Origin of the sequence: Alistipes sp. Marseille-P5061, from assembly GCF_900290115.1 — a bacterium.
Taxonomy (GTDB): domain Bacteria; phylum Bacteroidota; class Bacteroidia; order Bacteroidales; family Rikenellaceae; genus Alistipes; species Alistipes excrementigallinarum.
This window is the reverse complement of record NZ_LT985749.1, coordinates 424,970-479,729: the sequence shown is the minus strand read 5'-3', so window position 1 is coordinate 479,729 and position 54,760 is coordinate 424,970. Positions and strand designations below refer to the sequence as shown.

The 54,760-nt window shown below is 63.7% G+C and carries 46 protein-coding genes, 4 tRNA genes and 1 pseudogene (1 of these 51 only partly in view); 26 read left to right on the top strand and 25 right to left on the bottom strand.

The window, feature by feature from the left end:
• Positions 1-244 precede the first annotated feature (244 nt).
• A complete protein-coding gene (locus C8267_RS05875; RefSeq protein WP_158699728.1) occupies positions 245-2,107 on the top strand; it encodes a S41 family peptidase in 1,863 nt (620 codons plus the stop codon).
• A gap of 3 nt (positions 2,108-2,110) precedes the next feature.
• Here C8267_RS05875 and C8267_RS05870 read toward each other — a convergent pair whose 3' ends face one another.
• The 4 genes from C8267_RS05870 to C8267_RS05855 form a co-directional block, all read right to left on the bottom strand.
• Positions 2,111-2,656: a methylated-DNA--[protein]-cysteine S-methyltransferase gene (locus C8267_RS05870; protein WP_106634000.1), complete on the bottom strand. Its 546-nt coding sequence runs from the start codon at positions 2,654-2,656 to the stop codon at positions 2,111-2,113.
• A 2-nt stretch (positions 2,657-2,658) separates the two neighbouring features.
• Complete coding sequence (locus tag C8267_RS05865; RefSeq protein ID WP_234025721.1) at positions 2,659-4,695, bottom strand: S9 family peptidase; 2,037 nt, start codon at positions 4,693-4,695, stop codon at positions 2,659-2,661.
• A gap of 164 nt (positions 4,696-4,859) precedes the next feature.
• The gene (locus C8267_RS05860) at positions 4,860-5,546 is read right to left on the bottom strand and encodes a hypothetical protein (RefSeq protein WP_087361706.1); all 687 of its coding nucleotides are present in this window, start codon (positions 5,544-5,546) and stop codon (positions 4,860-4,862) included.
• Between the two features lie 18 nt (positions 5,547-5,564).
• Entirely contained in the window at positions 5,565-6,575 is a 1,011-nt protein-coding gene (locus C8267_RS05855) for a glucosaminidase domain-containing protein (protein ID WP_106633998.1), read from the bottom strand.
• Positions 6,576-6,658: 83 nt separating this feature from the next.
• On the opposite strand from C8267_RS05855, the gene C8267_RS05850 reads away from it, so the two are divergent.
• Positions 6,659-7,261 (top strand): DUF4254 domain-containing protein, encoded by a 603-nt coding sequence (locus C8267_RS05850; protein WP_106633997.1) that lies wholly within the window; start codon positions 6,659-6,661, stop codon positions 7,259-7,261.
• On the top strand, positions 7,248-8,279 hold the full coding sequence (locus C8267_RS05845) for a glycosyltransferase family 9 protein (protein WP_234025706.1): 1,032 nt from the start codon (positions 7,248-7,250) through the stop codon (positions 8,277-8,279). The genes C8267_RS05850 and C8267_RS05845 overlap by 14 nt, the downstream gene beginning before the upstream one ends.
• A 173-nt stretch (positions 8,280-8,452) precedes the next feature.
• On the opposite strand, the gene C8267_RS11030 is transcribed toward C8267_RS05845, so the two are convergent.
• The 4 genes and pseudogenes from C8267_RS11030 to C8267_RS05830 all read right to left on the bottom strand — a co-directional run bounded on the left by C8267_RS11030 (position 8,453) and on the right by C8267_RS05830 (position 12,473).
• A complete protein-coding gene (locus C8267_RS11030) occupies positions 8,453-8,740 on the bottom strand; it encodes a lipocalin family protein (RefSeq protein ID WP_262494567.1) in 288 nt (95 codons plus the stop codon).
• A 330-nt stretch (positions 8,741-9,070) separates the two neighbouring features.
• Positions 9,071-10,453: pseudogene (gene gltA, locus C8267_RS05840) on the bottom strand (NADPH-dependent glutamate synthase); the annotation flags it as partial.
• A gap of 29 nt (positions 10,454-10,482) precedes the next feature.
• Entirely contained in the window at positions 10,483-11,367 is an 885-nt protein-coding gene (locus C8267_RS05835; RefSeq protein WP_106633996.1) for a sulfide/dihydroorotate dehydrogenase-like FAD/NAD-binding protein, read from the bottom strand.
• Positions 11,368-11,390: 23 nt separating this feature from the next.
• Positions 11,391-12,473 carry a DUF1573 domain-containing protein gene (locus C8267_RS05830; protein WP_106633995.1) on the bottom strand — a complete coding sequence of 361 codons (1,083 nt, stop codon included), beginning with the start codon at positions 12,471-12,473 and terminating at the stop codon, positions 11,391-11,393.
• A gap of 123 nt (positions 12,474-12,596) precedes the next feature.
• Here C8267_RS05830 and C8267_RS05825 point away from each other — a divergent pair.
• From C8267_RS05825 to C8267_RS05815, 3 genes are all read left to right on the top strand, one after another.
• Positions 12,597-12,673: transfer RNA gene (locus tag C8267_RS05825), tRNA-Asn, on the top strand.
• 119 nt (positions 12,674-12,792) lie between these two features.
• Positions 12,793-12,867: transfer RNA gene (locus tag C8267_RS05820), tRNA-Val, on the top strand.
• Between the two features lie 98 nt (positions 12,868-12,965).
• A tRNA-Val gene (locus C8267_RS05815) sits at positions 12,966-13,043 on the top strand.
• A gap of 474 nt (positions 13,044-13,517) precedes the next feature.
• Here C8267_RS05815 and C8267_RS05810 read toward each other — a convergent pair.
• From C8267_RS05810 to purB, 3 genes are all read right to left on the bottom strand, one after another.
• Positions 13,518-14,195 carry a nitroreductase family protein gene (locus C8267_RS05810; RefSeq protein WP_087361698.1) on the bottom strand — a complete coding sequence of 226 codons (678 nt, stop codon included), beginning with the start codon at positions 14,193-14,195 and terminating at the stop codon, positions 13,518-13,520.
• A 276-nt stretch (positions 14,196-14,471) separates the two neighbouring features.
• Positions 14,472-16,091 (bottom strand): hypothetical protein, encoded by a 1,620-nt coding sequence (locus C8267_RS05805; protein WP_106633994.1) that lies wholly within the window; start codon positions 16,089-16,091, stop codon positions 14,472-14,474.
• 872 nt (positions 16,092-16,963) lie between these two features.
• On the bottom strand, positions 16,964-18,310 hold the full coding sequence (gene purB, locus C8267_RS05800; RefSeq protein ID WP_087361696.1) for an adenylosuccinate lyase: 1,347 nt from the start codon (positions 18,308-18,310) through the stop codon (positions 16,964-16,966).
• Between the two features lie 220 nt (positions 18,311-18,530).
• Here purB and C8267_RS05795 point away from each other — a divergent pair, with 220 nt between their 5' ends.
• From C8267_RS05795 to gap, 4 genes are all read left to right on the top strand, one after another.
• Positions 18,531-18,938, top strand: a complete 408-nt coding sequence (locus tag C8267_RS05795) for a DUF4834 family protein (RefSeq protein WP_087361724.1) — start codon at positions 18,531-18,533, stop codon at positions 18,936-18,938.
• A 225-nt stretch (positions 18,939-19,163) separates the two neighbouring features.
• The gene (locus tag C8267_RS05790; RefSeq protein WP_106633993.1) at positions 19,164-19,907 is read left to right on the top strand and encodes an MlaE family ABC transporter permease; all 744 of its coding nucleotides are present in this window, start codon (positions 19,164-19,166) and stop codon (positions 19,905-19,907) included.
• Positions 19,904-20,659, top strand: coding sequence for an ABC transporter ATP-binding protein (locus C8267_RS05785; protein ID WP_087361694.1), 756 nt, complete (start codon positions 19,904-19,906; stop codon positions 20,657-20,659). Before C8267_RS05790 ends, C8267_RS05785 begins: the two co-directional genes overlap by 4 nt.
• Positions 20,660-21,032: 373 nt before the next feature.
• Entirely contained in the window at positions 21,033-22,049 is a 1,017-nt protein-coding gene (gap, locus tag C8267_RS05780) for a type I glyceraldehyde-3-phosphate dehydrogenase (protein WP_087361693.1), read from the top strand.
• Positions 22,050-22,622: 573 nt separating this feature from the next.
• Here gap and C8267_RS05775 read toward each other — a convergent pair.
• On the bottom strand, positions 22,623-23,036 hold the full coding sequence (locus C8267_RS05775) for a hypothetical protein (RefSeq protein WP_087361692.1): 414 nt from the start codon (positions 23,034-23,036) through the stop codon (positions 22,623-22,625).
• A gap of 437 nt (positions 23,037-23,473) precedes the next feature.
• Between C8267_RS05775 and C8267_RS05770 the strand changes: the two genes are divergently transcribed.
• From C8267_RS05770 to C8267_RS05735, 8 genes are all read left to right on the top strand, one after another.
• Positions 23,474-24,136, top strand: coding sequence for a YceD family protein (locus C8267_RS05770; protein ID WP_317046025.1), 663 nt, complete (start codon positions 23,474-23,476; stop codon positions 24,134-24,136).
• A gap of 46 nt (positions 24,137-24,182) precedes the next feature.
• The gene (gene rpmF / locus C8267_RS05765) at positions 24,183-24,368 is read left to right on the top strand and encodes a 50S ribosomal protein L32 (RefSeq protein ID WP_019131261.1); all 186 of its coding nucleotides are present in this window, start codon (positions 24,183-24,185) and stop codon (positions 24,366-24,368) included.
• Positions 24,369-24,588: 220 nt separating this feature from the next.
• Positions 24,589-25,545, top strand: coding sequence for a phosphate acyltransferase (locus C8267_RS05760; protein ID WP_087361690.1), 957 nt, complete (start codon positions 24,589-24,591; stop codon positions 25,543-25,545).
• A gap of 19 nt (positions 25,546-25,564) precedes the next feature.
• Complete coding sequence (locus tag C8267_RS05755; protein WP_087361689.1) at positions 25,565-26,569, top strand: beta-ketoacyl-ACP synthase III; 1,005 nt, start codon at positions 25,565-25,567, stop codon at positions 26,567-26,569.
• 127 nt (positions 26,570-26,696) lie between these two features.
• Positions 26,697-27,374 carry a response regulator transcription factor gene (locus C8267_RS05750; protein WP_106633991.1) on the top strand — a complete coding sequence of 226 codons (678 nt, stop codon included), beginning with the start codon at positions 26,697-26,699 and terminating at the stop codon, positions 27,372-27,374.
• Complete coding sequence (locus C8267_RS05745; protein WP_106633990.1) at positions 27,371-28,648, top strand: sensor histidine kinase; 1,278 nt, start codon at positions 27,371-27,373, stop codon at positions 28,646-28,648. The genes C8267_RS05750 and C8267_RS05745 overlap by 4 nt, the downstream gene beginning before the upstream one ends.
• A 194-nt stretch (positions 28,649-28,842) precedes the next feature.
• Positions 28,843-29,286, top strand: coding sequence for a PepSY-like domain-containing protein (locus C8267_RS05740; protein WP_106633989.1), 444 nt, complete (start codon positions 28,843-28,845; stop codon positions 29,284-29,286).
• A 62-nt stretch (positions 29,287-29,348) separates the two neighbouring features.
• Positions 29,349-30,179, top strand: coding sequence for a PepSY-like domain-containing protein (locus C8267_RS05735; RefSeq protein ID WP_234025705.1), 831 nt, complete (start codon positions 29,349-29,351; stop codon positions 30,177-30,179).
• Positions 30,180-30,335: 156 nt separating this feature from the next.
• Here the strand turns inward: C8267_RS05735 and C8267_RS05730 are convergent, their stop codons facing one another.
• Positions 30,336-30,806 carry a YqaA family protein gene (locus C8267_RS05730; protein ID WP_199792082.1) on the bottom strand — a complete coding sequence of 157 codons (471 nt, stop codon included), beginning with the start codon at positions 30,804-30,806 and terminating at the stop codon, positions 30,336-30,338.
• A 267-nt stretch (positions 30,807-31,073) separates the two neighbouring features.
• Between C8267_RS05730 and trxA the strand changes: the two genes are divergently transcribed.
• Complete coding sequence (gene trxA / locus C8267_RS05725) at positions 31,074-31,538, top strand: thioredoxin (protein ID WP_106633987.1); 465 nt, start codon at positions 31,074-31,076, stop codon at positions 31,536-31,538.
• 109 nt (positions 31,539-31,647) lie between these two features.
• On the opposite strand, the gene C8267_RS05720 is transcribed toward trxA, so the two are convergent.
• On the bottom strand, positions 31,648-32,058 hold the full coding sequence (locus tag C8267_RS05720; protein ID WP_106633986.1) for a secondary thiamine-phosphate synthase enzyme YjbQ: 411 nt from the start codon (positions 32,056-32,058) through the stop codon (positions 31,648-31,650).
• Positions 32,059-32,090: 32 nt separating this feature from the next.
• Complete coding sequence (locus C8267_RS05715) at positions 32,091-33,494, bottom strand: hypothetical protein (RefSeq protein WP_106633985.1); 1,404 nt, start codon at positions 33,492-33,494, stop codon at positions 32,091-32,093.
• 190 nt (positions 33,495-33,684) lie between these two features.
• On the opposite strand from C8267_RS05715, the gene C8267_RS05710 reads away from it, so the two are divergent.
• Positions 33,685-33,772, top strand: a tRNA-Ser gene (locus C8267_RS05710).
• Between the two features lie 265 nt (positions 33,773-34,037).
• On the opposite strand, the gene C8267_RS05705 is transcribed toward C8267_RS05710, so the two are convergent.
• The 5 genes from C8267_RS05705 to C8267_RS05685 form a co-directional block, all read right to left on the bottom strand.
• Positions 34,038-34,616 carry a hypothetical protein gene (locus C8267_RS05705; RefSeq protein WP_106633984.1) on the bottom strand — a complete coding sequence of 193 codons (579 nt, stop codon included), beginning with the start codon at positions 34,614-34,616 and terminating at the stop codon, positions 34,038-34,040.
• A gap of 18 nt (positions 34,617-34,634) precedes the next feature.
• A complete protein-coding gene (locus tag C8267_RS05700) occupies positions 34,635-35,111 on the bottom strand; it encodes an RNA polymerase sigma factor (RefSeq protein WP_199792081.1) in 477 nt (158 codons plus the stop codon).
• Positions 35,112-35,496: 385 nt separating this feature from the next.
• Positions 35,497-36,789 (bottom strand): TolC family protein, encoded by a 1,293-nt coding sequence (locus C8267_RS05695; protein ID WP_106633982.1) that lies wholly within the window; start codon positions 36,787-36,789, stop codon positions 35,497-35,499.
• 2 nt (positions 36,790-36,791) lie between these two features.
• Positions 36,792-39,842, bottom strand: a complete 3,051-nt coding sequence (locus tag C8267_RS05690; RefSeq protein WP_106633981.1) for an efflux RND transporter permease subunit — start codon at positions 39,840-39,842, stop codon at positions 36,792-36,794.
• Positions 39,839-40,852 (bottom strand): efflux RND transporter periplasmic adaptor subunit, encoded by a 1,014-nt coding sequence (locus C8267_RS05685; protein ID WP_106633980.1) that lies wholly within the window; start codon positions 40,850-40,852, stop codon positions 39,839-39,841. Before C8267_RS05685 ends, C8267_RS05690 begins: the two co-directional genes overlap by 4 nt.
• A 164-nt stretch (positions 40,853-41,016) precedes the next feature.
• On the opposite strand from C8267_RS05685, the gene C8267_RS05680 reads away from it, so the two are divergent.
• Positions 41,017-42,000 carry a helix-turn-helix domain-containing protein gene (locus tag C8267_RS05680; protein WP_106633979.1) on the top strand — a complete coding sequence of 328 codons (984 nt, stop codon included), beginning with the start codon at positions 41,017-41,019 and terminating at the stop codon, positions 41,998-42,000.
• 84 nt (positions 42,001-42,084) lie between these two features.
• Here C8267_RS05680 and C8267_RS05675 read toward each other — a convergent pair whose 3' ends face one another.
• Positions 42,085-44,448 (bottom strand): GH92 family glycosyl hydrolase, encoded by a 2,364-nt coding sequence (locus C8267_RS05675; protein ID WP_106633978.1) that lies wholly within the window; start codon positions 44,446-44,448, stop codon positions 42,085-42,087.
• Positions 44,449-44,761: 313 nt separating this feature from the next.
• Here C8267_RS05675 and C8267_RS05670 point away from each other — a divergent pair, with 313 nt between their 5' ends.
• Entirely contained in the window at positions 44,762-45,631 is an 870-nt protein-coding gene (locus C8267_RS05670; RefSeq protein ID WP_087361675.1) for an enoyl-ACP reductase FabI, read from the top strand.
• A gap of 254 nt (positions 45,632-45,885) precedes the next feature.
• Here the strand turns inward: C8267_RS05670 and cydB are convergent, their stop codons facing one another.
• The 3 genes from cydB to C8267_RS05655 form a co-directional block, all read right to left on the bottom strand.
• Entirely contained in the window at positions 45,886-47,028 is a 1,143-nt protein-coding gene (cydB, locus tag C8267_RS05665) for a cytochrome d ubiquinol oxidase subunit II (RefSeq protein WP_087361674.1), read from the bottom strand.
• Positions 47,029-47,149: 121 nt separating this feature from the next.
• Entirely contained in the window at positions 47,150-48,712 is a 1,563-nt protein-coding gene (locus C8267_RS05660) for a cytochrome ubiquinol oxidase subunit I (RefSeq protein ID WP_106633977.1), read from the bottom strand.
• A 15-nt stretch (positions 48,713-48,727) separates the two neighbouring features.
• Entirely contained in the window at positions 48,728-48,937 is a 210-nt protein-coding gene (locus tag C8267_RS05655) for a DUF4492 domain-containing protein (RefSeq protein WP_087361721.1), read from the bottom strand.
• Between the two features lie 507 nt (positions 48,938-49,444).
• On the opposite strand from C8267_RS05655, the gene C8267_RS05650 reads away from it, so the two are divergent.
• Both C8267_RS05650 and C8267_RS05645 read left to right on the top strand, forming a co-directional pair.
• Positions 49,445-50,884, top strand: coding sequence for a Na+/H+ antiporter NhaC family protein (locus C8267_RS05650; protein WP_106633976.1), 1,440 nt, complete (start codon positions 49,445-49,447; stop codon positions 50,882-50,884).
• Positions 50,881-51,537 (top strand): HAD family hydrolase, encoded by a 657-nt coding sequence (locus C8267_RS05645; RefSeq protein WP_087361671.1) that lies wholly within the window; start codon positions 50,881-50,883, stop codon positions 51,535-51,537. The genes C8267_RS05650 and C8267_RS05645 overlap by 4 nt, the downstream gene beginning before the upstream one ends.
• Before the next feature lie 129 nt (positions 51,538-51,666).
• Here C8267_RS05645 and C8267_RS05640 read toward each other — a convergent pair whose 3' ends face one another.
• Positions 51,667-52,824 carry a sigma-54-dependent transcriptional regulator gene (locus C8267_RS05640; RefSeq protein WP_106633975.1) on the bottom strand — a complete coding sequence of 386 codons (1,158 nt, stop codon included), beginning with the start codon at positions 52,822-52,824 and terminating at the stop codon, positions 51,667-51,669.
• 191 nt (positions 52,825-53,015) lie between these two features.
• Here C8267_RS05640 and C8267_RS05635 point away from each other — a divergent pair, with 191 nt between their 5' ends.
• Together C8267_RS05635 and C8267_RS05630 are read left to right on the top strand one after the other, a co-directional pair.
• Complete coding sequence (locus C8267_RS05635) at positions 53,016-53,693, top strand: DUF4290 domain-containing protein (RefSeq protein WP_087361720.1); 678 nt, start codon at positions 53,016-53,018, stop codon at positions 53,691-53,693.
• A 125-nt stretch (positions 53,694-53,818) separates the two neighbouring features.
• A protein-coding gene (locus C8267_RS05630; protein WP_106633974.1) for a TlpA disulfide reductase family protein crosses the window boundary here: on the top strand, positions 53,819-54,760 show its 5' portion. It continues 198 nt past the right edge of the window; 942 of the gene's 1,140 nt are visible here — the first part of the coding sequence; the start codon lies at positions 53,819-53,821; the stop codon falls past the right edge of the window.

Here is a 54,760-nt window from a genome sequence, read left to right as displayed (position 1 = left end):
CTTATTTTGTCCCCGCCTGCGAACGGCCGAACTGCCTGATAGGCGGAGACGGAGTATGACCGGATATGGACGAACTTCCGGAGAAGATTCTGGACCTGAACGGGCCGTAGGAAGAGGCGTGGAGGTTCGGACACACTTGCTCTTTGGTTAAAAACATTATATTTGTATTTCGGATGGGGATGCGGACGGTCGGGCTTCTGTCGCAAGGCATCCGCTGCAGTCCCTTTTGACCAATCGGCTTATGATGAAAAAATTTCTTCTGCTGGCGTGCAGTCTGGTTGCCTGTGTCGGCGTCGTACGTGCCGGGGATGTCTCCCGGTATGCCGAGTTCGCCCGTGCGTACGGCATCGTCCGCTACTTCTCGCCCAATCCCTATACGCAGCGTTGGTCGGAGAGCGACTGGATGAAGGTCTGCGCACTGCTCGCCTCAAGGGCCGGGTCGCAGCCTTTGGAGCAGGTATTCCGACCGCTTGCCCCGACCCTCTTTTTCTCGGACGTCCCCGCCCCGGCGCCCGAGGATGCAGCCTCGGAGGCCGTATTGGCGGATACGTTGGCTTCGGACGCCGCATCGGCGGCGCACGCAGCGGATGCTCCCGCCTCCTATTATCTCTACAGCGGCTCCGGGGAGCTTCATATTCCCTTCATCGCGCGGCTCTTCATTCCGGGTCTTGCCGATTACATACCTTATTATAAAAGGCTCGTTCGCGTGGGCCGGGACTCTGTCGCGGCGCCCGTGGCCCGGCGCTACTACGCCTACCGGCTCTTCGGAGGGCGCGTCCTCCACATCCAGCATGCCCTGCCCCGCGAGGCTTTCGATGCGGCGGCGACGCGCCGTCTGCTCTCCGAGGCCAGGCGCAGCTGGGACAGCCACCGGAGTGCCGAGTCGGGCCTCTCCCGCCGGCGCAGCTTCGTCTTTGGGCTGCTCTCGGACCCGGCGGTGCGTGTGGCCGACGTGACGGTCCGCTGGAACATCATCCGCCACTTTTATCCCTACTACGAGGAGGATTCGCTCGACTGGGAGCGCCGTCTGGAGCCCTTCCTGCAGGAGGCGCTCTCGATGGAGCGCGTGGAGCGTTTCGAGACGATTCTCGAGTGGCGCGAGCTGCTGTGCCGCCTCTTCCATCCGGTGAAGGACGGCCACCTCTTCGTGCGGCGAGACATGGCGCTCTCCGACCTTCAGTCTACCTATCTGCCCGAATTCTATGCTGCGGCCGAGGCTCGGCTGGTGAACGATACGCTGCTTGTCCGTTTGGAAACCGACTCGGCGCAGCCCTGGCGCATGCTGCACACCATCGACGGCCGGCCCGCCATGGAGCGCATGGAGCGCTGCCGGGCGGTGACGTGCGCCGCGACGGCCGGGCACCGCGACCGGTTGGCGGAGCGCGAGCTCTTCGCCGCGCCTGTATACGGCACTCAGTTCCTTCTCGGCAGCAGTGACCCGGCCGGTGTGGTGCGTCTGGATACGCTTCCGGCGCAGCTTCAGGAGGCTCCGACGGGAGTGCACGGCCGAAAGCCGCTCGTACGCTGCGGGAATGGAATTCTCTACGTCGATGCCACTTCACCCGAGTTGGACGAGAAGCGCTTCCTCGAGGCGCTGACGCCCGACCTGCGCGGGCTCTGCTTCGACCTGCGCGGCCTTCCGTCGGTGCGCTTCGAGGCTGTTCTGGCCCATCTGATTGCCGTGGATGCGGCTGCTCCGGCGACGGAGGTGCCCGTCCATCGCTACCCCTTCCGGCAGGGCATCTCGTGGCGCATCGGCACGGAGCTGCTTCGGGCGCGGGCGCCGCATGTGGCGCTTCCCGCCCTCTTCCTCTGCGATGCCTCTACGGTCAGCTGGGGCGAGACCATCCTTCTGATGGTGCGCCATTACCGTCTGGGCGGGATTGTCGGTCAGACGACCGCCGGAACCACGGGCGACATGACGCAGTTCGCCCTCCCGCTCTTCCCCTTCTCGATGACCGGCATGCGCATGCGCGGCATGGAGGGCGAGCCGCACCATGCGCAGGGTGTCGTGCCCGACCGTATCGTTCCGCTCTATGCCTGTGACTGCATGGAGGGGTATGACCGTACGCTGCATACGGCCCTGAATCTGTTTGACGGGGAGTAAGTTTCAGAAAAGAGTCTCTTTCGACACATTCGACGAAGCCGCCTCCGGCTCCGTATCGCACTTGTAGTTCCGCTCCAGCTCCAGCAGGAGGCGTTTGGCCTCCACGCCGCCCGCATAGCCCGTCAGCGAACCGTCGCTGCCGACCACGCGGTGGCAGGGGATGAGGAGTACGGCCGGATTGCGGTGGTTGGCCATCCCGACTGCGCGGCAGGCTCCCGGCCGGCCGATTTCGGCGGCGATTCGGGCGTAGCTGCGTACCTCGCCGTAGGGAATCCGTCCGACGGCCTCCCAGACGGCGCGCTGAAAGGGGGTTCCTCGCAGTTCGAGCGGCAGGGTGAAGCGTCGCCTCAGCCCGGCGAAGTACTCCTCCAGCTGGTCGGCCGCCTCGCGCAGCAGCCTCTGCGCCTCGCCGCGCGTCACCTCACGTGCTCCGCTGGCGGCTGTCGGGGGCTGCGCCCGGAAGAAGACCGAGGTCACGGCCCGCGGCGTGGCCGTGATGCCGAGCTCCGCCACGAGCGTCGTCACGTAGAGCAGCTGCGCCTCCTCCATCGTCAAAGGTGCTTGAGCGTGTAGTCGACCATCTTCTGACGGACGTTGTGCGTATCGTCGGGCAGCATCGAGTGGTTCTGGTCGGGATAGACCATCATGTCGTAGCGCTTGCCGGCCCGGTTGAGCGCCCGCGCCATCTCCATCGAGTTCTGGAAGTGGACGTTGTCGTCGGCCGTGCCGTGGATGATGAGCAGCCGCGTCCGCTTGTCGTCGAGCATCCGTGCGAAGTTGAGCGGCGAGTTGTCGTCGTAGCCCCGGGCGTTGAACTGGGGCAGTCCGTTGTAGATTTCCGTATAGATGGTGTCGTAGTAGCGCCACGAGGTGACCGGAGCCACGGCAATGGCCATCCGGAAGAGCCCGTGGCCCTTCAGCGCGCAGCCCAGCGCCATGAATCCGCCGTAGGACCAGCCGTAGATGCCGATGCGTGCCGGGTCGATGTATGCAAGCCCTCCCAGATAGCGGGCGAACGAGAGCTGGTCCTCGACCTCGAGGGCGCCCAGCCGGCCGTAGGTACGCTTTCTGAAGGCCTCGCCGCGGCATCCCGTGCCGCGTCCGTCGGTGCAGGCGACGATGTAGCCGGCATCGACCAGCGCATCCTCCCAGTCGAGCGACCAGCGGTCGAGCACCTGCTGCGAGCCGGGGCCCGAGTACTGGGTCAGCAGCACGGGGTAGCGCTTCGCGGGGTCGAAGTCGCGCGGCTTGACCATGTAGGCGTTGAGCGTGTCGCCCCGCTCCGTAACGAAGGTGAAGAACTCCTTCGCGGGGCGCTGCGTCGCCTGCAGCTCGTGGGCGAGCTGCGCGCTTGTGGCAAGCGTGCGGACCGTCGTGCCGTCCGACGTGCAGACCTCGACGCGGTTGGGGGTCGTGGCGTTGGAGAAGGTGGCGATGTAGTACTTCATGCCGGCGCTGGGGTCAATCGTGTAGTATCCCTCGCCGTGGGTCAGACGCTCCTTGCGGCTGCCGTCGAGCGCCACGCGGTAGAGGTTGCGGCGCAGCGGCGACCCCTCGCTCGAGAGGTAGTAGACGCGGCCGTCGGCAACGCCCACCAGCTCGGTCACCTCCCACGCCCCCCGGGTCACCTGGGCGAGGGGACCCCGGCGGATGCTGTAGAGGTAGAGGTGCATGTAGCCCGTGTGGCTCTCCTGGCGCACCAGGAAGCGGTCCTTGTCGATGAAGGTCACCGTGCGGTCGTCGACGCGCTCGACATACTGCTCGGAACGCTCCTCGTAGATGGTGCGCTGTGCGCCGTTCTCCTCGCAGAGAATCACCTCGAAGGTGTTCTGCTGCCGGTTGAGCCGCATGAACCAGAGCTTGCCGCCCGGCGTCCAGCCGATGCGCGGGATGTACTGGTCGCGCTCGGCGCCCGTGTCGATGCGCCGCTTGGCCCCGGTTGTAAGGTCGCAGAGCCACAGCTCGACCTCGGAGTTGCGCTCGCCGGCCTTGGGATACTTGAAGGTGTAGGCCTCGTTGTAGAGCCGGCCGTCGTAGCGCATCATCTCCATGAGCGGCACGCGGCTCTCGTCGAAGCGCAGGTAGGCGATGCGGCGGCTGTCGGGCGAGAAGGCGTAGGCCTTCGTGAAGCCGAACTCCTCCTCGTAGACCCAGTCGGTCGTGCCGTTGATGACCTCGTTCCAGCGGCCGTCGTCGGTGATGCGGCGCGTGCGGCCGCTTGTGAGGTCGTGGACGTAGAGGTCGTTCTCGGACGAGTAGGCAATCGACTGCCCGTCGGGCGAGAAGGAGGCGTCGCGCGGCCGCGTGGCGTCGCTCAGCACGGGGCGGATGCATCCGTCGGCGGCGAGCAGGAAGCTCGACGTGTAGGAGTGGCGGTAGATGGGCGTCTGTCCCGAAGCGATGAGGATGCTGCGCTCGTCGGCCGAGAGTTCGTAGTCGGTGATGGTGAACCGCTCGGACGAGGCGGGGAGCAGCGCCTCTCCCGGCGTCGCCTCGGCATAGGCGTAGCGCATGATGTTGTCGCCCTCGATGACGGTGTAGTGCTCGCCGTCGGCCGTCGAGCGGAGGCCGTTCACCCGCTCGTTCATCGCCTTGAGCCGGGCGATGGCCTCGTAGTCTTGTGCCCGGGCGCCGGCCGCAAGCAGCAGCAGGGTGCCCAGCAGGAGGAGTTGTCTCTTCAAGATGGTTGTGGTGGTGTTCGTTCGATGTTTCTCGTGTCCGGGTCTGCGGAGGCCTCTCAGGCCCTCCGCCATCAGATGTCGTCGACGTTGAAGTCGTAGCCCAGGCGCTTGCCCGTCACGAACTTCGAGTTGTCGAGCTTGGTGTTGAACTGGTCGACGGTCACCCGTTTGTTGTCCTCGTAGGGAGGCAGCAGCAGGTCGAAGTTGAGCACATAGTAGATGGCCGCCTCGAGGATGTCCAGCAGCGCCTCGCGGCTGATTTCGCCCTTGCCGAAGTTCGTGGCGCGCAGCGACGACTGCTGCTTGCCCTCGACGAAGTAGCAGTTCTCGCGGTTGATGAAGATGCGCCCGATGAGGTAGCCTTCGTCGGCGTTGCGGTTGAACTTGAAGGAGTCCGACAGGAAGTTGTAAATGTTGATGACGCCGCAGTAGGCATTCTCGCGGTGCTCCTGCACGTAGGCGTTCTGCCAGATGAGGTGGTTGTCGTCGAAGGTGAAGACGTCGGAGTGCATCTGGAAAATCAGCAGGTCGCTGGCAATCTGCAGCTGCGCCTCGAACTTGCCGCGGTCGCGGTATTCGAGCCGCGTGCGGCGGTCCAGCTTGCCGTCCAGTTCGTCGTCCATCTCGGCCGCCAGCTCGAAGAGCGTGTCCTTGAGCAGGTTGAATGCCGCAAAGGTGTTGTCGAAGACCTTCTGTTTGAGATTCGATTTACCGACGACGGTTTCGAGTATCTTCGCACGGAGGGGTGTGGTTTCCATAGGTCGTATGTCGTTTTTTTAACGGATTCTGATTTGCTGTCCCTTTTCGAGGGGCGTGTCGGCCGAGATGCGGTTGAGCTTCTCGATGGAGCGCATCCGGATGGCGTAGGACTGGCTCACGGCGTAGACCGTCTCGCCTTCGCGGGCGATGTGCGTCTGGGCGTTGCCCTCCCAGCGCCGCTTCTTGCGGCCGATGTAGACCACCTCGCCCGTCATGGGCTGGTCGCCCCGCTTCACGTCGTTGAACTTGCGCAGATTGCGTGCCGAGAGCCGGAACTGTTTGCCGATATGCTCGTAGGTGTCGTTCTCCTTGGCCAGCACGTAGTGCACGCCGTTGTTGACGTAGACGTTGTAGCCGTTGTGGGCGTTGATGGTCACGCGGTAGTTGTCGGGGTCGATGCCGCCGGTGACCGCTTCGGCCACCTGCTCGACGCTGCTCTGCTCGGCGAACCAGGTCTCGGGGTCGCTCGCGCCGCCGTGGCGCGAGGCGTAGAGCCGCAGACCGTCGGTGCGGTCGAGCAGGTAGAGCTCGTTCTCCTCGATGATGCGGATGAGCCGCTGCGCATAGTCGGGCGCCGTGGCGTAGCCCGCGGCCTTGAGCCCCCGCGCCCAGCTGCGGTAGTCGTCGTGCGCATAGGCGAAGAGCGAGTCGTAGCGGGGCTGCGTGTCGAGGAATTCGGCGTGGTCGCGGTACGACGCCTCGACCGAGGGGTAGGCGCGGAAGCATTCGCCCTTGGCATCGTCGTCGTAGTAGACCTTTTCGCCCTTCCAGTCGCGCTTGCACTTGATGCCGAAGTGGTTGTTCGAGTGGAGCGAGAGCCAGCTGTTGCCCGAGTCGGATTCGAGGATGCCCTGCGCCATGGTGATGCTGGCGGGGATTCCGTAGCGCTCCATGTGTTCGACGGCGATGCTCTTGTAGCGGTCGACATACTCCTCGAGCGTCTGGCGTGTGGCGCGCTGCTGGGCCGCAAGGGGTGCAGCCGCAAGGAGGATGATGAGCGCAAGTATTGCTTTTCTGGAAATATTCATTATCTTTGTTAAACTTTGAAGACAAAGATAGGACTTTCCGCCGAAATTAACAATTCAAACCCAACAATACGCAACCAACCGTTATGTTTACCGAGAACGCCAACCGGATTTTCAACCGGGCCATTGCCGACTACCACCTCCACGACGATGTGGACCATCCGATTTCGAATCCCTACGAGCCTGCGACGCTCGACCATCTGCTCTACCACAAGAACTGGATTGACACGGTGCAGTGGCACCTCGAGGACATCATCCGCAACCCGGACATCGACCCGGTGGAGGCGCTGGCGCTCAAGCGCCGCATCGACCGCTCGAACCAGGAGCGCACCGACATGGTGGAGTACATCGACTCCTATTTCCTGGAGAAGTACCGCGACGTCAAGCCGCTGCCCGACGCACGGCTCAACACCGAGACGCCGGCGTGGGCCATCGACCGCCTCTCGATTCTGGCGCTGAAGATTTACCACATGGAGCGCGAGACCGAGCGCACGGATGTCGACGAGGCGCACCGCGAGGCGTGCCGCCGCAAGCTCGACGTGCTGCTCACGCAGCAGAAGGACCTCTCGAAGGCCATCGAGGAGCTGCTGGAGGATATCGAGGCGGGCCGCAAGTACATGAAGACCTACAAGCAGATGAAGATGTACAACGACCCGGCGCTCAACCCCGTGCTCTATGGCAAGAAGTAAGCGGCCGGGCCACCTGCTGGTGCTGCGCACCTCGGCCATGGGCGACGTGGCGATGCTGCCCCATGCGCTGCGGGCCTTCCAGTCGGCCTGTCCCGACGTGAAGGTGACCGTGGCGACGCGGCCCCTCTTCCGCCCCTTCTTCGAGGGGCTCGACGTCGACTTCCTGGATGTCGACACCAAGGGGGCCGAGCACTCGCTGCGGGGCATGTGGCGCCTGGCCGCCCGTGCGCGGAGCCTGGGGGTCGATGCCGTGGCCGATGTCCACGGCGTGCTGCGCTCGAAGGCCTTCCGCCTCTCGATGTGGCTGCACGGCGTGCGCGTGGCCCACATCCGCAAGGGGCGCCTGGCCAAATGGATGCGCATGAAGAGCGGCGGCGAGAGCTGCGCCGCGCCGCTTCGCCACACCGTTCTGCGCTACTGCGACGTGATTCGGCGCCTGGGCTTCGACTTCCCGGACCCGACGCCCGCCGTGCGGCAGCCGCGTCCCAACCCCATGGGCGAAAAGCGGGGCGTATGGCTCGGCTTCGCCCCCTTCTCGGCACAGCGCGGCAAGACCTATCCCGAGGATTTGGCCCGTGAGGCGGTGAGGCTGCTTGCGGCGCGCTGCGAGCGGCTCTTCATCCACAGCGGCGGAGGCGCCGAGGCGGAGTTCGCCGCCGAGATGGAGCGGGCCTATCCTAACGTCACGGCGCTCTGGGGCCGGGTGCGTCTGGCCGAGGAGCGCGACCTGATTGCCAACCTCGACTGCGTTGTCTCGATGGATTCGCTGGTCATGCACCTGGCGGCGCTCACCGCCACGCCCGTGGTCTCGGTCTGGGGCGCCACGCACCCCTCGCTCGGGTTCCTCGGCTACGGCACCCCGCCCGAAGGGGTGCTGCAGGCCAACCTCGCCTGCCGTCCCTGCTCGGTCTTCGGCAAGAAGCCCTGCAAGTGGGGTGACTACCGCTGCCTGCGGGCCATTACGCCGCAGATGATTGCCCGGCGGGTCGACACGATGCTGGACCGCACCGGCGAGTAGGCGGGGCCGTCCTGCAAACAAACGCAACCGAGCCTCCGGTGGCTGCTCTCCCCTCTCAATGATGACACCGGCGGCTGAGCTTGTACCGCGAGCGAAGCTGCTGCAATCCTGATACAGAAAAACGCCTTCCGGCCAGACCGGAAGGCGTTTTTTCGTGGCTGCCGCCGGGAGGGTTACTCCTCCTTGACGTAGCGCAGGTTGCTCCCATCGACCACGAGCGTGAGCCGTCCGTCGGCACCGCGGGCGATGAGCCCCTTTTCGGAGAAGGGGATTGTCTGCCCGTTGCCGATGCTCTCGCCCAGAAGCAGAATCCGGCCCCGCTCGCCGGTGAGCGTCCAGCCGCGGTAGCTAAGCGTCGCCATGCGGAGCGAGCGGGCTTCTCCTCCGCACTGCAGTTCGATGCCCATCACCGAATCGGGGGCAATCGGGTCGGGCACGGTCCATCGTCCGACAGCCTCCATGTAGGTGGTGTCGGTCTCGATGCGCGTGGCCTCGATGCCGTCGCAGTAGCTGCCGTGATACTCCACGGCAACGGGGGCTCCGGGGAGCAGCGCCCGTGCGGCATCCGCGGCGTCAAGGTCGGTCGTGAAGGTGCGCGGCTCTTCGCCCGTCGCCGGCTGAACGACGATGCGGCGGTCGCCGACCTCGGCGATGGTGCCCGAAAGACGGGTGGTGGTTCCCGAGCCGCATGCCGTCGTGAGGAGCAGCAGGCCCGTTGCGGCAAGCATCCGTTTCATCCGTTTCATTGCCGTGCCGTTTGGGTTGCCGGCTCCTGTTTTGCCTCGCGGCCCCCTGATGTATGCGTCGATAGCCTTCGCCGCCTTGCGTCCGGCGCCCATGGCGAGGATGACCGTGGCGGCGCCCGTCACGGCATCACCTCCGGCAAAGACCCCTTCGCGCGAGGTGGCACCCTGCTCGTCGGCCGCGATGCAGCCCCGGCGCGTGGTCTCCAGCCCGGCGGTGGTGGCGGCCAGCAGCGGGTTGGGCGAGGTGCCCAGCGCCATGACCACCACGTCGCACGCAATGTCGAACTCCGACCCGGGCTTCACGACCGGCGAGCGGCGTCCGCTCTCGTCGGGCTCGCCCAGCTCCATCTCCACGCAGCGCACGCCGCGCACCCAGCCCTTCTCGTCGGCAAGCACCTCGACCGGGTTGGTCAGCATGCGGAAGAGGATGCCCTCCTCGCGGGCGTGGTGCACCTCCTCGCTGCGGGCCGGCAGCTCCTTCTCCGAACGGCGGTAGACGATGGTCGCCTCGGCGCCCAGACGTTTGGCCGTGCGCACGGCATCCATCGCCACGTTGCCGCCGCCCACGACCACCACGCGCCTGCCCACGTAAATCGGCGTGTCGTACTGCTCGCTGTAGGCCTTCATCAGATTGGTGCGCGTGAGGAACTCGTTGGCCGAGACCACGCCGTTGAGATTCTCGCCCGGAATGCCCATGAAGCGGGGCAGGCCGGCCCCCGAGCCGATGAAGACGGCGTCGTAGCCCTCCTCGCCGAGCAGCGAGTCGATGGTGAGCGTGCGGCCCACAATCACGTCGGTCTCGATTTCGACGCCCAGGCGCTTCACCTCGGCGATTTCGCGCGCCACGATGCGCTCCTTCGGCAGACGGAACTCCGGAATGCCGTACACCAGCACGCCGCCCGCCTTGTGGAGCGCCTCGAAGATTTTCACCTCGTAGCCCGCCTTGGCCAGGTCGCTGGCGCAGGCCAGGCCTGCCGGGCCGCTGCCGATGACGGCCACGCGGTGGCCGTTGCGCTGCGGCGTGCGGAGCGGCTCCTCGTCGGCGTGGTCAAGCTTCCAGTCGCCGACGAAGCGCTCGAGTTTGCCGATGGCTACCGGCTCGGACTTGATGCCCAGGATGCAGGAGCCCTCGCACTGCGTCTCCTGAGGGCATACGCGGCCGCAGATGGAGGGCAGCGAGCTGTCGCGGGCGATGATGTCGGCCGCACGGCGGAATTCGCCGGCGTGCAGCGCGGCGATGAAGTCGGGAATGTCGATGTTGACGGGGCAGGCCGTCACGCAGCGCGGATTGCGGCAGTGCAGGCAGCGCGACGCCTCGAGCATCGCCTCCTCGGCGTTGTAGCCGTAGCAGACCTCGTCGAAATTGGTGGCCCGCACCTGCGGGTCCTGTTCGCGTACGGGTACGCGGGGTATTCGGTTGTTGGCCATGTGGTTCTCTCTTTAGACGTTGCGGCGCACTACTTGTCGAGTCCGATGCGGCACTTGTGGCCCGCTTCGCGCTCGGCGAGGATGGCGGCAGCGCGCGCCTCCTCGCTGCGGTACATGCCCTGACGGCGCATGGCCTCGTCGAAGTCCACCTCGTGGCCGTCGAACTCGGGCCCGTCGACGCAGGTGAAGCGCGTGTGTCCGCCCACCGTCACGCGGCAGGCGCCGCACATGCCCGTGCCGTCGACCATCAGCGTGTTGAGCGACACGGTGGTCTTCAGGTTGTATTTGCGGGTGGCCAGGGCGACGAACTTCATCATAATCATCGGCCCGATGGCCACGCACTCGTCGTATTGGCGTCCTTGCTTCTCGATGAGCTCCTCCAACTGCTGGGTGACCATGCCGTGGAAGCCCTCCGAGCCGTCGTCGGTGGCGATGAAGAGGTTCGTCGCCACGGAGCGCATGACCTCCGTGTAGATGAGCATCCGCGCCGTCTTGGCGCCGATGATGACGTCGGTCAGGGCGCCGTGCTCGTGCAGCCACTTGACCTGGGGGTAGACCGGTGCCGTGCCGACGCCGCCCGCCACGAAGAGGTAGCGTCGTCCGCGCAGCTCCTCGGGGGAGAGGTGGACGAACTCCGAGGGGCGTCCCAGCGGTCCGGCCACGTCGACGAGCGAGTCGCCGGCGTTGTGCTCGCAGATTTTGCGCGTCGAGGCGCCGATGGCCTGAATCACGAGGGTGACGCTCCCCTCGGCGGCATCGTAGCCGGCGATGGTAAGCGGGATGCGTTCGCCGAACTCGTCGGTGCGGACAATGACGAACTGTCCGGGCAGCGCCGCGTGTGCGATGCGCGGAGCCTGGATTTTCATGCGGAAGATGTGCTCCGCCAGTTCGCTCTTTTCAAGAATGGGATACATTATCTATAAAGTATGGGTTTGTGTCACTCCTGGATGATGGCCGTCACGCGCAGCTTGCGCATCGGCCGCACGGGGTCGTTGGTGATGAGCATGAGGTGGCCCACCCGTACGCCGTAATCCGCTCCGGCGGGGTCGAAGGTGACCTCCGTGCGGAGGCTCTCGCCCGGGGCGATGCGCTCTCCGGGGCGGAGCTGCCAGGTGAAGCCCTGCTCCGACTCGACGCAGCGCACCACGAGCGGGGCGTCGCCTCCGTTCGTAAGCACGACCGGCCGCCGCACGGGGCCGCTGCCGTGGCGTACGACGTCGAACTTGAGCGTGTTCTTCTCGAGCTGCGCCCGCGGCCCGGTCTTGCCCGGGGCATATTTTTGGGGCAGGTCCACGCCGATGCCATGCACCACGAGCGGGATGCGCGAGGTGCGGCCGTCGATGCGGATGCCCAGCACGTCGCGCAGCGTGCCGTAGCGGGGCTGCGCCGACGGAATGGTGTATGCAAGGGTGATTACCCCCTCTTCGCCCGGGGCGAGCCGCTGCGGAGCCTCGACGCTCAGCAGGCCGCTCCGCTCCTCGGGCACCAGCTCGAGCGTCACGCTCTTCGGCGCAGTGTTGACGATGCTGACGGTCGACTCCACGCGCCGCCCCTGATAGACATAGGCGAAGGCGCAGAGCCCCGTGTTGAGGCGGATGCCGCTGCCGGCATCGAGCGGATAGCGCTCTTCGACGCTCCGTTCGCGCGGCAGCACGGTGCCCCGGATGCGGAGCACGGCCACCTTCCGGCGCTCGGTCGAGTAGACGCTCAGCTCCTTCGAGAAGGTGCCGGGCCGGTTCGCCGGGTCGAAGCGTACGCCGACGGAGACCTTGGCGCCGGGGAGAATCGGCTGGCGCGAGAATTCGGGCACCGTACAGCCGCACGAGGTCACCACGTCGAGGATGACGAGCGGCTGTCGGCCGGTGTTCTCCCCCGTGAAGGTGTGGCTCACCGGTCCGTCGGCCTCGCGGATGGTGCCGAAGTCCCACTCGGCGGGCGAAAATGCAAGCTGCGACTGAGCCGAGGCCAGCGCCGAGCATAACGCAAAGAGTATAAGCAGTGTAAATCTCCTGAGTGCCATTTCCGGGCGTTTTGGTCCGTTTGCAAAGATATGTTTTTTGCAAAAAAAATCATAAAAAATTTTGCAGGAAAGAAAATTCGCTCTATATTTGCACACCGAAACGAAGAAACAACGTTTTGAAATGCCTGAATAGCTCAGTTGGTTAGAGCACATGACTGTTAATCATGGGGTCCTAGGTTCAAGTCCTTGTTCAGGCGCCAATGCGCGAGGGTTGCGTAGGGTTCTTTCACAAACGCCTGCATGGGTGGCGAAACGGAGATACCGGGAGAGTTCTTCCGCTTCGGAAAGAGATGCCTTTGCAGTCCCAAGCCATTCTTAGGGGAGCTTAGCTCAGCTGGTTCAGAGCGTCTGCCTTACAAGCAGAGGGTCGGGGGTTCGAATCCCTCAGCTCCCACGAAAAACACCATCCGTCGCATGAGGGTGGTTTTTTTATCGACCTTGTGATGAGGTCGTCCACATATTTCGCCGCTTTCCCTTTGTGGAAAGCCTTTCGGGAGCTTAGCTCAGCTGGTTCAGAGCGTCTGCCTTACAAGCAGAGGGTCGGGGGTTCGAATCCCTCAGCTCCCACCAACGAACGAAGACGTTTGAGATTTCTCAAACGTCTTTTTTTGTTTTCGGGTCGGGTCGGTCGGTGCGGGACGAGGTGGTCGGTGCGGGTCGGTACGGGTCGGTGTGGTCGGTGCGGGTCGGGCCGGTCGAGGTGGACGGTGCCGGTCGAGGTGGACGGTGCGGGTCGAGGTGGACGGTGCGGGTCGGTGTGGTCGGTGCCGGCTGGGTCGGTCGGTGCGGGCCGGGTCGGGACGAGGCGGATTGGGCCGGGCCGGCCAGTGCGGGTCGGTTGGTGCGGAACGAGGCGGCGGGCGGGTCTCCGGGTGCGCCACGGCGGAGCTCCGGGCGCACTGCTGCCGTTATCGTGTTATCGTGTGCGCGCCGCTGCGGACAGCCGACTCCGTCCATCTTCCCTTGCCGCCTGCTGCATGCTTTGCTCCTTCCGCGGCTCCAGCATCTTCGGTATCGCTCGTCCCTCGCTCTCTTCTACGCCGCTTACTCTTCGTGCTCTTCGGCGGCCTCGGTGCGGTGCGGGTCGATGAGCAGCGCCTCGAGCGTGAGCTTGGGAACGTAGTGCACCCCGTCGCGGCGGTAGTAGCGGCGGTCGCCGTCGGAGTCGATGGGGGTCAGCTCGATGTGCTCGATGCCCCGCCCGATGGCCAGAATGAGCAGCGGCTCCCACTCAAGAGCGAACTCGCGGCGAATCGCCTCCCGGTCGAAGGCCCCGATGCAGATGCCGTTGAGCCCCAGCTCGACGGCCTGCAGCAGCATGCTCTGGGCCGAGATGCCCAGGTCGATGTCGACGTAGCGGCTCTCGGCCTGCGTCGAGCAGCAGATGATGAAGGCGTTGGGCTCCGTGCCGGGCAGCGGCAGGTGGAGTTCGGGCAGCGCACCGCCCAGACGGATGTGCGGCAGCACGCGCGGCGCCTCGTCGCTCAGCACGGGACGGAAGCGCAGCACCTGCTGGTTGCGGGCCGAGGGGATGCGGGTGTTGACCTCGATGATGCGGCGCAGCTGGTCCTCGCGAACCAGAAAGCCGGAGTCATAGCCCCGGTGGCTGCGGTTCTTCAGCAGCAGGCGGCCGAGCGTCACCACTGGTCTGCGGGCGGCCGTGCCGCCGTTCTGCCGTGCGAAGTACTCCTCCATCTTGCGGCCCAGATAGTTGTCTGCCATGGTCTTCGTGTATTGGTTGTCTTCGGTTGCAAAGGTACGGAATTATTTCCGGACCCGATGCAGCTGTCGCTTCCTGTTACGCATGCCGCACCCCCTGTCTCTTCTCTTCCGCCGCTGCCCCGGACTGCATGACCGGGCCGCACGGAAAAACGGCGGCCCCGCCTGTTGCGGAGCCGCCGTGCGGCGTTTATACCCGGCGGGAGGCTGTCGTGCCGTGCGCTACGACCGGAGGCGGCGTGCCCCTCCGGGGGCGGCTACGGCCTTTCAGCCGCGGGGTCAGCGCTTGTCGTACATCTCAATCGCACCCTCGTAGGTGCCCTCGATGCGGTAGCCCTTGCTCGTCTTGAGCTTGACGTCGAAACTGTAGGTGTCGCCCGTGCGGGTCACGGTGACCGTTCCCGAGCTGGCGAAGCCATAGGTCGAGACCCGCTCTTCGGAGTACTCTTCGCAATAGGTACCCAGCGGCATGGTCGAGTCCAGGAAGCTCTCCTCGTAGCCCGGTATGAGCGTCAGCGCCGCGTTGGTGTCGGCGACGGTGTAGGTTCCCTCGACAATCTGTGCGTCGTCACCCGTGGCGACCAGGAAGTCCACCGAGAGCTTGTGGCCGGCGTCGAGCAGGTAGTAGTAGCCGTCCGAACCGCCGGGTTCGACGTCGTAGAGTTCGACGGTGCACTGGTCGGTCGTCTCGTCGTTGTTGTAGTACTTGGCGATGGCGCGCACGAACGACATGCCGGTGAGCTCCTTCTCGAGCGGCGGGAGGTTCTGCTCCTGCTCCTCCTCGCGGTTTTCGAGCGTCAGCGGACCGGTGTAGCTGCCCGTGAACTCCTCGCCGTCGGTGGTGACCAGCGAGGCGGTGATGGTGTAGGTGCTGCCCGAGAGGCGGACGTCAATCGTACCGTCCTTGAACTCGATTTGGCGGATGCCGCCCTTGCCGTCATTGACGGTGCCGCGGGTCTTCTCGGGGTCGAAGGTGCGCAGGCTCTTGCTCGTGGCATATTTGTAGGCGCCCTGCGTGATTGCGGGGTCGCCCGAGAGCGGCTCGAAGTAGTAGAGGTCGATGCTCAGCGTACGGCCTGCACCGGTAGTGGTGTAGATGCCCTCCTGTTCGGTCGCCTCGCCTTCGGAGAGGACGACGTAGTACTCGGCGTAGTTGTAGCCGGCCGGTACGCCGTAGTAGAAGCCGGCTACCTGACGGTCGAAGGTGGCGGGAGCCGAGGCATCGAACCCCGTGGTCATCTCGATGGTGACCACCTCGGAGCGTTTCGAATCCTTTTCGCCGACGGCCGCAATGAGGTACGTGGTGGCGGGGGTGAGCTCGTTGACCGTGTGCGTGCCGTCGCTCTCGACCGTTGTGCCGCTCCGGAGAATCTCCTCGGCGTCGGGCGTCTGCCCCTGCTTGGGGTTGGCGATGAGCAGGTAGGCGGCGCGGGCACAATCCTGCATCTCGAGCGAGAAGGAGAGGCTCGTGGTCGTCGCCTCGCCGGGCGTCAGCTTCACGGCGGGCTCCGCGTCGGAGGGCGCCGTCGTGGCCGAGGCTGTGGCGACCGAACCGAGGCGGTCGCCCTGCATGGCGACGGCCGAGATGGTATAGGCGGTTTCAGGCAGGAGCCCGTCGACGGTCACCGTCTGGGACTGGCTCACGGGGATGCCCTGAGCCGCGAGCGTCTCGGCCGAAGGTGCCGATTCGGTTGCGGGAAGACAGAGGTAGAAGGCCTTCTCGGCATCGCGGAGCGTGAGCGCGAAGGTGAGCCGGTCGCTCTGAGGGGTGATTTCGCCGATGGCGACGGAGGGGGTTCCGCCCGACGGTTCGGTCTTGTCGTCGTTGCACGAAGCCAATGCGGTCAGCGACACCAGCAGCAGGGCTCTGCCCAGGAGCGAAAAGAGGATTTTTTTCATGGTGATGAGGGGTTAATTGGGTTTTGGGTTGTTGGTTAACAAAAGCAAGGTAGCTGTTTTACAATGAAAAAGCAAATTTTTCGGGTGCGGTTTTTCTGTTTCGGCCCGCCAGCCGCCTCCAGGGCCGTTCGGCACCTGTCGGCACCTGTCGGCACGAAAAAAGGCGGCAGGGAGTCTTCACGACTGCCTGCCGTCCCCGAAGGTTTCCCTTCTGAAAACTACTAACCCAAACTTAATAAATGAAGAAACCTCTCTGCGGTTGCTTAAGCCGCAGTCGTGAAGAGTGGGTGCAAATCGCGTGCAAAACCCGATGCGTGCGCCGCATTTTCCGGGTGCGGAGGGGGCTGCGGGTGCGAATGCGCCCCTGTGGACGACGAATGCGCCCCGCGGAGCAATGGACTGAAGGGCTTTTCCCGGGGCCGTGTTGTCGGCTGTGCTTTTCAGACCGGTTTGCCGGGTGTGTTCCCGGCCTCGTGTCCGGGTGCTTTTTTCGGGACGGTCTTCCGGCAGCTGCCGTTTCCGGGCGGAGCGGGGGTATCCGGAGTCGGCGTGCGCCCGGCGGCGTTGCGCCGTTGAGACCGGTTCCCGAGGGTTGCTGTCCGACAAGCCGCAGCCCGATAAAAAAAGACGGCAGGGAGTCGTCGCGACTGCCTGCCGTCCCCGAAGGTTTCCCTTCTGAAAACTACTAACCCAAACTTAAATAAATGAAGAAACCTCGCTGCGGTTGCTGCTCCGCAGTTGCTTCGGTAAGAGGCAAAGCGCATGCCAAAAGAGAGCCGCCGGCGGAATCGGCTCCGTCGGCGGCTCTTCGCTTCATCATTCGGTCTGCGGCGCCTATTGCGGAACCCTCCGCTCCTGGCCGCGCCTCTGGGCTAATGGAATACGCCCGTGTAGGTCATCGGTGTGAGGGCACGCAGTTCGCGCTTGACCTCCTCGCGCACGTCGAGTGCGTCGATGAAGGCGGCAATCGACTCCCGCGTGATGTGGGTGTTGGTGCGCGTGAGGGCCTTGAGCGCCTCGTAGGGCTTCGGGTAGCCTTCGCGGCGCAGAATGGTCTGGATGCCCTCGGCTACGACCGCCCAGTTGTTCTCCAGGTCGCGCTCGAGCGCCTCGCGGTTGAGGATGACCTTGTTGAGACCCTTCATGAGCGAACGCAGGGCGATGATGGTGTGGCCCATCGGCACGCCGATGTTGCGCAGCACGGTCGAGTCGGTCAGGTCGCGCTGCAGACGCGAGACGGGGAGCTTGCCCGAGAGGTGGGCGTAGATGGCTCCGGCGATGCCGAAGTTGCCCTCGGCGTTCTCGAAGTCGATGGGGTTGACCTTGTGGGGCATGGCGCTCGAACCCACCTCGCCGGCCTTAATCTGCTGCTTGAAGTACTCCTCCGAGATGTACATCCACATGTCGCGGCAGAGGTCCGTCAGGATGGTGTCGATGCGCTTGAGGTTGTCGAAGATGGCCGCCAGGTTGTCGTAGTGCTCAATCTGGGTGGTGTACTGCGAGCGGCTCAGCCCGAGCTTCTCGCCCACGAAGCGGTTGGCGAAGGCGACCCAGTCGTAGTCGGGGTAGGCCGCATGGTGGGCGTTGAAGTTGCCCGTCGCGCCGCCGAACTTGGCCGGCACGGCGATGTCGTGCAGCATGGCGAGCTGCTTCTCGAGCCGCTCGACGTAGACCATGAACTCCTTGCCCAGCGTCGTCGGCGAGGCGGGCTGTCCGTGGGTGCGGGCCAGCATCGGCACGGCGTGCCACTCCTGGGCCATGGCGGCGAGCTTGTCGCGCACCTCCTCGATGGCGGGGTAGTAGACCCCGGCGAGCGCCTCCTTGAGCGAGAGGGGAATAGCCGTATTGTTGATGTCCTGCGAGGTGAGGCCGAAGTGGACGAACTCCTTGTAGCGCTCCAGACCCAGCGCATCCATCTTCTCCTTGAGGATGTACTCGACGGCCTTGACGTCGTGGTTGGTGACCGCCTCAATCTCCTTCACGCGCTCGGCGTCGGCCGGCGAGAAGTCGCGGTAGAGGGCGCGCAGCGCGTCGAACTTCGTGTGGTCAATCTCCGCAAGCTGCGGCAGCGGAAGCTCGCACAGCGCGATGAAGTACTCCACCTCGACGCGGATGCGGTACCGGATGAGTGCCTGCTCCGAAAAATAATCGGCCAGTTTTTCCGTTACATTACGGTAGCGGCCGTCGATGGGCGAAATGGCAGTGAGTTTGTTGAGCATGGGTATCTGTTGTTTTTTTGGTTTTCGGCGATGTCGTTTCGGGCGTCCGGGCCGCGGGGCGGCGGCCGCCGCCTGAGGAAGCCGATGCACGGCCGCTTGTACGGAGGTGCCGGCCTGCGGGCGGCGCAGCCCGATTTCCGGCACCAAATTTACGACATTTAATTGAATTACGCATAATTTTCCTACCTTTGTAGGGTTGAAGAACTTATATTTCGAAACGATGGGATTTCTGACCGCAATCATAGACGCGCTGGCCGAATTCGTGCGGCGCAACCCGATTTTCACGCTCATTGTCGTGGTGCTGGCACTCACGGCGCCCGCTCTTCTGAAGGGCATCGCCCTCTTTGTGCTCTACCTCGTGCTGGGCTTTCTGGTGCTTGTCTTCCTGGTGTCGCTTCTCTTCAGATGGCGCATCCGCCGGGTGCAGCGTCAGATGGAGGAGCAGTTCGGTGCGGGCGGCTTCGGCGCCGGTTACGGCAGCGGGCGCGGAGCCCGTACCGAGGGGAGCAGCCGGCAGCAGGAGGGCGAGGTGAAGGTCTACCGCACGAGCGAAACGCCCGAGAAGCGGGTCTCCGAGGACGTGGGCGACTACGTGGAGTTCGAGGAGACGAAGGGGCCGCGCGCATAGGCAGTCGCGTAGGCGGCGTACGAGGCTTCGGCGCGCCGGGGCTGACCTCCGCCCTGCTGCGGGGCGGAGGACTGGAGCAACGCTCCGTTGCGAAGCCGCCGGCTGGGTCCGTGCGGCGGCGATTGCGCCTCCCGAGGCAAATCTTCGGCCGGATTTGTTGGGCACTTGCCCGATAATTTCGTACCTTTGCGCCATCGGATTCATTCATTCAAAATCGATAGCCCCTTGTTGCAGCTCTTCGAATATATAGGCCGCTACTTCCAGCTGATGGGCAAGGTCTTCTCCCGCCCGGAGAAGGCCGCCATCTACCGCCGGCGCATCATCTACGAAATGGAGGCGCTGGGGTTGAACTCCATCGGTCTGACGGCCATCATCTCAGTCTTCATCGGCGCGGTCATCACGCTGCAGATGTGCATCAACCTTGACTCGCCCTTCATCCCGCAGTCGCTCATCGGCTACGCCACACGCGAGACGATGATTCTCGAATTCTCGTCGACGGTCGTGGCGCTCATCCTCTCGGGCAAGGTGGGGTCGAGCATCGCTTCGGAAATCGGCACGATGCGCATCACCGAACAGATTGACGCGCTGGAAATCATGGGCGTCAACTCGGCCTCGTACCTCATCCTGCCCAAAATCGTGGCGGCGGTCCTCTTCTTCCCCTTCCTGACGATTCTGAGCATCGGCATCGGCGTGGCGGGCGGATGGATGATTGCCTGGGCGACGGGCATCATGATTCCCGACGACTACATCGAGGGCCTGCTGCTCGACTTCAAGCCCTACTCGATTGTCTACTCGCTCATCAAGACGACCGTCTTCGCCTACATCATCACCTCCGTCTCGGCCTTCTACGGCTACTACGCCAAGGGCAACTCGCTCGAGGTGGGCGCCGCCTCGACGCGCGCCGTGGTCGTGAGCTCGGTGGTCATCATGATATTCAACCTGATTCTTACGCAGATTCTGCTGATATGATACGCGCCGACCACATCACCAAGACGTTCGACGGCCGGACGGTGCTCGACGACATCACGGTCGAGTTCGAGACGGGCCGCACCAACCTCATCATCGGGCGCAGCGGCTCGGGCAAGACCGTGCTGCTCAAGAGCCTGGTGGGGCTGCACGAGGTCGATTCGGGCTCCGTGTGGTACGACGACGTGAACTTCACGCAGCTGGGCTTCCGCGAGCGCAAGCGCATCCGCAAGGACATCGGCATGATTTTCCAGGGCGGGGCGCTGCTCGACTCCTCGACGGTCGAGGAGAACGTCAAGCTGCCGCTCGACCTCTTCACCGAGCAGTCCGAGCGCGAGAAGCTCGAGCGGGTGAACTTCTGCCTGCAGCGCGTGCGGCTCGAGGATGCCAACCGCCTCTACCCGGCCGAGCTCTCGGGCGGCATGATCAAACGCGTGGCCATCGCCCGCGCCATCGTGCTCAACCCCCGCTACCTCTTTTGCGACGAGCCCAACTCGGGCCTCGACCCCCAGACCTCGATTGTCATCGACAACCTGATTCACGAAATCACGCGCGAATACAACATCACCACCATCATCAATACGCACGACATGAACTCGGTGATGGAAATCGGCGAGAAAATTGTATACATCCACGAAGGACGCAAGTGGTGGGAGGGGACCAAGGATGAGATTCTCCAGGCCGACAACCGCGAACTCAACGACTTCGTCTTCGCCTCGGCCATGGCCAAGCGGGCCAAGGAGGCGGCACGCTGAGGCGGGCCGCGAAACGGGGAGGGGGAGAGCGTGCGTCCCGTTGAGGCGTGGATGCGCTCCCCGCGGGCGTCTGTCCGCTCGCTGGCCCCGCCGGGACGGTCCGCAGCGGCCGTTGCGGGGTGACAGCCGGCTGCCGGAGAGTGCAAGTGAAGCCGGTTGTCGGTTGCCGGAGGGCGGTTGTGGGACCGATTGCCGGCTGCCGGAGGTCGCGTGTGCGGCCGATAGCCGGTTGAGGTGCTCCCCGCAGGCGACCGGCCGCCGGCCGAGGGACCAAAAAAAATGATTTTTATTTGCGTAATTTTGCCAAAGTGTGTAATTTTGCGCTCGGAAAATAAAGGATGTTTTCAGTTATTAACCAATAAATCAAAAAACTATGTCTCAGATTAAGATTGGTATCAACGGCTTCGGTCGTATCGGTCGTATGGTTTTCCGTGCTGCCTGCACGCAGACCGACAAGTATGAGATTGTCGGCATCAACGACCTCTGCCCGGTAGACTACCTGGCTTACATGCTCAAGTACGATACGATGCACGGCCAGTTCAAGGGCACCATCGAGGCTGACGTCGAGAAGAGCCTGCTGATTGTCAACGGCCACGCCATCCGCGTCACCGCAGAGAAGGACCCCGCAAACCTGAAGTGGAACGAGGTAGGTGCCGAGTACGTAGTAGAGTCGACCGGTCTGTTCCTGACCGAGGAGAAGGCCAAGGCTCACCTTGCAGCCGGTGCCAAGTACGTCGTAATGTCGGCTCCTTCGAAGGACGCTACCCCGATGTTCGTATGCGGTGTGAACACCGACACGTACGCAGGCCAGAAGATTGTTTCGAACGCTTCCTGCACCACGAACTGCCTGGCTCCCATCGCCAAGGTGCTCAACGATAAGTTCGGTATCACGGACGGTCTTATGACCACCGTTCACTCGACCACGGCAACGCAGAAGACCGTAGACGGTCCCTCGATGAAGGACTGGCGTGGCGGTCGTGCCGCTTCGGGCAACATCATCCCCTCGTCGACGGGTGCCGCCAAGGCCGTAGGTAAGGTTATTCCTTCGCTGAACGGCAAGTTGACGGGTATGTCGATGCGTGTTCCGACCCTCGACGTATCGGTTGTCGACCTGACGGTCAACCTGGCTAAGCCGGCCAAGTACGAGGAGATTTGCGCCGCCATGAAGGAGGCTTCGGAAGGCGAGCTGAAGGGTGTTCTGGGCTACACGGAGGATGCAGTCGTATCGTCCGACTTCCTGGGCGACCCCCGCACCTCGATTTTCGACAAGGCTGCCGGTATCGCTCTGACCGACACCTTCGTGAAGGTCGTTTCGTGGTACGACAACGAGTGGGGTTACTCGAACAAGGTGCTCGACCTCATCTCGGTCATGAAGGCCTACAACAAGTAATCGAACTCCGATTCGATAATCGGGAGGCTCCGGAGAACCGGAGCCTCCTTTTTTTGTGCCTGCGCGGAAGGGCATAGGTGGCTTCGAAGGTTGTTGGAGGGCGTTGGCGGGAGTGGGTGGAGAGGGGAGGCGGATGCCGGGTTTCTTTTTTTGTGCCGGTGCAGGGGGGCAGACGGGTTTGGCAGGAGCGGAGTTCCCTGGCTGTGGATGGGATGTGTGGAGCGCGGCGGATGCGCGCCTCTTTTTTTGTGTCCGTTTCGGCAGGTGCGGACGGGTTTTCGAGGTCGATAGTGAGCGAAGTCGCTGCGATGCGGCGTCTTATTTTTTGTGCCCGTTTCGGCAGGTGCCGGGCAGGGTGTGCGTGTGGGATGGGTGGGATGGATGCGTTGGATACGGCACCGCGCTGAATGTGGAGAGGCGGGACGGAATGGTTAGCCGGGGCGCAGCGGACGAATGGGGGCTTGCTCTGCCCGGAAGGGTAGCGTGCGGCGCAAAAGCCCCGAACCGACAGACCCGGCGTGGCCCGTTATAGCCCGTTATAGCCCGGCAGGGGCCGATGCCCTCTCCGTATGGTTACTCCACTCCGGCGGCCGAGACCTTCAGCTCGATGGAGGCTCCCGACCACTGATTGATGGTGCGGCGCTCCTTCAGCAGTCGCTTCCCGTTGCACTCGATGAGCAGGTCGAGCGGAAAGGGCTTCGTGGCCTCGATGTCGTTGCTTGCGGGCAGCGTGTGGGGGATGATGTAGATGTAGAGCAGCAGATGGTCGCAGACCGGGGCCTCGAGCACCGCCCGGCGGTCGGGCGTTATGCCGGAGGGGGGCGTCGTGAGGTTGCTCCCCACGTCGGCCACGCGCGACTCGGCCGTCGTGAATCCGATGCGGTTGCCCGCCGGGCCGAAACAGCCGCACATGAGTTCCACGTTGTAGCGCCACCACTCCTCGTAGGGGCTGCTCACCTCGATTCGATACCCTTTTTCCGTTGCCATCCTTGCAGTTCTTATTCCGGGAACAAAGATACGAAAAGGCAAACGCAAAAATTCCTGCTCGCATAAGATTTTTGCCCGGTGTTCCGGCTTCCCGGCTTCCCGGCTTCCCGGCTTCCCGGCCGTCCGCTGTTCCAGCGTTCCGGCGTTCCGGCCGTCCGCTGTCCCGCCAAACTCCGGCCCGGGAGCGCCAAAGCCCCATCCTGCTTCCACCCTCCGACCACCGGAGCCCCACCGGAGTTCCATCGGAGACCCATCGGAGCCCATCGGAAACCCTGCCGAGGCTGCCGGAAAGGGTTGGCGGGCCGTTTTGCTCCATCCGCCGCCCCTTTGCGGGCGGCATCCGTCCCCCGGCGTCGGCAGCCCCGCAATGCAAAACTCCATCAAAATCTTTGCAATTCTCTGAATTATTAGTAACTTTGCGCACTAAATACGCTCAGATGGAGGTTCGAATGGACGATACGAAAAGGTTCGTGATTGCCTACAAAGGGTTGAAACCGGGGCAATACACGTTCCATTTCGAGGTGGACGGCGGGCTCTTTGCGGCCTACGAAAACTCCGAAATCAAGGACGGACACTGCCGGGTCGAGGTCGTGATGACCCGCTTGGAGCAGCTGCTCGACCTCGATATCGCCATTGCCGGAAGCGTAGTGGTTGCCTGCGACCGTTGCCTGGAGGATTGCGAGATTCCAATCGACTATCGCGGCCACCTTGCCGTGAAGTTCTCGGACGAGGTGCAGGAGTACGACGGCGAGGTGCTCTGGCTCTCCCCCTCGGAGGGCGAGGTGGACCTTACGCAGTACATCTACGAGAGCATCGTCCTTGCGCTGCCCTACCAGCGGGTGCATCCCGAAGGAAAGTGCAACCCCGAGATGATGGCCCGCTTCAGGATTGTCTCGGGCGAGGAGTTCGCCGCGCTGGAGGCCGAAGCCGAGCAGCAGGCGCCTCCCGAGGGCGAATGGGCCAAGCTGGCCTCGCTCAAGGAGCGCATGGAGCGCGAGGAGTTGGAGGCGCAGAAGGAGGCTCTGGCCGAGGAGCTCACATCCGAGGCGGAGGAGTGCGAGGAGGCCCTGGCCGACGGGGATGAAGAGAAGAAACTGTGAAAGAAGCAGAAAAAGGATACGTTAAACTTATAATTCATACAGTAAAATGGCACATCCTAAACACAAAATCTCGTCGACGCGACGTGATAAGAGAAGAACTCACTACAAGGCCGTAGTTCCTACGGTGGTTACCTGCTCGAACTGCGGTGCAGCCGTGCTCTACCACCGGGTTTGCCCCGAGTGCGGTTTCTATCGCGGAAAGCTGGCTATCGAGAAGAAGGCCGCTGAATAGGCGGCGGGAAAAGAGTGCATTGCGGACAATGCCCTCTTTTTTCGCAAGATAAACGCCCCGTCGGAACGGTACGGGGTGGGCGTGTCTCCGTCGCGGACCGGTTTTTTGCAGTCGGGTCGCGGTGGTGCGCGTTGCGTCCTGTGAGGATTCTTCGGGGAGACGCGGCGCCGGGCGTCGGGAGCTCCCGCAAACAATGAAGTTCAACCAAATCTTGGAAACTATGTTAAAGATTGGTGTAGATGCCATGGGCGGCGATTTCGCCCCCGAGGCTGCGGTCAAGGGAGCCGTCATGGCCCTCGGAGAGCTCGGCGCGGATTGCCGCATCGTGCTGTTCGGCGACCGCGAACGGATTCTGGCCGTCCTGGCGGCCGAGGGATGCCCGGCCGAGAAGTTCGACATCGTACCCACCACCGAGGTTATCGAGATGGGCGACCATCCGGCGAAGGCCTTCCAGACGAAGACCGATTCGAGCATCACGGTGGGCTTCGGCTACCTGGCCAAGGGCGCGATTCAGGGCTTCGCCAGCGCAGGCAGCACGGGCGCGATGATGGTCGGCTCGATGTATGCCGTCAAGCCGATTGAAGGGGTCATCCGTCCGACCATCTCGTCGGTCGTTCCGACCATCTCGGGCCGTCCGACGCTGCTGCTCGACGTGGGGCTCAACGTGGACTGCAAACCCGAAGTGCTGGCGCAGTACGGCGTCATTGGCTCGATTTACGCCGAGGCCGTGCTGGGCATCGAGTCGCCGCGCGTGGCGGTGCTCAACATCGGCGAGGAGGAGGCCAAGGGCAACGCCCAGACGAAGGCCACCCACGAGCTGATGAAGGCCGAGGGCGAGGCGGGCAAGTTCCGCTTCGTGGGCAACATCGAGGCTTCGTACATCTTCACGGGCAAGGTTGCCGACGTGATTGTCTGCGACGGTTTCGTGGGCAATACGGTGCTGAAGATGGCCGAAGGGCTCTATCGAATCAACAAGGCTCTGGGTGTGGACAACCCCTTCTGGAACTCGATGAACTACGAGATGGTGGGCGGCACGCCCGTGCTGGGTGTCAACGCTCCGGTCATCATCGGCCACGGATGCTCGACGCCGTTGGCAATCAAGAACATGATACTCTCGACCGTACGGTGCGCCGAGGCGGATTTGACGGGCAAGCTGAAGAGTGCGTTTAACAACTAACCATTAAAGAAAATTATCGATGGCAAAGATAACAGCTGCGATTACGGGTGTCGGCCAGTACCTGCCGGATTACATCCTGACGAATGAAGAATTGAGTAAGATGGTCGACACCTCCGACGAGTGGATTATGTCGCATATCGGCGTCAAGACGCGCCACATCCTCAAGGGCGAGGGCGTGGGCACCTCCTACATGGGTGCGCGCGCCATCATCAACCTGCTGGACAAGACCGGCGTTGACCCGATGGACATCGACCTGGTGATTTGCGCCACGGTGACCCCCGACATGTTCTTCCCCTCGACGGGCAACCTCATCGCCGACCAGGCGGGCTGCAAGAACGCCTTTGCCTACGACGTGTCGGCTGCGTGCAGCGGTTTCCTCTTCGCACTGACCACCGGAGCCAAGTTCATCGAGACGGGCTCGTGCAAGAAGGTGGTGGTTGTCGGCGCCGACAAGATGTCGTCGATTGTCGACTATACGGACCGCTCGACCTGCCCGATTTTCGGTGACGGTGCGGGTGCCGTGCTGCTCGAGCCCAATACGGAGGGGCTGGGCGTCATCGACGAGATTCTCCACTCGGACGGCTCGGGCGAGCTGCAGCTCTACATGAAGGCGGGCGGTTCGCGCTATCCGGCCTCGATTGAGACGGTGCAGAACAACTGGCACACGATTACGTGGGACGGCCACGCCGTCTTCAAGGCTGCCGTTTCGAAGATGGCCGACGTCTCGGTTGAGATGATGGAGCGCTACAACCTGACGGGCGACGACATCCGCTACCTGGTGCCTCACCAGGCCAACCTGCGCATCATCGACGCCACGGCGCGCCGCATGGGTATCACCAAGGACAAGTGCATGATTAACATCGACCGCAACGGCAACACCACGGCCGCAACGATTCCGACCTGTCTGTACGACTACGAGAAGGAGCTGCGTCCGGGCGACAACCTCATCCTGTCGGCCTTCGGCGGCGGATACACCTGGGGCGCCATCTACGTGAAGTGGGCCTACGACGGTTCGAAGGCCTGAGCCACGATCCAATCGATTTGAATGCAGGAGCTCCGGAAACGGGGCTCCTGCGTCGTTTTCGGCGGGACGTTTCAGTTCCCGTTCGGAATTCAGCGCTATCTTTGCAGAAGAATAAACTGGTAATACGATGAAACTGCTGATTGTCGAGGATGAACCCTCGTTGCGTGAGATTATGGTGCGGACGCTCCGCGGCGAGCGTTACGTGGTGGAGGAGGCTGCCGACTACGCCTCGGCGCTGGCCAAGCTGGAGGACTACGACTACGACTGCATCCTGCTCGACATCATGCTGCCGGGCGGCAGCGGCCTGCGGCTGCTCGAGCGGCTCAAGGAGTTGCGCAAGAGTGCGGGGGTGATTATCATCTCGGCGCGCGATTCGCTCGACGACAAGGTCGAGGGGCTCGAGCTCGGGGCCGACGACTACCTGGCCAAGCCGTTCCACCTGGCCGAGCTCTCGGCCCGCATCCGGAGCGTCATCCGCCGCCACCAGCGCGACGGTCAGGAGAGCCTCGACGCCGGCAACGTGCGCCTCTTCCCCGACCGGCAGCGGGTCGAGGTGGCGGGCCGCGAGGTGGAGCTGGTGCGCAAGGAGTACGACATCCTCCACTACTTCATGAGCCGCCCGGGACGCATGGTCAACAAGGCGACGCTGGCCGAGGCGGTCTGGGGCGACCACATTGACCAGAGCGACAACTTCGACTTCGTCTACGCCCAGATGAAGAACCTGCGCCGCAAGCTGGCCGACGCCGGGGCCGATATCGAACTGAAGTCCATCTACGGCTTCGGCTATAAACTCGTCACGCGATGAAGCTCATCAACCGCATCATCCTCCACATCTCGTGGGTGCTCACGCTGCTGCTGGCGGCGTGGGCCTCGCTCTTTTACTTCGCGATGGTCGACGAAATCAACGACGAGGTCGACGATTCGCTGGAGTTCTACTCCGAGATGCTCATCACGCGTTCGCTTGCCGGCCGCGAGCTCCCCTCGTCGAGTTCGGGCAGCAACAACAGCTACTACCTGCGCGAGGTGACGTCTGACTATGCCGACTCGCACCCCAGTGTGGCCTACAGCGACGAGGAAATCTACATCCCCGAGATGGAGGAGAGCGAGCCGGCCCGCGTGCTGCGGACCATCTTCGAGGACTGTGACGGGCGGCTCTTCGAGCTGACGGTCCTCACCCCCTCGTTCGAGAAGGATGACCTGCTGGAGACGATTCTCTGGTGCATGGTGTGGCTCTACCTGCTGCTCCTGCTGACCATTCTGCTGGTCAACGTGCTGGTGCTCCATCGGATTCTGCGCCCGCTGTACGCCCTGTTGCGTTGGCTCGACAGCTATACGGTAGGCCGCGCCAACGAACCGCTGGACAACGACACGCGTGTTCCCGAGTTCCGCCGGCTCAACGAGGCGGCCATTCGCAATGCGGCGCGCGCCGAGTACCTCTTCGACCGCCAGAAGCAGTTCATCGGCAACGCCTCGCACGAGATGCAGACGCCGCTGGCCGTCTGCCGCAACCGGCTCGAGATGCTGGTCGACACGACCGAGCTGAGCGAGGAGCAGATGGGCGAAATCTTCAAGGTGCAGCAGACGCTCGACTATCTGGTGCGGCTCAACCGCTCGCTGCTGCTGCTCTCGAAAATCGAGGGCGGGCAGTTCCCCGAGTGCGAACAGGTCGACTTCAACGCTCTGGCGCGCCGTGCGGCGGCCGATTTCGGCGAGCTCTATGCCGCGCGCCGCATCCGCATCGAGCTCCGCGAGGAGGGTGCGCTGCACTTCCGGATGAACCCCTCGCTGGCGGCCAGCGTGGTGAACAACCTGCTCAAGAACGCCTGCGTCCACGGCGGCGAGGGGGGCGAGGTGGAGGTTACCCTCACGCGCCGCAGCCTGCGTGTGGCCAACACGGCGACGGGCGGACCGCTCGACGGCGAGCACATCTTCGAACGCTTCTACCAGGGGACGAAGAAGGAGGGTTCGACCGGGCTCGGCCTCTCGATTGTCGATGCCGTCTGCCGGCTCTACGGGCTCCATTGCTCCTACGCCTTCGTCGGCGGGCGCCACACCTTTACCGTCGATTTCCCGCAGTAGCCGGCGGCCCCTGTTTCGGAAACTTTGCCCCGGCAACGGATGAATGAACCGTTGCCGGGGCATTTTTTTGGCCGTTCTGTACTTTTTTTTCGAAAAAACGGCAGGTTGTTCGCAATTTCAAATTCATTTCAGGTTTGCTTCCCAACTTTGCATCGTGATTCAGTGACAAACTCCGTAAAACAGATTCCGACGATATGAAAAAACTGGCATCCCTTTTGGCTCTGGTGCTCCTCCTCGCGGGAGCGACCCCCGCTCTGGCGGGCGACGACCGTCCCATTGCCTATGAGAAGCTCCCCGCCACGGCGCGGCAATTCATCACCGCCCACTTCGCCGATACGCGCCTCTCCTATGCGAAGGTCGACTCCGAGTGGTGGGACACCACCTACGAGGTGGTCTTCATCGACGGCCGCAAGGTGGAGTTCGCGCGGGACGGCTCGTGGCGGGAGGTCTCGTGCAAGTACGCCGAGGTCCCGGCCGGGATTATCCCCCCGGCGATTCGCGACTACGTGGCCTCGTCCCACCCCGGACAGAAAATCATACAGATTGAGCGCGACCGCCGCACCTGCGAGGTGAAGCTCGACGGAGGTCTTGACCTGACCTTCGACCGCGACTACCGCCTTATCGGCATCGACGACTGATGCCACCCTTGTAACACACCAAACAACAAATCAACAACCGAAAACAAAAAACGATTGCACTTATGAAACTTGGATGGATTTTGATGACGCTTGCCTCGGCCGTTGCGCTGGTGGGCTGCGACAAGAACGACGATGCAGTACAGGTACCGGCCCAGGTCGAGACGGCATTCCACGCGATGTACCCCAACGCGACCGACGTACGCTGGAGCGGCCGGAGCGGCTACATGGTGGCCGACTTCCGCGAGAGCGGCGTAGCCAACTCGGCGTGGTTCGACCACAGCGGCGGCTGGCACATGACCGATACCGATATTCCCTATCAGGCGCTTCCCGAGGCGGTGAAGGCCTCCTTCGAGGCGAGCGAGTACGCAACGTGGCGCATCGAGGAGGTGGAGAAGGTGACCCGTACCCGGCTCGAGACGCTCTACGTCATCGAAGTGGAGCAGCGTGAGGCCGAGATGGAGCTCCACTACTCGGAGGACGGCGTGCTGCTCAATGCCGTGGCCGACGACGGCGACCGCTACAACGACGACCTGCTGCCGCAGCAGCTTCCCGCCGAGGTGACCTCCTTCATCGAGCAGCGTTATCCCGGGGCGCGCATCCTCGAGGCCGAGCATGAGCGCGGCATGCTCGAGGTCGACATCATCGACGGCCGCACGGCCCGCGAGGTGGTCTTCGACAGCGCCAACGCATGGCTCCACACCCAGACCGAGGTGCGCCGAAGCGAGCTCCCCGACGCCGTGCTTCAGGCCTGGCAGCAGTCCGAGTACGCCTCCTACGAGCTCGACGACATCGCCTACTACGAGGCTCCGACGGGCGACTACTACGAGCTGGAGCTCGAGCGCGGCGACCGCGAGGTGAAGCTCCGCATTGCAGCCGACGGCACGATGCTCTGACGTTCGGGCCGCATGGGAGGAGCGTGCGCGGCGCAGCCTCGACGGCGAGGGGCGCATGACCTCCACCCCGGTATCGGATGGATTGAAGGAGGCAGGGACTGACCCTGCCTCCTTCAATGCGTGAAGAGGATGTGACGAGGAACTGCCGCCCGCCGCTCAGAAGAGGGAGGCGACTCCCTGGAACGAGGCCAGAATGACGACGTAGCGCAGCAGCTTGCCCACGAACATCGAACCGGTCGTGAGCCAGAGGTTGGCATGCATGAGTCCCAGCACGATGGCAATCGCCTCGCCCACGTAGGGCAGGAAGCCGAAGAAGCCCATCAGCGCCCCGCGCCCCGCGAGTATCCGGCGCGCCTTGTCGAGCTGCTTTTCGCTCACGCCCAGACGCTCAATCCATTCGCTGCGCCCCAGCGTACCAATCCAGTAGCAGCTCATGCCGCCCAGCGTGTTGCCCACCGCCGCGGCGGCCAGACACCAGAGCGGGTCGAGCCCCATCCGCACGAGGATGATGAGCACCGCCTCGGAGCTGAAGGGCAGGATGCTTCCGGCGACGAAGGCCGAGAGCAGCAGCCCCCAGTAGCCCCAGTCGGCGAGCAGTTGTGTGAGTGTATCCAGAAAAGCCTCCATCGGTCGTTGTCCTTGCGCCGGAGCCGGCCGCCCGTTGGGCGGTGCGACGCCTCCGGTCCGGCAAAGATAGCGCTTTTTCGGCGGAGTGCGGCATCCGGAGCACGTCGTTGTTGTCCGGTTCGGGTTCGGGTCCGGTCCGTTTCGGGCCCGGTCGCGCTGCTCCTCGCACGCTCTTTGCATACCCTCTGCCTGTGGGGTGCCGCCCGTTCGGCCGCCGCACAATAAAACGAAACGGAACACCGTTATAATCCGCACACAACCCGAATTATGAAATTAGGAACATTAATACGAATCACGATGGTTGCCGGCTCGCTTCTGGCCACTGCGGCAACGCAGGCCGGCAATCCTCAAAACGAACGGAAAACTATGGCAGTAACACATTTGACGCGGGACGATTTCCGCACGAAAATCTACGATTTCGAACGCAATCCCGGCAGTTGGAAATTCGAGGGCGACAAACCCGCGCTGGTCGACTTCTACGCCTCGTGGTGCGGTCCCTGCAAGATGCTGGCCCCGATTATCGAGGAGCTCGGCGAGGAGTATGCCGGCCGGGTCGACATCTACAAGGTCGACGTCGACGAGCAGCAGGAGCTGGCGGCGCTCTTCGGCGTGCGCAGCATTCCGACGCTGCTCTTCATCCCCCGCGACGGGAAGCCGCAGCTGGCGCAGGGCGCCATGCCGCGTGCCGAGCTGCGCCGGCTCATCGACCAGCTGCTGCTTGGCGGCAAGTAGGCCGGCAGCCGCCGTTTGGGCGGGCAGCGCATGAACGCCGCGCATGAAAAAAGGGATGCACCCCGCAGGGTGCATCCCTTTTTCGTGTGTGGAGCCGGAGCCGGGCCGGTCAGCCGATGAGCGTTGCGACGATGTGGCGGCCGCAGGCCCCGTTGCGGAATTCGCAGAGGTAGACGCCCTGCCACGTCCCGAGGTTGAGCCGGTGGCGCGTGACGGGAATCGTGAGCGACACTCCCGCAAGCGTCGACTTGGCGTGGGCCGGCATGTCGTCGTCCCCCTCGAGCGTATGGGTGTAGTAGGGCTCGCGCTCGCGCACCAGATGGTCAAACACGGCGTCGAGGTCGCTCTGCACGTCGGGGTCGGCATTCTCGTTGAGCGTCAGGGCCGCCGAGGTGTGCTGCAGAAAGAGGTGCAGCAGCCCCGTCTCGGGCAGCTCTCCGAGCTGTGCGGCAATCTCGTCGGTGACGAGGTGCATGCCCCGCCGCCGCGGCCGCAGCGTGAATTCAACCTGGCGTATCATCGCTCCGAGGGGTGTTGAGGCGTTCGGATGCGTCAGAGCTTCGAGAGGTCCACCTCGATGGCGGCCGGATAGATGCGGCGCGGGTCGAAGAACTCGGCGCAGCTGTTCACCATGTTCTCCAGACGGATTTCGGGAACGCCCGAGTAGACCTTCTTGCCGTTGACCGTCAGCGTCACGCTCTTCGAGAGGTCGACCAGCTCGTTGCAGAGGTAGAGCACCACCTTACCCTTCGTGGCCGGGGTCTTGCTCTTGTCGAAGCGCATCTCGATGCCCCACTTGGGGTCAATCTCGGTAGTCGTGTAGCGCACCTCGTCGACCTGCAGCGTGATGTTGTTGCCCGTGATGTTCATCTCGTAGCAGGTGCGCGTCGAGAAGTCGCTGTTCGAACGCTCCAGCACGCGGAGGTTGTAGAAGCCCGTGCGGTACTGTCCGTCCATCTCGAAGTCCTCCCAGCAGAAGTAGTGCGGGTAGGAGTTGCGCTCATACTCCTTGAGCCAGGGCGTGGTGAGCGTGTAGTCGATGGCGTGGCTTGCATTGGGAATCAGCTCGATGTTGTGGGTGTAGTATCCCGGGTGAGCAGCCTCCAGCTCATCGAAGGCCTCCTTGGTGTAGCCCGTCAGCGTGTTGCGGTAGAATCCGGTGTCGTTGGCGCCCGTGCGCAGCGAGAAGGCCGTGTTGGCGCAGTTCTCGGCCGGGGCGTTCTTCAGCGGCTCGCCGCCTGCCATCGGTCCCGCGCCGGCCAGGTAGTCGGCGTAGAACGACGCGAGGCGCTGGCTGCCGTAGCCGCCCTCGGAGATGCCGAAGAAGTAGATGCGGTCGGGGTTGATGATATCGGAGACGAAGGCCAGACGCAGCAGCTTCTCCCAGGCATACTGCTTGGCCTTCTGCCACCAGCGGTAGTAGTCACCCACGTTGGGAATCTGCGGAATGAAGTAGACTGCGGGGGCATCCTGGAACGACTGGCAGAGCGACCAGCCCGTCTCCCACTCGGTGTTCTTGTCGCCCGAGCCGTGGAGGTAGAGGAAGAGGGGATATCCGGCGGCCGGCTTGTTGCTCTTCGAGCCCCAGTAGTAGTTCATCGTGGCGCTGGCTTCGAGCGATGCGGGCAGCAGCCAGCTTCCCGAGCGCTTGGTGCCCAGCGAGGTAAGGTCGATGAGCTTCTCCTCGTCGAAGTTGTTGTTGGCGCTCTTCCAGGCCTCCCATACCAGGTCGGTGTTGCCGCTCACTTTGGCGGCGTCGATGGCAATCTGAGAGGTATAGTCGCCCTCGTCGCCGGCGAGGCAGGCCGAAAAGTAGCTCTCGATTTCCTGACGGGTCTGCTCCGAAATCAGACCGTCGTCGGTTCCGGTGCCGATGCTGGGGGGCGTGTCGCTGCCCGTGTCGTCCGAGGAGCAGCCTGCGCCGAGTACGGCAAGCGCTGCGAGGAGGGAAAACATGCCGAAAAATCGTGTGTGTTTCATGACAGAAGGTATTGTTAAAAGTGGTTTGGGACAATCCGGTGTTGAAAAAACGACACCAAAGGTACGATTTTTTGCGATTTTGCAATAAAACGGCTTCCGATTATAGGTTATTCCCGAGAATCTTTCTATCTTTGTCGGCGCTATCGCAGGATGGCATACGACCTTTGGAGAGATGCAGGAGTGGTTGAACTGGCCCGCCTGGAAAGCGAGTAAACCCCTAAAGGGTTTCAGGGGTTCGAATCCCCTTCTCTCCGCAAAACAATGAGGATGTTACGACGGGTAACATCCTCATTTTGTTTTGTCTGTGCGTTTGATGGTTTGGCGTCCCGTCAGCGCACTTTTCCCGCCGGATACGGCCGCGTAGCAGGGGCCGCCGGTTCTGCCTTCCCTTTTCCTTGAGGGAATGGCGCCGGCCCGACGTGCGTTCCTCTTCGGGGGCCGCGTCTTGCACGGCTCCGGTCGCCCGCCCTCTTCCCGGGAAAGGGGGCGGGAGCCCTGTCCGCTTCGGCCCGACGTGCGCTACTCCTCGAATTCGTCGAGCAGTTCGTCGCAGGCCTTGGTGTGGCGGCGGTACTGCAGCCAGGTGATGATGATGGCAGCGAGCGTGTAGGCAATGCCGATTGCGATAATCAGGTTGCGGTTTGCCGACTCTCCGACGCGCGCGAGAAGCTCGATGAAGATATAGGTAATCATCGCGATGCACGGAAGGAGGCTGATGGCCAGGGCCCGGCGGTAGAAGCGGCGATAGGAGGTGATGGTGCGGGTGACCGTCCGCGTATCGCCGTCGAGCAGATGCTCCATGCCCAGCTTGCGGTTAATCCAGAGTGTGGCTGCGAAATCTATCATTGTCCACAGCGATACCAGCACGCCGAAGAGCGGCGGCCAGTGGGTGGCGATGCAGATGACCCAGATGGTGGGCAGGGTCAGCACATCGAGCATCAGACGATTGCGAATCTCCCGGCTCAGGGCCTGCGCCGGACGGCGGCGCGCCGCCTGGAAAAAACGTTCGTTCAGCTGCTCCTGCTGCTGCATCTGTGCCTTGAGGGCGTTATAGTCGGCTTTCAGAGCTTCGAGCTCTTGTCCCATGTTGCGTTCCATAGTCATGTTGTTTAGTCGTCAGTCATTTTTTTTGAGTCGCTCCTTGATGCGCACCAGCTTGAAGGAGACATTCTTGACCGAGATGCCTAGGATTGCGCCTATCTCCTCGTAGCTCAGGCCTTCGAGCCACAGGAGGATGACGCTTCGGTCGACAAGTCCCAACTTGTTGATTCGCTCATAGAGCTGTTTCATCTGCATGCGTTTTTCGAGGTCGCCGTCGGAGGAGGCAGCCTCCCGCGCCGTCGTACCTCTTGTCCGCTCGCGCTTGCGCTTGTTGCTGAAGTTGATGCAGTAGTTCAGCGCCACGCGGTAAATCCATGTCCTTATATCGCTGCGACCCTCGAAACCGTCGTATCCCTGCCACAGCCGCAGAAGTATCTCCTGATGCAGGTCGTCTACATCTTCGGCATCACGGGAGAACATGTAGCAGACCGCATAGATGGTCTGTTCATGCTCCTTGACCAGTTGGGAGAATCGTTGTTCTTTTGTCTCCATCTTCATTTCGTTTACCTGTTAGACAAGCAACCGCCCGAAAAACTATACGGCAGGTGCGATTTTTTTGAAAAAAAGATTTGTTGCCGTCCGAAAATCGGGCTCGGTGCCGCATTCGGAGGTGAAAGTTAGCGGATAACTTCGGTGAATCAAATCGGGGGCCGACTTTTCATAACAGGGACCGAGCGGGCTGCGGCGGCAAAAACCGCGGCGCCAACCGCTCCTTGTCGGACGGCCGCCAGCCGCGGGCCGTAAACTCGCTTCGCAACAGGCCGCTCGCCTCCATCTACGGAAACGCCCCGGAGGGGTTCACTCCTCCGGGGCGTTTGTATGTCGTGCCGACCGGTATCGTCTCCGGCGGGACGTCTGAAGGCATGTGCCGCCACGGTCAGCGTCCCGTGACACGCAGATAGCGGGCGACGGCCGTGCGGTAGGAGGCGCGGGCCTCGGTCAGCTTGTCGCGGCTCTGGGTGTAGAGCGTCTCGGCGTCGAGCAGCTCGGTGAGCGACGAGGTGCCCGCACGGTAGAACTCGCGGTTCTGCCGCAGGTTCTCGGTGGCCGAGGCGATGGAGCGCTCGGCCAGCGCAATCTGGGCGTAGGCCTCCTGCAGGTCGCTCCACGTCTTCTCGATTTCGACGGCGAGCAGCTCGCGCGCCTCCATGCGGTCGTTCTCGGCCTGCTGCTCGCGCAGCCGGGCCCGCTTCAGGGCGTGGGCACCGCCCCACCACTCCGAAATCGGCACCGAAACCTGGGCGAAGACCACGCCGTCGTTGACGTTCTGGTCCATGACGTTATAATAGAGGTACCCGGCCCCCACGCCTACGGTCGGCAGCCGCTTGCCGCGCTCCATGCGCTTCTCGTAGCGCCGCGCCTCGACATTCTTCTCGGCCAGCTGGTACTCGGCCCGCCGGTCGAGCGCCTCCTCCACGTCGACGTACCACGCCGCCGGGGCCTCCGGCTCCGTGTCGGTGCAGGCGATGTCGAACTGCCGCCAGTCGGCACCCACGTACTGCGCCAGCAGCATCTTCGAGACCTTCAGCCCGTTTTCGACCTTCAGCCGGTTCGAGGCGACCTCCTGCTGCCGCAATTCGACGCGCAGCAGGTCGTTCGAGGTGACGAGCCCCGCCTCGACCGAGAGTTCGACCTGGCGGTGAATCTCGTCGAGCTGCCGCTCGACGGCATCGAGCGTCGAGAGGTTCTCGCGCAGCGAGACAATCTGCCAGAAGTAGGTGTCGGTGCGTTCGCGCACCTCCGCCTCGCTCTTCTGCAGCTGCAGGGCGCCCACCTCCTCGCCCAGACGGGCCAGGCGGTTGCCGTTGACAATCTTCAGACCGGCGAAGAGGGGCTGTACGGCCGAGATGCCCCCCACGATGCCGCGCTTGACCAGCGACAGGGGCATCGGGATGCTTCCCATCTGGGGGATGGTCACGTCGAGGCTGGCCTGGATGAGCCCGTGCTGGGCCTGGAAGACTCCGCCCGAAGCCGAAATCTGCGGGAAGTAGTTGGTGAAGGCCTCGCGCCGGCTCTGTGTGGCGGCCTCGAGGTCGAGCCGCGCGTTGGCCAGCGTGCGGTTATGTTCCACGGCGGCGGCCCGGCACTCCTCGAGCGTGAGGGTCTGGGCTCCGGCCGCAAGGCTTCCACCGAAGAGCAGCAGAAGCAGTGTTGCAAGTGTGCGTCTCATCGTCATTTGTAGATTTTGGAGTAGAGAACCGGCAGAATCGTCACCACCAGTATGAGCGAGCCGATGCCTCCGGCGAAAATCGTCACCCCGACGGGTGCCCAGAAGGTGCTGCCGCCCAGCATCATCGGCACCACGCCCACGGCCGTGGTGGCGGTGGTGAGGAAAATCGGCACCATGCGGCGCTTGCCGGCGTCGTAGGCGGCAAGACGTCCCGTCCAGTGGCAGCAGAGGCGCTTCTCCTCGGCGTGCTGGTACATCAGAATCACGTTGCGGACAATCATGCCCAGCAGGGTGATGAAGCCCAGCACCGAGGTCAGGCCGATGGTGAAGTTCGAGAGCCAGAGTCCGACCATCGCACCGAACAGGCAGAGACTCATCGAGAGCATGACCACCAGCGTGATGCCGAACTTGCGGAAGTTGATGAGGATGAAGAAGAAGATAATCACCAGCGAGATGGCCAGTCCCGAGAAGATGTCGGGCAGCGTCTCCGCGTCGAACTCGTATTCGCCGCCCGTCTCGGTCGTAACCCCCTGCGGCAGGGTGATTTCCTGCTGCAGTGTGCGGTCAATCTCGGCGCGCATCTGCAGCGCATTGGCTCCGCGCCGCACGTCGGCCACCACCGACATGCAGCGCATGCCGTTACGGTGTACGATGCGGCTCTGGCTCCATGCGGGCTCGACCTGGGCAATCTGGCGCAGCGGCACGCTCAGCGAGGGGACGGCCGAGTTGATGTAGGTGTTCTCCACGTCGGAGAGCGAGCGTTCGCCCTGTCGTTCGTCGTTCTTGAGCACGACGGGCAGTTGGTAGTCGCCCTCCCAGACCGAGCCGACGGTCACGTCGCCCGAAGCGAGCGCCAGGTTGAGCGCCGCCGTGGTGCGCGTGATGCCGAGCTGCGACGCTGTGACGGGGTCGAGCCGCACGTCGACCACAGCGCGGGGCTCCTCGTAGTCGGAGTGGACCCAAACCAGCTCGGGCATCTCCCGCATGCGGGCCATCAGCCGGTCGGCGGCCGTGCGCAGCGAGTCGAGGTCGTCGCCGTAGAAGCGGAACTCGAGCGAGGGGACGTTCTGGTAGTCCAGCTGCTTGAACTTGACGTAGGCGTCGGGGAAGCGGTCGGCCCAGGTGTCGGCATACTGGTCGAGCAGCGCCTCGGTATCCTCGACGGAGGTGGTGTTGACGATGAACTGGGCGTAGTTCTTGCCGGCAATCTGCGGCGCGTAGCTCATCTGGAAGCGGGGCGACGAGCAGCCGATGAACGAGGTGACGGAGCGTACGCGCGGGTCGACGCGGAGCGCCTCGTAGACCGAGTCGGCCACGGCGGCCGTCCGTTCGAGCGGGGTTCCGTCGCGCAGGTAGATTTCCACGGCGAACTGGTCACGGTCGGCATAGGGGAACATCCTCAGCCGCAGCTTGGTGGCGAGCAGCAGGGCAATCACCACCGAGGCGATGCCGAGCGAGATGGTGAGCCATCCGTGGCGGAAGGTCCCCACCAGAATGCGCCGGTAGAAGCGCTGCACGCGGTCGGTGAAGCTGCGGTGCGAGGGGTCTTGCCGGGGCGCACGGGGGATGATGAGCACCTCGAGGAAGGGAATCACCACCATGGCCAGCAGCAGCGATACCATCAGGTTGATGGTAATCGTCCACGGGAAGTAGGTGATGAAGTCGCCCATGATGCCCTTCATGGTGAAGAGGATGGGGTAGAAGATGACGCAGATGCAGAGGGTGGCCAGCAGCAGCGAGGGGAAGAACTCGCGGGCGCTCTCGACGGCCGAATACCAGCGCGAATAGCCCCGTCCGAGGTAGTCGAGGTAGCCGTCGATGACCACAATCGAGTTGTCGACAATCATACCCAGCACGACAATCAGCGCGGCGAGCGTCACCGTGTTGAGCGGGATGCCGCAGGCGTACATCAGCCCCACGGAGATGAAGGTCGAGAGGGGGATGGTGATGGCCGCCACGACGGCCGAGCGCCACGGGAAGAGGAACATCATCACCACGATGATGATGGCCATGGCGACGAACAGGTCGCGCAGGAACGACGAGACGGAGTCGCCGACGACCTTCGCCTGGTCGGCGATGCGCGCCACGTGGACGTCCGACGGAAGCACCTCCTCGGTGAACGAGTGGAGCACCTGGTCGACCTCGCGCCCGTACTCCACGATGTTGTATCCGTCGCGCATCTCCATCGAGAGCAGCACGCAGCGATGGCCGTTGTTGAGGATGTAGCTGTCGGGGTCGTCGTATCCACGCTCGACGCGCGCCACATCGCGTACGCGGAGCACGTTGCCCTGGGGGTCGCTCCAGATGACCTGGTTGGCAATCTCCTCCTCGCTGCGCAGCGTCGGGGCGAGGTGGATAGGGGTCTCGGTCGTCGGGTTGCTGACACTGCCGCCCATGGGGGTCAGCTCCTGCGAGGCGAGCGCCGCCGTGAGCACCTGCTCGCCGATGCCGTAGGCGGCCAGCCGGTCGTGGTCGACGTAGATGGATATCTGCTCCGACTGGAGGCCGTAGGGGCGGAGGTTCGAGACCGACTCGATGCGGCGCAGCCGGTCGCTCAGCTTGTCGAGGTACTCCTTCAGTTCGCGGTAGCTGCGCGTGTCGGATTCGAGCGTGATGAGCAGCGCCGAGGTGTCGCCGAAGTCGTCGTTGGCCACGAGCGCCACCACGCCCCGCGGCAGTTGTGCCTTGAGGGTGTTGAGGCCGTGCTTGATTTTCGACCAGACCTCGTCCTTGTCGTGGACGTCATCCTCCAGCTCGACCATGACGTAGCACATGCCGTTCTGCGAGGTGGAGGTGGTCTTCGCCCGCTTGACCTCCTTGTAGGTCATCAGGAACTGCTCGAGCGGGCGGGCCAGCTGCTCCTCGACCTCTTCGCTGGTGGCGCCCGGATAGAGGCCCACGACTACACCCTGGCGGATGGTGTACTCCGGAAACTCCTGTTTCGGAATGTGGACAAGCCCGAAGATGCCGAACAGGAAGAGGCACCCGACGAGCAGGAAGGTGATGCGGAAGTTGCGCATCGCCCATGCCACGAAGTTGTTTGAACCTTTCATTCCCATACGATTTTGCTGCCTTCACCTATCTTCTGCATCCCCTCGGTCACGATGCGGTCACCGGCCGAGAGCCCCTCCTCGATGACCACGGCGTTGCCCGCAAAGCGGCCTGTGCGGACCGGTGTGCGGAGCACCGAATCGCCGGCCACCTTCCATACGAAGCGGCTGCCGTCGCCCGCCTCGCGGACCGCCTGCAGCGGCACGACGAGCTCCTCGGCGGCATCGGCCGGCGAAGTGGTGACGCGGCAGACCATGCCGGGCAGCAGCCGGCGGTCGGCGTTGCCGAGCGGCGCTGTCACCTCGTAGGTGTGGGCGGCGGGGTTGGCCTCGATGCTGCGCCTCGGCGCGCCGGCCCGGAACGTCTGGTCGCCGAGTGCCGCAACGCTCACGTCGATGCGCCGCCGTGCGTCGAGCGAGGCAATCTCCTGCTCGGGAACGGCGAAGCGGACCTTGACGGAGGCGATATCCAGCAGCGTCACTACGGGAACACCCGGCAGAAGGGTCTCGCCCGCCTCGGCCTGCCGCTTGCCGACCACCCCCGCAAAGGGTGCGCGGAGGGTGCAGTCCTCCAGATTCTTGCGGGCCAGCTCAAAGGTCGACGATGCCTGCTGCAGCCGGGTCTGAGCCTCGACCCACTGGATTTCGGGCAGGCTGTTGGCCTCGTGGAGCTTCCGCAGACGTTCGCAGGCGTCGCGCGCCTGTTCGAACGTCGCCTCGGCGGCGGCGTAGCTCTGACGGGCCGACGTCGGGTCCAGCTCGGCCACCACGGCGCCGCGCGTGACGTATTCCCCTTCGTCGACCTCGATGCGGGCAAGCGTCCCGGCAAGCGGGAAGCTCAGCGCCACGGAGCGCTCCTCCTCGATGGTGCCCACGTAGCGGGAGCTCTCCGTCTCGGACGAGGACGCCACGACGAGCGTCTCGACCCGCATCGGGGCGACGGTGCGGCGCTCCTGTTTCGATGCACACCCCGTCGCAAGCAGCAGGGCGGCCAACATGTAGATTCGTTTCATCGTATTGTCTGTTTTCTTCGGTTTCCTGCTGCAAAATTGCCTCTTTGCCGGCGAATCGGAAAGTTCTTTGCGTTGTTGTAATTCGTCGAAAGGTTCGATTTCGTACCTTTTGGCGAAAAATTACCGTCAAAATTCTTATATTTGCCGGAAAAAGGGAGATAACAATGAACGAAAAGGAAATCCGCAGCTTCTCGCTTGAGTCGCTGCTCGAGATGTGCGGGCGACGGCCCGGTGACTTCTATTACGATGGTTGCCTGATTACGTCGCGCGTGAATACGGGGGACGAGGTTCCGATGGACCTCTTCCGCTATCCGGTGCGTATCGACGCCTTTGCCGTGGTCTTCTGTTCCAAAGGTTCGATTTCGCTCCTCTCGAACCTGACCCGCTACGAGCTGGGCGAGAACTCCTTCTTCGTTCATCTCCCGGGTTCGATTCTCCACGTCGAATCGACCCCCGACGCCGAGATTTACGTGGCGGCCTGCGAGGAGGAGTTCATCCGCCGCATCGATGTCGACATCAAGCTCCTTTCGAACCTCTTTCTCCAGCTGGAGCGCTATCCGCTGCTGCAGCTCGAGCCGGGCGAGTGGGAGTGCGTAGCGCGCAGCATCTCCGAGATATCGGACGAGGGGGTTCCCGAGGCGGGAGACCTCTATTCGACGGAGATTATCCGTTCGGCGATTCGGGTGCTCATCTACAAGGTGTGCCGCCTCATTGCGCGTCATCTGGAGCAGGTGCGCGAGCTGTCGCACTCGCCGCGCAGCCGCCGCGAGGAGTACTTCCAGCGCTTCATGACGCTGCTCCGCCAGCACTACATGCGCGAGCGGAGCGTCGGCTTCTATGCCGCGCAGCTCAGCCTCTCGCCCAAGTACCTCACCACGCTCATCCGCCAGACGACCGGCCATACGGCCATCAACTGGATTGACGACTACGTGATTCTCGAGGCGAAGAACATGCTGCGCTACTCGACGATGAGCATCCAGGAGATTGCCTACTGCCTCAATTTCTCCAACCAGTCCTTCTTCGGCAAGTACTTCAAGAACCATACGGGGCAGACCCCCTCGGCCTACCGCATGGGCGGCGGGGCGGCGGATGCCGCGCCTGCGCCTGCGACTGCGGCACGCCGCCGTTCGCCGCGCGGCCGCCGGTGAGCGGCGTCAGACGGATACGAGAAAGCCCCGGGACCTCTGTCCCGGGGCTTTCTCATGAGGTGCGCTCACCGACGGCGCACCCCGCTATTTCGTGCAGGCGGGTGCGGTTGCGGCGCCCCACTGCGGGTTGGGCTCGGTGCCCATGTGCAGGCGCAGCGTGCCGCCGTCGGTCATCCGGTCGCGGTAGAACCAGCATGCGTCGAGCGGCTCTCCGTTGAGCTCGGCCGACTGGATGTAGTAGGCCTCGGGGGTGTTGCCCTCGGTCTCGATGGTGAAGCGCTTGCCCGAGCCGCTGCGGATGACGATGCGGTCGAATTGCGGGCTGCCCAGCTGGAAGGTGGGGCGGGTGCAGGTGCCTCCCTGTACGTCGAAGAGGCCCATGGCGGCCATCACGTACCAGGCGCCTAACTGCCCCTGGTCCTCGTCCTGGCCGTAGCCGTAGCCGTGCTCGCCCGTCGTGCCGTAGAACTCGTCGCAAATCAGACGCGTCCACTTCTGCGTGAGGTAGGGTTTGCCGGCGAAGTTGAAGAGCCACGAGATGTGGAGGCTCGGCTGGTTGCCGTGGTTGTAGGGGCTCTCGAGTCCCGAGAAGGCGTTGACCACCTTGCCGCCGCCGAAGACGCTCTTGCGCGCCTCGGTGAAAATCGAGTCGAGCCGGTTGCAGAAGGCTTCGCTGCCCACCTTGGCGATGAGCCCCTCGGGGTCGTGCGGCACGAAGAAGGTGTACTGCACGGCGTTGCCCTCCTGGAAGCCGCGCCACGATTCGAGCGGGTTGAAGTTGTCGATGAACTCGCCGTCGGTCGTGCGGGGGCGAATCAGCCCCGTCGAGGGGTCGTAGAGCCGCTCCCATCCGCGCGAGAGCCACATCAGCTTGCGGTAGTCCTCCTCGCGGCCGAGCGCCTTGGCCCACTGTGCCACGGCGTAGGCGCTGAAGCTGTATTCGAGCGTGTGCGAGGCGCCGAAGGGCGAGCCGTCGAGCTGCAGTTCGTCGTTGATGCCGTTGTTGCTCGGCACGTAGGGCGAGTAGCCCCGGCGGACGAAGGCACCCACGTCGGTCTTGCCGGCCCCTTCGACGCGGCCCTCCCACTGCAGTTCGTTCTTCAGCGCCGCCTCGTAGCCCTTCTCGATGTCGAAGTCGCGGATGCCGCACTGGTAGGCTCCGGCCATGAGGATGCTCACCATGTTGGTCCCCACGCCCGAGACATACTTGCTGCAGGCCAGACCGTCGCCCAGCCAGCCGGCATCTTCGTAGACGCGCAGGTGGCTGCGGATGTAGTCGCTGTAGTATTCGGGGTAGGCGAGCGCCCAGAGCTGTTCGAGGTTCCAGTAGGCGCCCCATACGGCGTCGGTGTTGTAGAGCTTGTGGAGCGGGCGCCCCTCGGCGTCCAGCGGAATCTGACCCACCGTGCCGTCGTTGCGCGGATAGGCGCCGTTCACGTCGCTGGCGCAGCCGCGGCCCAGCAGCGCGTGGTAGAGCCCCGTGTAGAACTTCACGCGGTCCTCCTCGCTACCACCCTCGACCTCGATGCGGCCCAGGTATTCGTCCCACTTGGCTTCGGCCGAGTGGCGCGCGCCGTCGAAGTCGAGCGTCGAGGCCTCGCTCTCGAGGTTGAGGCGGGCATTCTCGACGGAGGTGTACGAGAGGCCGACCTTCACCTCGATGCGTTCGCCCTCGCCGGTTTGGAAGGTGAGGGCCGCTCCCGCGCCGGGACCGCGCACCTCGTCGCCCTCGACGGGCTCACCGCCCCGGAAGAAGGTCTTCCACGAGGCGGCCGGCTTGCTCAGCCGGGCGTGGAAGTAGGTGCCGATGGTGGCGCCGGGCTGGTATTTCTGGGCATAGGTGGGCTCGGCGATGGTGTATCCCTCGACCGTCTGCGGGTCGACAATCCGCAGCCAGGCGTCGCGCACCGGGCCGCTCTCGCCCAGCCAGCTGCCGATGTCGAAGAGGATGTTCGACGCCTCCGACTCGGGGAAGGTGTAGCGCTGGAAGCCCACGCGCGTGGTGGCCGTCAGCTCGGCCTCCACGCCGTAATCCTTCAGCCGGACGCGGTAGTAGCCCGGGCGGGCCAGCTCGTCGGCCTTGTCGAAGCGCGAGCGGTAGCCGCTGTCGGGCTGCTCGAGCGTGCCCGGCAGAGTTTGGATTTCGCCCACGGTGGGCATCAGCAGCACGCCGGCCACCTGGAACTCGTGCAGGCAGGGGAAGCCCTCAATAGAGGTGTGGATGTCTTCGTATCCGTTGGCCTCCCAGCCGCTGGGGCTGGTGTAGGAGCCGTTGGTCGTGGGGCCGAGCTTGGCCAGTCCGAAGGGCTCGGCCGCCGGCGTGTAGAAGAACCAGCGGCTGTGGACCGAACCCAGGTTGGGGTTCACGTAGTCGGCAGGTCGGGGTTTCTCCCCTCCGCACGATGCCGCCGTCAGCGCGAGCGCGGCAAGGAGCAGCAGTCTTTTCATGGGGTATTCGTTCGTTTTTTGGTTTTTGTTTCGGCTTGTTTCGGGGGCGGCCGGCGACGCTCCGCATCCTCCGAACGGGAGGCCCTCCGGCCCTGCGTGTGCCCCCTGCGGACGGACCGTTCGGCCGGCCGGGGCGTAAAGGTACGAAAATATTCCGGCACGGAAAAATCCGCCCTCCGTTTCAGCCTCGCTGAGCCCCTTCAGCGCCTCTGCGGCCGCGGTTCGCTCTCCCCGAAGCCCCTAAAAGTGTTCATTTTGGAGGAGTTCGGAAAATTTTGTTACCTTTGCCCCCGAAATCTTAACCGAAACAACAATGGCATATCAATTACTCAAAGGTAAGAAAGGCTTGATTTTCGGCGCGCTCAACGAGCAGTCGATTGCTTGGAAAGTGGCTGAACGCGCCGTGGAGGAGGGCGCCGAAATCGTTCTTACGAATACTGCCGTATCGATTCGCATGGGTACTATCGGCAAGCTGGCCGAGAAATGCAATACGATTGTGGTTCCCGCCGACGCGACGAGCGTGGCCGACCTGGAGAATCTCATCGACAAGACCATGGAGCACTTCGGCGGCAAGTTCGACTTCATGCTCCATTCCATCGGCATGTCGCCCAACGTCCGCAAGGGACGCACGTACGACGACCTGGACTACGACTATCTGGCCAAGACGCTCGACATCTCGGCCATCTCGTTCCACAAGGCCATCCAGGTGGCCCGCAAGAAGGACGCCATCAACGAGTGGGGTTCGATTGTGGCCCTCTCCTACATCGCTGCGCAGCGTACGCTCTACGGCTACAACGACATGGCCGACGCCAAGGCGCTGCTCGAGTCGATTGCCCGCAGCTTCGGCTACATCTACGGCCGTGAGAAGCACGTGCGCATCAACACCGTCTCGCAGTCGCCCACGCAGACCACGGCCGGCAGCGGCGTGCTGGGTCTGGGCGACCTGATGTCGTTTGCCGAGAGCATGTCGCCGCTGGGCAACGCCACGGCGGAGGATTGCGCCAACTACGTGCTGACGCTCTTCTCGGACCTCACGCGCAAGGTGACGATGCAGAACCTCTACCACGACGGCGGTTTCTCGTCGATGGGTATGAGCCGCCGTGCGATGAAGACCTACGAAAAGGGCATGCGTTTCGACGACGTGCACGACAACCAGTACCCCTTCGGTCACAAGGAGGAGTAGCCCTTCTGAGGACCTCCGCCGGAGGATGAAAAAGGCCGGAATCCCCTGTTCGGGATTCCGGCTTTTTTTGTGCGTGTCTCTCCTCCCCGTGCCGCACCCGTGCTGCGGCGCGCCTGTACCCGCTCCGTGTCCGTTCTGTGTCTGCGCTCTGTCCGCCTCCGTGCAGCAACCTGCGCCGCAAAAAAACGGCGGACCCGCAAGGGCCCGCCGAAGGGAGGAGATGGCCGCCTCTCGGGGCGACGTATCCAGACGTATCAGTAGGAGTGCTCCTCGTCGCGCAGCTCCTCGCTGGTGACCGGACGCCGGTTCAGCGAACGCCATGCGTACCAGATGTAGGCCAGCACGAAGGGGATGAGCAGCGAGACGTAGGCCATCACGCGCAGCGTGAACTCGCTCGACGACGAGTTGGCAATCGTCAGCGACGACTGCATGTCGACCAGCGAGGGGTAGTAGGCCGTGTTGTTCCACCCGGCGCAGAGCAGCAGCGCCAGCACGGTGAGCACCGTGCCGCTACCTCCCAGCCAGATGGCCTTGCGCGAGCCGCGCCAGCCGAGCAGGATGCTTGCCAGCACGAGCACCACGCCGATGAGCATCACGACGCTGACCAGCGGCATCTGCAGGAGGTTGTGCAGGTACTTGTAGGGCTCCGCCGCAACGACTCCCGACGCATCGTAGCTCCAGCCCGTCGAGACGAGCAGCGCCCCGAGGAAGGAGAGGAATGCCGCCAGGAAGAGCAGCGACAGCGGCCGCATCATGCGGCGCGCCCGCTCGGTGATGCGCTGCTCGCCGACGGCATTGAGCAGGTACTGGCAGGCGAGCGTGCCGGCGAGGAAGACGACGGCCACACCCAGCAGGATGTTGCGGTGGTCGCCCAGCGCCTCGAGGCCGTGCCAGGGGGTGGCCCACTGCGAGATGATGGCATCGCCGCTTGCATTGGCCATGTTGAAGCGGTCGACCGTGAAGTCGGCTCCCGTGAAGAGGGTGCCGACGGCGGCGCCCAGCAGGAAGGGGCCGGCGATGCCGTTGATGACCAGGAAGGCCTCGAAGGTCCGCTCGCCGAAGACGTTGCCCGGCTTGCGGCGGTACTCGTAGGCTACGGCCTGGATGACGAAGACGAGCAGGATGGCCATCCATACGTAGGTCGCTCCGCCGAACGACGTGGAGTAGAAGAGCGGGAAGGAGGCGAAGAAGGCGCCGCCGAAGGTGACGAGCGTCGTGAAGGTGAACTCCCACTTGCGTCCGAGTGTATTGACCAGCAGCGTGCGCTCCTCCTCGGTGCGGCCGAGGCGGTAGAGCAGCGCCTGTCCGCCCTGCACGAAGAGCAGGAAGACCAGCAGGGCGCCCAGCAGGGAGATGATAAACCACCAGTAGTGTTGCAGAAAGGTCAGCGTGTCCATAGTGTTGTCCTTATGACATGTTTCGGGGTCGTTGTTTGGTTTGTTCGGTTCCGCCCTCCGGGGTGCAGCGTGCAGGCGTGGTTGTCCGGCCGCTGCGCCTGTCGGGCGGGTGTGCGGAGGGTTACTCCTTGCCGGGTCCCTCCTTGATTTGACGGAAGAGGATGCTCAGCTCGGCGATGAGCAGCGCCGTGAAGAGCGCCAGGAAGATGAAGAAGGTGGTGGCCACCGACTCTCCCGGGAGCTTCGATACGCCGACGCCCACGGGCATCAGGTCCTGGATGACCCAGGGCTGGCGTCCCACCTCGGCAACCACCCAGCCGGCCTGCGAGGCGAGGTAGGCGAGCGGTATGCAGAGAATTGCCAGACGGAGCAGCCAGCGCTTCTCGGCCAGCTTGTCGCGGCGGTTGTACCACCACACGAGGGCCAGCATCAGGATGAAGAGGCATCCGGCGCCCACCATCACGCGGAACGAGTAGAAGAGCAGCGGAATGTTGGGCACGAGCTGCTCGGGCGACTGGAGGTAGCCGTAGCCGAAGTAGGCGAAGTATTCGCCGAGGAACTCGCGGCCCTCGGGCGTCGAGGGGTCGAACTTGCGGGTGATTTGGTCCACGGTCTCCTGGTCGCCGCTCTGGCGGGCGTCGCGGAAGCGGGCCAGTTCGTCGATGGCCACCCGTCCGCGGGCGATTTTCTCCTCGGCCGGGAGGATTCCCTGCTCGGGATTGCCCCGGAGCAGGTCGTTGATGCCCGCCACGTAGGCCTCGGCATCGCGGAAGCTCATGATGGAGAGCATCTTCGGGATGTCGACCTTGAAGTAGAAGGCATCGTCGTCCGACGTGCGCTGCGATTCGGGGCGCAGGATGCCGACGGCCGTCAGCGGGGCCCCCTCGCATCCGTCGTAGAGCGCCTCCATGGCGGCCAGTTTCATCGGCTGCAGCCGTGCGACGATGGCGCCCGAGCGGTCGCCCGAGTAGGCGGTCACCAGCGAGGCGACGAGGCCGAAGAGCGAGGCGACGGCGATGCTCCGGGTTGCCATCTGGCGTTCACGCCGCTTGAGCAGGTACCAGGCGCTTACGCCCACCACGAAGAGGGCCGCCAGCGTGAAAGAGGAGGTGACCGTGTGCGAGAACTTGTTGACCGCCACGGGCGAGAAGGCGACCTCCCAGAACGAGGTCATCTCGTTGCGCACGGTCTCGGGGTTGAAGGTGCAGCCCGTGGGGTACTGCATCCACGAGTTGGCCACCAGAATCCACCACGCCGAGAGGTTGGCGCCGATGGCCGTGAGCCACGTGGCCGTGAGGTGGAATCCGCGGCTGACCTTCCCCCAGCCGAAGTACATCACGGCGATGAAGGTGCTCTCGAGGAAGAAGGCCATGATGCCCTCGATGGCCAGCGGGGCGCCGAAGATGTCGCCCACGAAGTGGGAGTAGTTCGACCAGTTGGTGCCGAACTCGAACTCGAGGATGAGTCCCGTGGCCACGCCGATGGCGAAGTTGACGCCGAACAGACGCATCCAGAAACGGGTCGTCCGTTTCCAGAAGTCGTCGCCGGTACGGTAGTAGATGCTCTCCATGATGGCGATGATGACGCCGAGTCCGAGCGTGAGCGGAACGAAGAGCCAGTGGTAGATGGCCGTCAGGGCGAATTGCGCGCGCGACCAATCGACTGTTTGCAGAATGTCCGACATGGTGTGCAGAGTGTTTCAGTTTTCGGGTGTGAGTTGTTCGAGTACGTAGCTGCTGCGCTCCTCGGGGCTCTTGCCGGCCAGCAGGTCGGGAAAGAAGAAGACCTTCAGGATGGCGAACATGATGAAGAGCTTGATGAGGATGATGGCCCAGAGGGTGCGTCCGAGCGTCATGGCGCGGAATCCGTCGTAGTAGAAGCGGAATATTTTGCGGAGCGTGGCGACCATTGTTTTGCAGCGTTCCCGGGGCGTCCGCACGGGGCGCTGTCCGGAGGTTTGTTTTCCAAAACTAAGCAGAAAAAACGAAATACGGAAGCATCCGGCCGAAAAAATCGCGCCGACGGGGCGAACCGACACCCTCGGCAGCCGGTGCCTCCGGCCCCGGAAACGGCCGCAGAGGCCCGCTGCGGCCGCTTGTGCACCTTGCGCGGGGCGGGGCGGAGGGGCGGTAAAAAATTTCGGTGCCGCCGGCGGCGCCCCGGCATCCGCCCCGGTTGTCCGTTCCGGTCATCTGTTCCGGTTGTTCGTCCCGGTCGTCCGCCCCGGCATCTGCCCCGGTCATCTGTCCCGGTCGTCCGCTCCGGTTGTCCGTCCCGGTAAGGGGAAGCCCCCGGGCGGCTGCACGCACGGGGGACTTCGACGGGGCCGATGCGCCGACTTTTGCCGCTTTTTTACTACTTTTGTGCCCGGTTAAAGGTTACAGAGATTCAATCAGGTTAACGAGAAAGAGACGAAATGAACGATTCCACCCCCAAAATGCCCTCGGCCTGGCTCTCGGCGCTGCCGCTTGCGGTGCTCGCCGTGCTGCTCTACGTGGTCATCCGCTGCTTCGGCGGCGACTCCATCAACGGCGGCAGCCAGATTGCCCTGCTCTCGGCCACGTCGGTCTGCGTGATGCTCTCCATCGGGGTCTACCGCTGCCGCTGGAGCGTGCTCGAGGAGGCCATCATCGACAACATCCGGGCTTCGGCCTCGGCCATCATCATCCTGCTGCTCATCGGTGCGATTGCCGGCACGTGGATGGTCAGCGGCGTGGTCCCCACCCTTATATATTACGGTCTGGAGATTCTCCACCCGTCGTTCTTCCTGGTCGCCTCGTGCCTCATCTGCGCGGGCGTCTCGCTGATGACCGGCAGCTCGTGGACCACGATTGCCACCATCGGCGTGGCGCTGATGGGCATCGGCCGGGCGATGGGCTTCCCCGACGGATGGGTGGCCGGCGCCATCATCTCGGGCGCCTACTTCGGCGACAAGATTTCGCTGCTCTCCGACACCACGGTGCTCGCCTCGTCGACGGTCGGCGTGCCGATTTTCACCCACATCCGCTACATGCTCTATACGACCATGCCCTCGTTCGTCGTGGCGCTTGCGGTCTTCACGGTGGCAGGGCTGACCCTCACGCACGGCGACGCGACCCACGCCGAGCTCTATTCGGAGACGCTCCGCTCGACGTTCCGCATCACGCCCTGGCTGCTGCTGGTGCCGCTGGCAACGGGGCTGCTCATCGTCCGCAAGCTGCCGGCCATCGTGACGCTCTTCGCCTCGGTGGTCTTCGCCTGCGTGGCGATGCTGCTCACACAGCGCGGACTGGTGGCCTCGGTGGCGGGTGTCGGCTCGCTGGACTTCCTCTCGGGCTTCAAGGGGGTGCTGATGACCTGCTTCGGTCCGACGGCCATCGACACGGGCAACGCGCAGCTCAACGCGCTGGTGGCCACGCGCGGCATGGCCGGCATGCTCAACACCGTGTGGCTGATTATCTGCGCCATGTGCTTCGGCGGCGTGATGACCGGCAGCGGCATGCTGCGCTCGCTGACGCAGCTCTTCCTGCGCGTGGTGCGGCGCTCCTTCTCGGCCGTCGCCTCGACCGTCGGCGCGGGGCTCTTCTTCAACCTCTGCACGGCCGACCAGTACATCTCGATTATCCTCTCGGGGCGCCTCTTCCGCGACCTCTACGCCGAACGGGGGCTCGAGGAGCGGTTGCTGAGCCGCTCGGTGGAGGACTCGGCGACGGTCTGCTCGGTGCTCGTGCCGTGGAACTCGTGCGGCATGACGCAGGCCACCGTGCTGGGCGTCTCGACCTTCGCCTATCTGCCCTATTGCATATTCAACATCGCATCACCCCTCATGTCGCTCCTGGTGGCGGCCCTGGGGTGGAAAATCAAACACGTGAAATGAAGACCGAACTGGTGATTTTCGACCTTGACGGCACGCTGCTCAACACAATCGGCGACCTGGCCGTCAGCTGCAATGCCATGCTGGCCCTGCGCGGGCTGCCGCAGCACTCCTACGAGGAGTACTGCCACTTCGTGGGCAACGGCATCCTGCGTCTGGTGGAGCGCGCCCTGCCCGAAGAGCTGCGCACGCCCGAGAACGTGGCGCTCGCCCGCGCCGACTTCGTGCGCTACTACACGGAGCACATCGACACCTACACCAAGCCCTACGACGGCATCCCCGCCGTGGTGGCCGAGCTGACGCGCCGGGGCATCCGGATGGCCGTCGCCTCGAACAAGTTCCAGGAGGGGACCGAGAAGCTCATCCGCCTCTTCTTCCCCGAGCACCCCTTCGCGCCCGTCTTCGGACAGCGCCCCGACGTGCCGCTGAAGCCCGACCCGGCGGTGGTCGATGAGATTCTCGCGGCAACGGGCGTCGCCCGCGAGCGGGTGCTCTACGTCGGCGACTCGGCCGTCGACATGCAGACCGCCGCTGCGGCCCGCCTCCGTTCGGTGGGGGTGACGTGGGGCTTCCGCGGACGTGCCGAGCTGGAGGCCTGCAACCCCTGGCGCATCATCGACCGTCCGGAGGAGCTGCTCGCGCTGCTCGACGCATAGCCGACCGGCCGTTCCGCCTTTGACAAGCGGCGGGGGAGAGGTGCCGAAACCCTCTCTCCCGCCGCCTCTTTTATTCCATGGCCGCTTTCCGTGTCCGCTTTCCGCCGCTCCCGCCTTCGGAACGCGCCGTCAGCAGTAGAGATGGACGTCGGCCGGGGTGATGCGGTCGCCCGAGAGAATCAGCAGCCGCTCGACCACGTTGCGCAGCTCGCGGATGTTGCCCGTCCAGGGCATCTCCTGCAGCAGCTGCATCGCCTCGGGGGTCACCTCTTTGGGGGCGGTGCCGTCCTCGGCGCAGACCGTGTGGATGAAGTGGTCGACCAGCGCCGGGATGTCTTCGGGGTGTTCGCGCAGCGGCGGAACCCGGATGACGATGACCCCGATGCGGTGGTAGAGGTCCTCGCGGAAGTTCCCCTTGCGAATCTCCTCGCGCAGGTCCTTGTTCGTCGCCGCGATGACGCGCACGTCGACCGCCACATCCTTGTCGCCGCCGATGCGGCAGATTTTGTTCTCCTGCAGTGCCCGCAGCACCTTGGCCTGCGCTGCGAGCGACATGTCGCCGATTTCGTCCATGAAGAGCGTGCCGCCGTTGGCCAGCTCGAACTTCCCCTTGCGCTGCTTGACGGCCGAGGTGAAGGCTCCCCGCTCGTGGCCGAAGAGCTCGCTCTCAATCAGTTCGGAGGGGATGGCCGCGCAGTTCACCTCGACGAAGGGGGCCGCCGCGCGGCGGCTCCGTGCGTGGAGCCAGCGGGCGACGAGCTCCTTGCCCGTGCCGTTCTCGCCCGTGACCAGCACGCGTGCCTCGCAGGGGGCCACCTTCTCAATCAGCTCCCGCACCCGGCGGATTTGCGACGACTGCCCGATGATTTCGGGCTGTGCCGTCTGTGCGCGGCGCGCCCGTGCCGCCGTGCGGGCCGGAGCGGCGGCCGGGCTCTCCGTCGCCGGCGCACCCCCGGCTGCATCGGGCTCGGCGACCGTGCGGCGGATGGACTCCAGCAGGCGGTTCATGTCGATGGGTTTGGTCACGAAGTCGCGCGCGCCGCTGCGGACGGCCTTGACGGCCGAGTCGATGGAGGCGTCGCCCGAGAGGGCGATGAAGGGGATGCCCGCATCGGGAACCCGGCAGCCGGTGTCGGAGAGGATGACATCGAAGGGTATCCGCTCGCAAAGACGCGAGGCGGCCGCCTCGTCGTCGACTGCCTCGGCCGAGTAGCCCTCGTATTCGAGCCGCTCGCGCAGGATGTTTCGCACGCTTTTTGAATGGTCCAAAATTAAAACCTTTACCATCTCTTGTTTTTATTGATTTTTTGTTATTTTTGTCGCAAAGTTATTGCTTTCCGCGGTGTTTGAGCAAGTTCGGGCTCTGTGTCCGGATGAACGCCGGAGCGGGTGAAAGCATTCTGAACGAGACCATTGCGCGGGACCTTCCGGTGCAGCCGGAGGACCGAACGGAACAGCGCACGGGCGACCATTACGTTATGAAAAAGAACTACAACTACATGCGGCGCAAGCTCTTTCTGCCCGAGTACGGCCGCCACATCCACGAAATGATAGACTCCCTGATGGAGATTGAGGACCGCTACGAGCGCAACCGCCAGGCGCGGGCCGTCATCGCCGTGATGGGCAATCTGAACCCGCTGCTGCGCGATACGGCCGATTTCACGCACAAGCTCTGGGACCACCTGTTCATCATGTCTGATTTTCAGCTGGATGTGGACTCTCCCTATCCGCGTCCCTCACGCCAGGAGCTCACGGTCATGCCGCACCGCATGCCCTACACGCAGAGCCGCATCGCCTATAAGCACTACGGCAAGTATGTCGAGCGGATGCTGCAGAGCCTGGAGGGGGTCGAGGACCGTCAGAGCGTGGCCCGCACGGTGGACAACCTGGCCCGCTACATGCGTGCCAAGAGCTTCGAATACAACCAGGAGCACCCCAACAACGAGGTGATTGTAAAGGACATCAAGCAGATGTCCGGCGGTGGCATCGAAATCGACGAAGTTGCACTGAACAATCTCCGAAGCGACTACAAACAGCACTTTACGGCACGTCCCCAGAAGGGCGGTCCGCAGCAGCGGCAGCAGAAAAACCGCAATCAGCAGCATGCGCGCAATTTCTCGAAAAACAACGGCGCGCGGCACAATTTCCAGAAGTGATTCGTCGTTTTTTATCCGGAATTGCCTATCTTTGTAAACATATCCGACTGCGTCCGCGTCGGACGACCCGCTGCGGTCGTACGTCGGGCGTGCGGTACGGTTCGTAAACAAGAAGCAAAAAATAGATGAACGGAAAAGTTATTTTCGCGGCGCTGGCCGCAGCATCGACGCTCTGCGCCTGCCAGTCGTCGAAGGTGCGGATTTCGGGACGCATCGTGGGCAACGAAGCCCGCAACATCTACCTCGAACAGGTGACGCCGCTTTCGGAGCGCATCATCGACTCGGCCCAGCTCGACAAGGAGGGCAACTACCGTTTCGAGGTCCGCGAGGCGACTGCCACGCCGTCGCTCTACAACGTGGTCTACGACGGCGAGCGCATCCCGCTGCTGCTGGCCGCAGGCGACCGCCTGACGCTCAGCTCGGTGGGCAGCGTGGCCCGCAACTATACGGTCGAGGGCTCGGCCGAATCGGAGCTGCTGCGCCAGTTCTACCAGAGCTACGTGGCCGGCGTGCAGCGGCTCGACGACATTGCCCAGCAGGTGGCCCAGCAGCCCGCGGGCGAGCGCCACGACGAGCTGGTGAAGGCCTACACCGAGGAGTATTACCGCATCCGCCGCGAGCAGCTGCGCTTCATCATCGAGCACAAGTCGTCGCTGGCGGCCCTCTTTGCGCTCTACCAGCGTCTGCCGGGCGACGCCAACCTCTTCAACGGTGACAGCGACGTGGTCTACTACCGCACGGTGGCCGAGGCGCTCGAGAAGAGCTATCCCGATTCGCCCTACCTGCCGGTGCTGCTGGCCGAAATCGGCCGGATGGATGCGCGGCTCAACCTCGCCTCGCAGATTACCGTCACGGGCTATCCCGACCTGGAGCTGAGCGACATCTACGGCAAGAAGGTGCGCCTCTCGTCGCTCGAGGGCAAGGTGGTGCTCGTCGACTTCTGGTCGGCCGAACTGGGCAACGCCAATGCGCGCAATGCTGAACTGAAGGAGCTCTACGCGAAGTATGCCCGGCAGAAGGCTCCGTTTGAAATCTACCAGGTGGCCATCGACACCTCGAAGCCGCTT

Coding starts and splice junctions, on each gene's coding strand:
- C8267_RS05875 (WP_158699728.1), top strand. CDS start 245: ATGAAAAAATTTCTTCTGCTGGCGTGCAGTCTGGTTGCCTGTGTCGGC.
- C8267_RS05870 (WP_106634000.1), bottom strand. CDS start 2,656: ATGGAGGAGGCGCAGCTGCTCTACGTGACGACGCTCGTGGCGGAGCTC.
- C8267_RS05865 (WP_234025721.1), bottom strand. CDS start 4,695: ATGAACGAGCGGGTGAACGGCCTCCGCTCGACGGCCGACGGCGAGCAC.
- C8267_RS05860 (WP_087361706.1), bottom strand. CDS start 5,546: ATGGAAACCACACCCCTCCGTGCGAAGATACTCGAAACCGTCGTCGGT.
- C8267_RS05855 (WP_106633998.1), bottom strand. CDS start 6,575: ATGAATATTTCCAGAAAAGCAATACTTGCGCTCATCATCCTCCTTGCG.
- C8267_RS05850 (WP_106633997.1), top strand. CDS start 6,659: ATGTTTACCGAGAACGCCAACCGGATTTTCAACCGGGCCATTGCCGAC.
- C8267_RS05845 (WP_234025706.1), top strand. CDS start 7,248: ATGGCAAGAAGTAAGCGGCCGGGCCACCTGCTGGTGCTGCGCACCTCG.
- C8267_RS11030 (WP_262494567.1), bottom strand. CDS start 8,740: ATGGAGGCTGTCGGACGATGGACCGTGCCCGACCCGATTGCCCCCGAT.
- C8267_RS05835 (WP_106633996.1), bottom strand. CDS start 11,367: ATGTATCCCATTCTTGAAAAGAGCGAACTGGCGGAGCACATCTTCCGC.
- C8267_RS05830 (WP_106633995.1), bottom strand. CDS start 12,473: ATGGCACTCAGGAGATTTACACTGCTTATACTCTTTGCGTTATGCTCG.
- C8267_RS05810 (WP_087361698.1), bottom strand. CDS start 14,195: ATGGCAGACAACTATCTGGGCCGCAAGATGGAGGAGTACTTCGCACGG.
- C8267_RS05805 (WP_106633994.1), bottom strand. CDS start 16,091: ATGAAAAAAATCCTCTTTTCGCTCCTGGGCAGAGCCCTGCTGCTGGTG.
- purB (WP_087361696.1), bottom strand. CDS start 18,310: ATGCTCAACAAACTCACTGCCATTTCGCCCATCGACGGCCGCTACCGT.
- C8267_RS05795 (WP_087361724.1), top strand. CDS start 18,531: ATGGGATTTCTGACCGCAATCATAGACGCGCTGGCCGAATTCGTGCGG.
- C8267_RS05785 (WP_087361694.1), top strand. CDS start 19,904: ATGATACGCGCCGACCACATCACCAAGACGTTCGACGGCCGGACGGTG.
- gap (WP_087361693.1), top strand. CDS start 21,033: ATGTCTCAGATTAAGATTGGTATCAACGGCTTCGGTCGTATCGGTCGT.
- C8267_RS05775 (WP_087361692.1), bottom strand. CDS start 23,036: ATGGCAACGGAAAAAGGGTATCGAATCGAGGTGAGCAGCCCCTACGAG.
- C8267_RS05770 (WP_317046025.1), top strand. CDS start 23,474: ATGGAGGTTCGAATGGACGATACGAAAAGGTTCGTGATTGCCTACAAA.
- rpmF (WP_019131261.1), top strand. CDS start 24,183: ATGGCACATCCTAAACACAAAATCTCGTCGACGCGACGTGATAAGAGA.
- C8267_RS05760 (WP_087361690.1), top strand. CDS start 24,589: ATGTTAAAGATTGGTGTAGATGCCATGGGCGGCGATTTCGCCCCCGAG.
- C8267_RS05755 (WP_087361689.1), top strand. CDS start 25,565: ATGGCAAAGATAACAGCTGCGATTACGGGTGTCGGCCAGTACCTGCCG.
- C8267_RS05750 (WP_106633991.1), top strand. CDS start 26,697: ATGAAACTGCTGATTGTCGAGGATGAACCCTCGTTGCGTGAGATTATG.
- C8267_RS05745 (WP_106633990.1), top strand. CDS start 27,371: ATGAAGCTCATCAACCGCATCATCCTCCACATCTCGTGGGTGCTCACG.
- C8267_RS05740 (WP_106633989.1), top strand. CDS start 28,843: ATGAAAAAACTGGCATCCCTTTTGGCTCTGGTGCTCCTCCTCGCGGGA.
- C8267_RS05735 (WP_234025705.1), top strand. CDS start 29,349: ATGAAACTTGGATGGATTTTGATGACGCTTGCCTCGGCCGTTGCGCTG.
- C8267_RS05730 (WP_199792082.1), bottom strand. CDS start 30,806: ATGGAGGCTTTTCTGGATACACTCACACAACTGCTCGCCGACTGGGGC.
- trxA (WP_106633987.1), top strand. CDS start 31,074: ATGAAATTAGGAACATTAATACGAATCACGATGGTTGCCGGCTCGCTT.
- C8267_RS05720 (WP_106633986.1), bottom strand. CDS start 32,058: ATGATACGCCAGGTTGAATTCACGCTGCGGCCGCGGCGGCGGGGCATG.
- C8267_RS05715 (WP_106633985.1), bottom strand. CDS start 33,494: ATGTTTTCCCTCCTCGCAGCGCTTGCCGTACTCGGCGCAGGCTGCTCC.
- C8267_RS05705 (WP_106633984.1), bottom strand. CDS start 34,616: ATGGAACGCAACATGGGACAAGAGCTCGAAGCTCTGAAAGCCGACTAT.
- C8267_RS05700 (WP_199792081.1), bottom strand. CDS start 35,111: ATGGAGACAAAAGAACAACGATTCTCCCAACTGGTCAAGGAGCATGAA.
- C8267_RS05695 (WP_106633982.1), bottom strand. CDS start 36,789: ATGAGACGCACACTTGCAACACTGCTTCTGCTGCTCTTCGGTGGAAGC.
- C8267_RS05690 (WP_106633981.1), bottom strand. CDS start 39,842: ATGAAAGGTTCAAACAACTTCGTGGCATGGGCGATGCGCAACTTCCGC.
- C8267_RS05685 (WP_106633980.1), bottom strand. CDS start 40,852: ATGAAACGAATCTACATGTTGGCCGCCCTGCTGCTTGCGACGGGGTGT.
- C8267_RS05680 (WP_106633979.1), top strand. CDS start 41,017: ATGAACGAAAAGGAAATCCGCAGCTTCTCGCTTGAGTCGCTGCTCGAG.
- C8267_RS05675 (WP_106633978.1), bottom strand. CDS start 44,448: ATGAAAAGACTGCTGCTCCTTGCCGCGCTCGCGCTGACGGCGGCATCG.
- C8267_RS05670 (WP_087361675.1), top strand. CDS start 44,762: ATGGCATATCAATTACTCAAAGGTAAGAAAGGCTTGATTTTCGGCGCG.
- cydB (WP_087361674.1), bottom strand. CDS start 47,028: ATGGACACGCTGACCTTTCTGCAACACTACTGGTGGTTTATCATCTCC.
- C8267_RS05660 (WP_106633977.1), bottom strand. CDS start 48,712: ATGTCGGACATTCTGCAAACAGTCGATTGGTCGCGCGCGCAATTCGCC.
- C8267_RS05655 (WP_087361721.1), bottom strand. CDS start 48,937: ATGGTCGCCACGCTCCGCAAAATATTCCGCTTCTACTACGACGGATTC.
- C8267_RS05650 (WP_106633976.1), top strand. CDS start 49,445: ATGAACGATTCCACCCCCAAAATGCCCTCGGCCTGGCTCTCGGCGCTG.
- C8267_RS05645 (WP_087361671.1), top strand. CDS start 50,881: ATGAAGACCGAACTGGTGATTTTCGACCTTGACGGCACGCTGCTCAAC.
- C8267_RS05640 (WP_106633975.1), bottom strand. CDS start 52,824: ATGGTAAAGGTTTTAATTTTGGACCATTCAAAAAGCGTGCGAAACATC.
- C8267_RS05635 (WP_087361720.1), top strand. CDS start 53,016: ATGAAAAAGAACTACAACTACATGCGGCGCAAGCTCTTTCTGCCCGAG.